This is a genomic window from Acinetobacter sp. YH12251 (assembly GCF_013417465.1).
In the GTDB taxonomy this organism is placed as follows: Bacteria; Pseudomonadota; Gammaproteobacteria; order Pseudomonadales; family Moraxellaceae; genus Acinetobacter; species Acinetobacter amyesii.
The window spans coordinates 459,718-504,422 of record NZ_VPDZ01000002.1 but is presented as its reverse complement, the minus strand read 5'-3'; the positions used below and the strand labels follow the sequence as shown (position 1 = coordinate 504,422).

Annotated in this window: 49 protein-coding genes and 1 pseudogene (1 of these 50 running past the window's edge); 23 read left to right on the top strand and 27 right to left on the bottom strand. The window is 39.6% G+C overall.

The window, feature by feature from the left end; translation table 11 throughout:
* Positions 1–460: 460 nt before the first annotated feature.
* The 4 genes from FTV27_RS03140 to ftsY form a co-directional block, all read right to left on the bottom strand.
* Positions 461–1,138 carry a DUF2057 domain-containing protein gene (locus FTV27_RS03140; RefSeq protein ID WP_180077061.1) on the bottom strand — a complete coding sequence of 226 codons (678 nt, stop codon included), beginning with the start codon at positions 1,136–1,138 and terminating at the stop codon, positions 461–463.
* 182 nt (positions 1,139–1,320) lie between these two features.
* Positions 1,321–1,914: a nitroreductase family protein gene (locus tag FTV27_RS03135; RefSeq protein WP_180035761.1), complete on the bottom strand. Its 594-nt coding sequence runs from the start codon at positions 1,912–1,914 to the stop codon at positions 1,321–1,323.
* Between the two features lie 215 nt (positions 1,915–2,129).
* Entirely contained in the window at positions 2,130–2,816 is a 687-nt protein-coding gene (locus FTV27_RS03130) for a nitroreductase family protein (RefSeq protein WP_180077043.1), read from the bottom strand.
* A gap of 174 nt (positions 2,817–2,990) precedes the next feature.
* Positions 2,991–4,097 (bottom strand): signal recognition particle-docking protein FtsY, encoded by a 1,107-nt coding sequence (ftsY, locus tag FTV27_RS03125; RefSeq protein ID WP_180007272.1) that lies wholly within the window; start codon positions 4,095–4,097, stop codon positions 2,991–2,993.
* A 250-nt stretch (positions 4,098–4,347) separates the two neighbouring features.
* Between ftsY and FTV27_RS03120 the strand changes: the two are divergent.
* Positions 4,348–5,661: pseudogene (locus FTV27_RS03120) on the top strand (M16 family metallopeptidase); the annotation flags it as partial.
* A gap of 126 nt (positions 5,662–5,787) precedes the next feature.
* The gene (locus FTV27_RS03115; RefSeq protein WP_180077041.1) at positions 5,788–7,356 is read left to right on the top strand and encodes a pitrilysin family protein; all 1,569 of its coding nucleotides are present in this window, start codon (positions 5,788–5,790) and stop codon (positions 7,354–7,356) included.
* Here FTV27_RS03115 and FTV27_RS03110 read toward each other — a convergent pair.
* Both FTV27_RS03110 and FTV27_RS03105 read right to left on the bottom strand, forming a co-directional pair.
* Positions 7,280–7,603, bottom strand: a complete 324-nt coding sequence (locus tag FTV27_RS03110; RefSeq protein ID WP_078193898.1) for a hypothetical protein — start codon at positions 7,601–7,603, stop codon at positions 7,280–7,282. The two genes, FTV27_RS03115 and FTV27_RS03110, sit on opposite strands and share 77 nt — an antisense overlap.
* A 109-nt stretch (positions 7,604–7,712) precedes the next feature.
* Positions 7,713–8,072, bottom strand: a complete 360-nt coding sequence (locus FTV27_RS03105) for a hypothetical protein (RefSeq protein ID WP_111884936.1) — start codon at positions 8,070–8,072, stop codon at positions 7,713–7,715.
* Positions 8,073–8,295: 223 nt separating this feature from the next.
* Here FTV27_RS03105 and FTV27_RS03100 point away from each other — a divergent pair, with 223 nt between their 5' ends.
* From FTV27_RS03100 to FTV27_RS03085, 4 genes are all read left to right on the top strand, one after another.
* The gene (locus FTV27_RS03100) at positions 8,296–8,529 is read left to right on the top strand and encodes a hypothetical protein (RefSeq protein WP_078188494.1); all 234 of its coding nucleotides are present in this window, start codon (positions 8,296–8,298) and stop codon (positions 8,527–8,529) included.
* A 139-nt stretch (positions 8,530–8,668) separates the two neighbouring features.
* On the top strand, positions 8,669–9,046 hold the full coding sequence (locus FTV27_RS03095; RefSeq protein WP_180007275.1) for a DUF2750 domain-containing protein: 378 nt from the start codon (positions 8,669–8,671) through the stop codon (positions 9,044–9,046).
* A gap of 106 nt (positions 9,047–9,152) precedes the next feature.
* The gene (locus FTV27_RS03090; protein ID WP_180077040.1) at positions 9,153–9,584 is read left to right on the top strand and encodes a CBS domain-containing protein; all 432 of its coding nucleotides are present in this window, start codon (positions 9,153–9,155) and stop codon (positions 9,582–9,584) included.
* A gap of 121 nt (positions 9,585–9,705) precedes the next feature.
* Positions 9,706–10,056: a hypothetical protein gene (locus tag FTV27_RS03085; RefSeq protein WP_180077039.1), complete on the top strand. Its 351-nt coding sequence runs from the start codon at positions 9,706–9,708 to the stop codon at positions 10,054–10,056.
* A gap of 9 nt (positions 10,057–10,065) precedes the next feature.
* Here the strand turns inward: FTV27_RS03085 and trpB are convergent, their stop codons facing one another.
* From trpB to FTV27_RS03035, 10 genes are all read right to left on the bottom strand, one after another.
* Positions 10,066–11,274 carry a tryptophan synthase subunit beta gene (trpB, locus tag FTV27_RS03080; RefSeq protein WP_180077038.1) on the bottom strand — a complete coding sequence of 403 codons (1,209 nt, stop codon included), beginning with the start codon at positions 11,272–11,274 and terminating at the stop codon, positions 10,066–10,068.
* Between the two features lie 131 nt (positions 11,275–11,405).
* Positions 11,406–12,593: a VWA domain-containing protein gene (locus FTV27_RS03075; RefSeq protein ID WP_180077037.1), complete on the bottom strand. Its 1,188-nt coding sequence runs from the start codon at positions 12,591–12,593 to the stop codon at positions 11,406–11,408.
* A gap of 203 nt (positions 12,594–12,796) precedes the next feature.
* Positions 12,797–13,180 (bottom strand): hypothetical protein, encoded by a 384-nt coding sequence (locus FTV27_RS03070; protein ID WP_180035770.1) that lies wholly within the window; start codon positions 13,178–13,180, stop codon positions 12,797–12,799.
* A 147-nt stretch (positions 13,181–13,327) separates the two neighbouring features.
* The gene (locus FTV27_RS03065; RefSeq protein ID WP_180011248.1) at positions 13,328–14,179 is read right to left on the bottom strand and encodes a MoxR family ATPase; all 852 of its coding nucleotides are present in this window, start codon (positions 14,177–14,179) and stop codon (positions 13,328–13,330) included.
* Positions 14,180–14,200: 21 nt separating this feature from the next.
* Complete coding sequence (locus FTV27_RS03060; protein WP_180077036.1) at positions 14,201–14,584, bottom strand: hypothetical protein; 384 nt, start codon at positions 14,582–14,584, stop codon at positions 14,201–14,203.
* 21 nt (positions 14,585–14,605) lie between these two features.
* Positions 14,606–14,914, bottom strand: coding sequence for a YcgL domain-containing protein (locus tag FTV27_RS03055; RefSeq protein WP_180011296.1), 309 nt, complete (start codon positions 14,912–14,914; stop codon positions 14,606–14,608).
* Positions 14,915–15,038: 124 nt separating this feature from the next.
* On the bottom strand, positions 15,039–16,181 hold the full coding sequence (locus FTV27_RS03050; protein WP_180077035.1) for an HRDC domain-containing protein: 1,143 nt from the start codon (positions 16,179–16,181) through the stop codon (positions 15,039–15,041).
* A 201-nt stretch (positions 16,182–16,382) separates the two neighbouring features.
* Positions 16,383–16,979: a recombination mediator RecR gene (gene recR, locus FTV27_RS03045; RefSeq protein WP_078188505.1), complete on the bottom strand. Its 597-nt coding sequence runs from the start codon at positions 16,977–16,979 to the stop codon at positions 16,383–16,385.
* 12 nt (positions 16,980–16,991) lie between these two features.
* A complete protein-coding gene (locus FTV27_RS03040; protein ID WP_180074039.1) occupies positions 16,992–17,321 on the bottom strand; it encodes a YbaB/EbfC family nucleoid-associated protein in 330 nt (109 codons plus the stop codon).
* A gap of 32 nt (positions 17,322–17,353) precedes the next feature.
* Complete coding sequence (locus FTV27_RS03035) at positions 17,354–18,541, bottom strand: O-succinylhomoserine sulfhydrylase (protein ID WP_180077034.1); 1,188 nt, start codon at positions 18,539–18,541, stop codon at positions 17,354–17,356.
* A 142-nt stretch (positions 18,542–18,683) separates the two neighbouring features.
* Between FTV27_RS03035 and FTV27_RS03030 the strand changes: the two genes are divergently transcribed.
* The 11 genes from FTV27_RS03030 (at position 18,684) to FTV27_RS02980 (ending at position 27,535) form a co-directional block, all read left to right on the top strand.
* Positions 18,684–19,778, top strand: coding sequence for an alpha/beta fold hydrolase (locus FTV27_RS03030; RefSeq protein WP_180077033.1), 1,095 nt, complete (start codon positions 18,684–18,686; stop codon positions 19,776–19,778).
* Positions 19,779–19,796: 18 nt separating this feature from the next.
* Entirely contained in the window at positions 19,797–20,669 is an 873-nt protein-coding gene (locus FTV27_RS03025; protein WP_180077032.1) for an NAD(P)-dependent oxidoreductase, read from the top strand.
* An 88-nt stretch (positions 20,670–20,757) separates the two neighbouring features.
* Positions 20,758–21,027: a YARHG domain-containing protein gene (locus tag FTV27_RS03020; RefSeq protein WP_078188510.1), complete on the top strand. Its 270-nt coding sequence runs from the start codon at positions 20,758–20,760 to the stop codon at positions 21,025–21,027.
* Between the two features lie 31 nt (positions 21,028–21,058).
* Positions 21,059–21,472 carry an HIT family protein gene (locus tag FTV27_RS03015; RefSeq protein ID WP_078188511.1) on the top strand — a complete coding sequence of 138 codons (414 nt, stop codon included), beginning with the start codon at positions 21,059–21,061 and terminating at the stop codon, positions 21,470–21,472.
* 312 nt (positions 21,473–21,784) lie between these two features.
* Positions 21,785–22,864, top strand: coding sequence for a porin (locus FTV27_RS03010; RefSeq protein ID WP_180077031.1), 1,080 nt, complete (start codon positions 21,785–21,787; stop codon positions 22,862–22,864).
* 525 nt (positions 22,865–23,389) lie between these two features.
* Positions 23,390–23,581: a cytochrome oxidase putative small subunit CydP gene (gene cydP, locus FTV27_RS03005; protein WP_078188513.1), complete on the top strand. Its 192-nt coding sequence runs from the start codon at positions 23,390–23,392 to the stop codon at positions 23,579–23,581.
* Entirely contained in the window at positions 23,581–25,167 is a 1,587-nt protein-coding gene (locus tag FTV27_RS03000) for a cytochrome ubiquinol oxidase subunit I (RefSeq protein WP_168378621.1), read from the top strand. The genes cydP and FTV27_RS03000 overlap by 1 nt, the downstream gene beginning before the upstream one ends.
* Complete coding sequence (gene cydB, locus FTV27_RS02995) at positions 25,164–26,309, top strand: cytochrome d ubiquinol oxidase subunit II (RefSeq protein ID WP_078188515.1); 1,146 nt, start codon at positions 25,164–25,166, stop codon at positions 26,307–26,309. Before FTV27_RS03000 ends, cydB begins: the two co-directional genes overlap by 4 nt.
* A 24-nt stretch (positions 26,310–26,333) precedes the next feature.
* On the top strand, positions 26,334–26,435 hold the full coding sequence (cydX, locus tag FTV27_RS02990) for a cytochrome bd-I oxidase subunit CydX (RefSeq protein ID WP_002120988.1): 102 nt from the start codon (positions 26,334–26,336) through the stop codon (positions 26,433–26,435).
* Between the two features lie 3 nt (positions 26,436–26,438).
* A complete protein-coding gene (locus tag FTV27_RS02985; protein ID WP_078188516.1) occupies positions 26,439–26,741 on the top strand; it encodes a cyd operon YbgE family protein in 303 nt (100 codons plus the stop codon).
* Positions 26,742–26,962: 221 nt separating this feature from the next.
* Positions 26,963–27,535, top strand: coding sequence for a hypothetical protein (locus tag FTV27_RS02980; protein WP_180077030.1), 573 nt, complete (start codon positions 26,963–26,965; stop codon positions 27,533–27,535).
* Positions 27,536–27,764: 229 nt separating this feature from the next.
* On the opposite strand, the gene rodA is transcribed toward FTV27_RS02980, so the two are convergent.
* From rodA to FTV27_RS02950, 6 genes are all read right to left on the bottom strand, one after another.
* Positions 27,765–28,901, bottom strand: coding sequence for a rod shape-determining protein RodA (rodA, locus tag FTV27_RS02975; RefSeq protein ID WP_078193916.1), 1,137 nt, complete (start codon positions 28,899–28,901; stop codon positions 27,765–27,767).
* An 85-nt stretch (positions 28,902–28,986) separates the two neighbouring features.
* On the bottom strand, positions 28,987–29,712 hold the full coding sequence (gene ispD / locus FTV27_RS02970) for a 2-C-methyl-D-erythritol 4-phosphate cytidylyltransferase (protein WP_180077029.1): 726 nt from the start codon (positions 29,710–29,712) through the stop codon (positions 28,987–28,989).
* Entirely contained in the window at positions 29,675–30,067 is a 393-nt protein-coding gene (locus FTV27_RS02965) for a septum formation initiator family protein (RefSeq protein ID WP_078188520.1), read from the bottom strand. The genes ispD and FTV27_RS02965 overlap by 38 nt, the downstream gene beginning before the upstream one ends.
* A 16-nt stretch (positions 30,068–30,083) precedes the next feature.
* Positions 30,084–31,373 (bottom strand): phosphopyruvate hydratase, encoded by a 1,290-nt coding sequence (gene eno, locus FTV27_RS02960; RefSeq protein ID WP_120373219.1) that lies wholly within the window; start codon positions 31,371–31,373, stop codon positions 30,084–30,086.
* A gap of 64 nt (positions 31,374–31,437) precedes the next feature.
* Complete coding sequence (gene kdsA, locus FTV27_RS02955) at positions 31,438–32,295, bottom strand: 3-deoxy-8-phosphooctulonate synthase (protein ID WP_078188522.1); 858 nt, start codon at positions 32,293–32,295, stop codon at positions 31,438–31,440.
* 31 nt (positions 32,296–32,326) lie between these two features.
* Complete coding sequence (locus FTV27_RS02950; RefSeq protein WP_180077028.1) at positions 32,327–33,967, bottom strand: CTP synthase; 1,641 nt, start codon at positions 33,965–33,967, stop codon at positions 32,327–32,329.
* Between the two features lie 229 nt (positions 33,968–34,196).
* Here FTV27_RS02950 and FTV27_RS02945 point away from each other — a divergent pair, with 229 nt between their 5' ends.
* The gene (locus tag FTV27_RS02945) at positions 34,197–34,610 is read left to right on the top strand and encodes an internalin (RefSeq protein ID WP_180022126.1); all 414 of its coding nucleotides are present in this window, start codon (positions 34,197–34,199) and stop codon (positions 34,608–34,610) included.
* Between the two features lie 111 nt (positions 34,611–34,721).
* On the opposite strand, the gene FTV27_RS02940 is transcribed toward FTV27_RS02945, so the two are convergent.
* A complete protein-coding gene (locus FTV27_RS02940) occupies positions 34,722–35,606 on the bottom strand; it encodes a LysR family transcriptional regulator (RefSeq protein ID WP_180077060.1) in 885 nt (294 codons plus the stop codon).
* Between the two features lie 109 nt (positions 35,607–35,715).
* On the opposite strand from FTV27_RS02940, the gene dkgB reads away from it, so the two are divergent.
* Positions 35,716–36,537, top strand: a complete 822-nt coding sequence (gene dkgB, locus FTV27_RS02935) for a 2,5-didehydrogluconate reductase DkgB (RefSeq protein ID WP_180077027.1) — start codon at positions 35,716–35,718, stop codon at positions 36,535–36,537.
* Position 36,538: 1 nt separating this feature from the next.
* Complete coding sequence (locus FTV27_RS02930; protein ID WP_180077026.1) at positions 36,539–37,714, top strand: MFS transporter; 1,176 nt, start codon at positions 36,539–36,541, stop codon at positions 37,712–37,714.
* A gap of 38 nt (positions 37,715–37,752) precedes the next feature.
* Here the strand turns inward: FTV27_RS02930 and FTV27_RS02925 are convergent, their stop codons facing one another.
* The 3 genes from FTV27_RS02925 to FTV27_RS02915 form a co-directional block, all read right to left on the bottom strand.
* Complete coding sequence (locus FTV27_RS02925) at positions 37,753–38,844, bottom strand: YheT family hydrolase (protein WP_180077025.1); 1,092 nt, start codon at positions 38,842–38,844, stop codon at positions 37,753–37,755.
* A gap of 202 nt (positions 38,845–39,046) precedes the next feature.
* Positions 39,047–39,451: a nuclear transport factor 2 family protein gene (locus FTV27_RS02920; protein WP_180077024.1), complete on the bottom strand. Its 405-nt coding sequence runs from the start codon at positions 39,449–39,451 to the stop codon at positions 39,047–39,049.
* Between the two features lie 122 nt (positions 39,452–39,573).
* Complete coding sequence (locus tag FTV27_RS02915) at positions 39,574–41,598, bottom strand: NADPH-dependent 2,4-dienoyl-CoA reductase (protein ID WP_180077023.1); 2,025 nt, start codon at positions 41,596–41,598, stop codon at positions 39,574–39,576.
* 180 nt (positions 41,599–41,778) lie between these two features.
* Here FTV27_RS02915 and FTV27_RS02910 point away from each other — a divergent pair, with 180 nt between their 5' ends.
* Together FTV27_RS02910 and FTV27_RS02905 are read left to right on the top strand one after the other, a co-directional pair.
* Positions 41,779–42,318, top strand: a complete 540-nt coding sequence (locus tag FTV27_RS02910) for a PadR family transcriptional regulator (protein WP_180022122.1) — start codon at positions 41,779–41,781, stop codon at positions 42,316–42,318.
* Between the two features lie 25 nt (positions 42,319–42,343).
* A complete protein-coding gene (locus FTV27_RS02905) occupies positions 42,344–43,255 on the top strand; it encodes an alpha/beta fold hydrolase (protein ID WP_180077022.1) in 912 nt (303 codons plus the stop codon).
* A 127-nt stretch (positions 43,256–43,382) separates the two neighbouring features.
* Here FTV27_RS02905 and FTV27_RS02900 read toward each other — a convergent pair whose 3' ends face one another.
* Positions 43,383–44,294 carry a LysR family transcriptional regulator gene (locus FTV27_RS02900; protein WP_078188530.1) on the bottom strand — a complete coding sequence of 304 codons (912 nt, stop codon included), beginning with the start codon at positions 44,292–44,294 and terminating at the stop codon, positions 43,383–43,385.
* Positions 44,295–44,573: 279 nt separating this feature from the next.
* Between FTV27_RS02900 and FTV27_RS02895 the strand changes: the two genes are divergently transcribed.
* Positions 44,574–44,705, top strand: the 5' end (the start) of a protein-coding gene (locus FTV27_RS02895; protein ID WP_180011275.1) for a LysR substrate-binding domain-containing protein. The gene runs 783 nt beyond the window's last position; the window shows 132 of its 915 coding nt (coding positions 1–132); the start codon lies at positions 44,574–44,576; its stop codon lies beyond the right edge, outside the window.

The following is a 44,705-nucleotide window of genomic DNA, read 5'->3' as shown; positions in this document are numbered from 1 at the left end:
AATTACTGACAAAAATTTGCTCAAATAAACTTCGAGTAATTTCTACCATCAATCAATGAAAATAATTTCGATCGATCAATCAGTAAAAATCCACACAAGTTGTTCTTCATAATCTCTTAATGATCTTCTTAATGCTTCGTCAGCAAATAAGAAACAACACCAAACAACTCAAAACCTTATGTTTATCGCTATCTGCGTTGGTATGCAGCGTATTCTATAGAGTTTCAAAACAAACACAAGCCCCTATCATAGAAATTTCTATGATATTGCGCTTGAGTGTATATTTTTTAAACTAAAAGCAATTTGTTGCTTATTTAAAGATCAATATATCCGTATATTTTGCTTTATGAAAGACGAATTTTATAATTCTTGGTGATTTTTATATTCTTCAATCTAAAAAGCCCGTAATTCAACGGACTTTTCGAATTATAAGAATACTAATGAAGTTATGAAAGTGGCTTTAGTTTGCTTGCTCAGCCAACCAACTCATGAATTTTTGTCGTTCAGCTTTACTAGCCTTCTGCCAAAGCTGAATTAATTGTTGATCTGCCCCATTTTGATGAACAGCTATATTTTTTGGAGCGACCACAGGAGCTGCCACGTTTGTTGGTTTTACATTTAAGGATTGTGCATAAACAGGTGCCGGTTGATTTTCTGGTACAGCTTCTTTCTTCGTAAAATCTACAGCATTACCTAAAACACCATTGGAAAAAATCGATTTTTGTTCTTTCTTCGCCCCAGCTTGCTGCATAAGTAATTGATTAGATCTGTCATACAAACCAAATATCGGTTGGTCTTTATATTTTTGCGCAGCATCAAAATCTTTTGGTGCATTGACTAGACCCAAACGATACTCTTGCCCATCAATCAGAGCTGGAGTACGAATGGCGGCAACACCTGACTTTAAAATATCGTGAGAATTATCAGCATGTTGAAAAAATTCACTATAACGTACCGTTAATAGGTTTTCACCTGCATCTAGCTTATACTTCTCCGTAGATCGAAATAAACCACCAGTAACTTCTTGATCATTAACTGCAACTATTTTAATTTCTTCCGGAACAGTCAAAGTTACAGCTGCAAATCCGGCACTACTTAACATCAGCGCTGCAGCAGCAACAGTTAATCTTAAAGTCATCATTATCACTCTTTATCAATTATTTAGTTTGGAATGCACTATGCAATGCATATATGACAATCTTATGACATCTAACAATCACTGTATATTTTGTTTCAAGACATTATTTTGATATTCATTCAAGAATTTTGCATATAAAAAAAGGATGCTTAATGCATCCTTTTTAATTCATCACACCATCATTACTTAAATGTTTTGAATCGTTCTTCATCTGCAATAAAGGTTTTTTCGCCTGCAGGCGCTTCAATCGAACCGAAAACAAGTTGTGCACGTAGTTTCCATTGATCTGGCACATCAAATGCCGCAGCTGTTTCAGCATCAACAATTGGATTGTAATGTTGCAATGATGCACCGATATTTTTTTCAGCCAAAGCCGTCCAAGTAGCAAATTGAGCAATCGCTGTTGAGTGTTCAGACCATACTGGGAAATTATCTGCATAAAGTGCAAATTGTTCTTGGAGAGCTTTTACTACAGCCTGATCTTCATAAAATAATGCTGTACCAAAACCTGCTGCAAAACTATTAATCTTGCCATTGGTTCCTTCAAATGCATCTGCAGGTACAATTTTACGTAAAGTTTCACGTACGATATTCCAGAATTTTTGATGTGCATCACCAAACAGAATAACGACACGAGACGTTTGAGAGTTAAATGATGACGGACTTAAACGTACAGCATCTTTAATGGTTTGCTCAATTTCATCTTGCGATAAAGTAACGTTATTACCAATAGAATAGATTGTGCGACGTTGTTCGATTTGATTCAAGAATGACATTACAAGACCTCTTTTTATTTTCAATTAGCTTACTAAATTGAGATTTATAATAGGTGAAGTTTTTAACCGTTGCATGACTATATTTACAACATTGTGTCTTATTTCTAGAACAATCAGTTGCAAGCATCTAAATACGTACAACCCACTTACATTCAGATTTTGGTTTCACTGTCTTTAGTACGGCAGAAATCAAAGCAACTTACAGAACATAGAAATTACTCATAAATTCTAAACTGATCTTGATCTTCTGGTTCTAAGCGTTCAGGCGCTTGGCCTTCAATTGAACCAAAGACCAACTGCGCACGTAGCAGCCATTGTCTTGAAATATCAAAGTGTTCGGCAACAGCATAATCAATGTGTGGATTATAGTGCTGTAAACATGCACCTAGACCTGCATCTGCGATCGAAGTCCATACTGCGAATTGGGCCATGCCAGACGTTTGCTCCGACCATACTGGAAAATCTTCTGCACTTAATGGCACTTTCTTTTGTAATTGTTGAATCACGGTTTGATCTTCATAGAAAAGCACAGTTCCTAGGCCAGCTGCACATTGATCTATTTTAAGCGCCACGCCCTCAAAAATATAACTCGCAACATTCTTGCGTTGTACGTCTTTTACTATGTCCCAAAATTTTTGATGAGATTCACCAAATAAAACCACAATACGTGTACTTTGTGAATTATATGCAGATGGACAACTTCTTACAGACTCTTGAATCAGTTCAGCCAAGTAAGCCTGACTATAATGTACCTTCTTTCCAAGCTCGTAAATACTGCGACGTTTCTTTAGTTGGTCGACAAATGACGCTTCTACTTCTTGGTCAGTATTTTTCTTTTTTAATTTAAAATCTTTAGTGATATCCGCAGTCAATACATGACCAATTTTATCGAGTAACGCCACCCTAAACACCCCAAAGCAATTTTTATATATAACAATAATTCCTTACTTATTCTAAGGGTATATCAGGCTGAATTTTGACTATGATTTATTCACATGTTGTTTTTTAAATCAATCAGTAAGCTCAAAAACAAAAAACTCCGCATTTTGCGGAGTTTATGTGACATTTAACGCATTTTATTTATCAGTTTCAAATAATGCTGCGACAAATGATTTAGCTGAGAATGGACGTAAGTCATCAATTTTCTCACCTACACCAATAAAACGAATTGGCACATGGGTACGGCTTGCAATATTAAATAACACACCACCTTTCGCAGTACCATCCAGTTTAGTAATGGTTAGACCTGTAAGCCCTACTGCCTCATCAAACATTTCAACTTGGTTAATGGCATTTTGACCTGTACCTGCATCAACCACCAACATCACTTCATGTGGAGCTGTAGCGTCAATTTTTTGCATTACACGTTTTACTTTAGACAACTCTTGCATGAGGTGTCCTTTGTTATGTAAACGACCTGCGGTGTCTGCAATCAGCACGTCTACGCCTTTTGCACGAGCACTTTCAAATGCATCAAAAATAACTGAAGCAGAATCTGCACCATGACCTTGAGCCACAACGGCAATATTATTACGTTCACCCCAAATTTGTAATTGTTCTGTGGCTGCTGCACGGAATGTATCACCAGCAGCCAACATTACTTTTTTACCTTCACCTTGTAAGCGTTTCGCTAATTTACCAATCGTGGTGGTTTTACCCACACCATTTACACCAACAACCAAAATCACATACGGATTTTTATTGCTGTCGATATGTAGCGGTTTAACACGTGGTGCAAGTAATGCCACCAATTCTTCTTGAAGCGCTTTATATAAAGAGTGCGAGTAAATTAAATCGCCACGTTCAGTACGTTCAGTTAAGTTCGCAATAATCGTTTTGGTTGCATCAACACCAATATCAGCGACCAAAAGTTGCTCTTCAACTTCCTCTAAAAGTTCATCGTCAATTTCCTTCCCACCGATCAGGATATTCACCATGCCGTCTGCCAAGTTCTTACGTGACTTTGCTAGACCTTCTTTCATACGACTAAAGAAGCCGCCTTTCACCTTCGAGTCTTCAGTTTCTGACTCTGTTTCTTGTAATGGTGCAGCAACTTCTTGCTGTACTTTCGGTGTCTCGATAATCGGCACATTTACCGCAGGTAAACTCGGTAGCGTGACATCGTCATCACCGATATCAGCATCAATCAAAAATTTATTCTGCCCATGAGATTGCTGTTGCATGCCGAATCCTTGAAAAGCACTGCGTTAAAAAAACCGATTCTATCATAAGTTATCTTAAATTGAGTCGCTACACGCCTGTCAGAGCGAAGCACACTAAAAAACAACATGTTGAACTTGCAATCAAAATTAACTTTAGGAAAACTAGATAACTATAAAATGCATTTTAATGGATTCCTTTGTGTCCCATAAAAACAGATTTTCTCCTTGTTTTTTTAAAACTTTATTTCGTTCTGCGCTTCCTATCTGTGTCATCAGCAGTTGCCTTTGGTCTGCACCCAATCTACATGCAGACACACGTACCCAATTAACGCGAAGCACCTTTGAAACCACGCTTAAAAATGGCTTAAAGGTCATTATCCGTGAAGACCACCGTGCGCCGATGGTAATGACCCATATTTGGTATCGTGTTGGCAGTAGTGATGAGTCGGGCAATCTATTAGGGATCTCTCATGCACTCGAACATATGATGTTTAAAGGAACCACTAAAGTTCCTAATGATGAATTTACACGTCTCAGCCGTATCTATGGCGGCAGCATCAACGCTGCAACCTTTACCAATTACACGAATTATTATCAGTTGTATCCAAAAGCCTATTTTCCTATGGCGTTGGAGCTCGAAGCGGATCGTATGAGTAATTTACGATTGCAACAACAAGATTTCGACCCTGAAATTAAAGTAGTTATGGAAGAACGCCGACAGCGTACAGATGACAACCCTCGTTCTTTGGCTTATGAACGTTTCAAATGGATCTCTTATCCAACCAGTCACTATCGCCAACCTGTCATTGGACACATGAAAAATCTGCAAAACATCAAATTAGCAGATTTAAAACAATGGTATAAAGATTGGTATACCCCAAACAACGCCATTTTGGTGATTGTCGGTGATGTCGATGCCGAAGCAGCCATTCGTCAAGTTCAAAAATACTTTGGTGATATTCCATCACGTAAAACACCTGATCGTAACGATGTGAGGGAATTCGAGCGTGTGGGCTATCGTCACATGGAACTAAATTTACCCGTACAAGTGCCCAATTTGTATATGGCGTGGAATGTACGCTCACTGGCTACCGCAAAAAACCCACAAGATGCTTATGCACTCAATATTATTCGCAATATTTTAGACAGTGGGATCTCATCTCGCCTACAAGACAAACTGGTACGAGATAGAAAATTACTCACGGCTGTAAGCGTATCTTATGATCCATACAATCGTGGAGATAGCTTATTTACCATTTCAGCACTCCCTGCCGATGGCGTCAAAATGGAACAAGCGCAAAAAGCGATACAAGATGAAATCGACACTTTAAAAACAGAATTAGTCAAAACACCTGAAGTTGAACGTATCACCACACATTTTGTCTCCAATTTAGTCTATAACCAAGATGACATCAGCAGCCAAGCCAAGACGATCGGTAACTTAGAAGTCAATGGGCTCAGTTTCAGGCTAATGGACGAATTACCAAAACTATATGAAAACGTCAGCGCACAAGATATTCAACGTGTCGCAAATGCGTATTTTGTCCGAGAAAATTTAAGCACCATGTATCTACTTCCAGAACAGACGGAGGTTCCAACAACCTCAAATAAAGCAGATCAAACAGTAAAATCCGCTCAAACGGAAGTTGTTATTCCAGAGCAACAGACCAGCTCAACCCAAAACATTGAAAGCGTCATGTAAGGATTAGTGATGACTATTACGAAAATTTTATCTCTGAGCTTACTTACTGCGTTTGGCTCAATCCTTCATGCAGAAACTTATAAGGAAAATGTTCCCGACCTCAACGATAATCCGAGCCAATTACAATCTATCCCAATGCTGCAAAGTTTAAAAAATTTACAGATTGATAAAGACTACCGTGCTCCGCTTGTTCAAGTGCTGAAAAACCGAAATGGCGTAAATAGCCTGTTTGTTGAATCACAAGATCTACCTATGGTGGATATTCAACTGACCTTTAATGCAGGTTCTGCTCGTGATGAAGAAGTCGGAAAAGGCTTGTATGGTGTTGCCAACATGGCTGCACGTTTAATCGATGAAGGCACAGAAAAATACAATGCAACGCAAATTGCCTCGGTTTTTGACCAAACAGGTGCTCAATTTAGCGTACAAGCACATCGAGATATGTTTGTCGTTCGGCTACGCGTATTGTCAGACCCTAAAAAATTAGAACCTGCTTTAAGTATGATGATGGATGTGATTAAAAATGCGACTTTTAAAAACTCCAGTCTCAACTTAGCACTCAGCAATAACCAAGCTGGTCAGAAACAACTCCAAGAAAGCCCAAGTCGCTTAATGAATATTCGTTTCTATCGGGCTGTATACGGCACACACCCATATGCAGAACCGATTACTGGAACCAATGGCAGTATCAAAAAAATCACCCCTGACATTTTAAAGAAGTTTCGTAATCAATTTTTAGTTGCTCAAAACATGAATATTGCCATTACAGGCAAACTCAGCAAAAAAGAAGCACAAAACCTTGCAGAACGTATTTCCGGAAACTTAAACCAAGGTGAAAAAGCTAAGGCACTTGCACAACCAGAAGAAAAACAAGGGTTTGATATCATCCATCTTCCCTACAATTCCACCCAAGCCAACATCATGTTTGGACATTTAGGAACGACACGTGATAACAAAGATCGATTAGCCCTAGAAGTAGCCAATCGAATGTTTGGTGGTGGAGGTTTTAACTCGATCCTCATGCAAGAGCTTCGCGTTAAACGTGGCTATACTTATGGTGCCTATAGTGCATTTAGCTTTAGCCAAGCACCCGGTATTTTTAGCTTTAGCTATGGAACACGTCAAGATCAGCTGATAGATAGTATTCGAGTTGCGCATAATGCTTTAAATGATTTTGTCAAAATGCCTATTGATCAAAAACAAATGGAAGAAACCAAAGCAGGCATGCTGCGTGCTTTTCCAAATAATTACAGCAGCAATGCAACGATCAATGCACAGCTTGGTCTATTGGGCTTTTATCAACAAGACCCAGATTATTTGACACAGTACCCTAAATTATTGGAAAAAATAACTGTAGCTGATGTACAAAATTCGGTTCGTACTTACATGCACCCTGAAAATATGACTGTGATTGTAGTGAGCAAAACTTTAGATAAAAATGAAGTACAGCAGATATTGGAGAAGAATGTACAAGCAGCTCCAACCAAGATAATCCCTGCAACTAAAGCTGTTCCTCTGCCAAAGCCGGAAGTTGATGTGCTCGCACAGACTCCATCTGATAAGCATGCATCAATTTAAGATAAGCACCCACACGAATGCGATCTTGCTGTCTCAGCAGCATCGCCATTTCCTGTGTTTCAGGATAACTTTGCTGCAACGCAAGTCGTGACACGTTTTGGTATTGCTGTACAGAAATAGGACGATATAAGGCAATCACAGCCAATACCAAAATCACCACGATCATGACTGAAACAAAGATATTATAAATTTGCTCTAGCTGTATTTTAGATTTGAATTGAATAATTTTTTCTAAATCAATAGTCATACACTACCTCAGGTTCAAAGTAGTGTATGGCTGACGTTCAAGAAGTTCAAGTCACAGCGCTTAAAACTGCATCAGTTCACTGTTTCAGTCTGTGAGTTAGCTAAACAATTTAATGAATAATGGTACGTATCACCGCAAAATAAAGAATTAATGCAATAATCGCCAAAACGATAAATACTGCAAAAATACTCATTCCACCTTCTGCATGCGCAGGATGTAAATCATCATCATCGGCGATTTTGAGTAATTCGCCATTATATGCATTGTAAAATTCTAAGCGCTGTGCCTTATCTAAATCCCGTGTGAAATCATATACACGTTTGCGCTGTGCCAAACCAAAATCCCCTAAATGAATTTCTTGATGAAAAATTGCTTCATCAAGATTGCGACGATGTAGATGTGCCAACTCCACAATTTGCGCTAATGTCGGAGGATAATCTAAAGTTAAACCGTCTAAAACTCTTGTCATTTTACTTCTCCTTATTATCTACAACTTCTTATGATAGTATTTTACTCACGAAAAACAATTGTCCATTGTTTAATCATGTAAACTATAGCAAATTAGAAATATTTACGTGAATAGTTGACAATTCAAGATAATTGTAATATTAGTTTAATAATACTTAGTTAAATTAGTTAATAGGGCTAAAGAATGGGCCCTTAATGATCATAATTAGAATAAGGAGTTAAATATGATTCAACAATTCTCTCAACATGAACTCGAACATGTATACGCAAATGCGGTAAACACAATTCAATCTCAAATGAACTTCAGCGATGCAGTTCATGAATTGGAAGATGCAGCTCGTGCTGGACATGGTAAAGCAGCGTTATTTTTGGCTGAACTTTATTATCAAGGCTTCCGTGTAGAACGTGACTCACTCAAAGCGCAATATTGGCAGAACATGGCCACTTTGCAAGCATAACAAAACGTCACTAAGGTGGCGTTTTTTACACCCTTCAACTTTTAACTACATAAATTCTTACAATCAAGTTCAAAGCTTACACAGCTTTTTCATAAGAATTTTCTACAATAGGAGCAACATCAACAACACGCTGCATATGATGTCTAAATTAAAGCAATATAAACCTATTCCAAAAGATTTATTTTTCAAAATTAGTATTTTAAAAACCATGATGTACTGTGGAGTCCTTTGGGGTCTCTACCACCAACAAGGTTGGGCAATGACCAGCGATCAAGATCATATTATCTTCCCGTTTTGGTTAAATGGCATTCAAGCGCATAAATATGCCAAAAAGCATTGGCCCAACTACACTCCACGACGCATTACACCACAAGATTTTGAGGCATCGCTATTACCGACATTAACACGTCTTAAAGTCATCCCTGCGTTGCATAGCTCTAGCCACATCCGTCTCAAGCTCACAACCTCGCAAATGCGTTTATTCTTTTTTAACCAAAATAAGATTCAAATGGCATAAAACCCTCAGTGCATGTTTGACCCCAACATGCACTGAAAAGTATTTGCTTTTTTCAAATTTCGCGCTAATTTAAATTAAACAAAAACTACTATAAAGGAATGAAAATATGACTACAGTTGCCCAAGTACTTAAAGACAAAGCTTATCAAGAAATCTACACCATCACCCCAGATGCGACTGTACTCGAAGCCATTTCCCTGATGGCACAAAAAGGCATTGGTGCCCTCGTTGTGATCCATGAAGACACAGTTGTTGGGATTTTGTCTGAGCGTGATTACACACGTAAAATCGCCCTGATGGAAAGAACATCTTTCAATACCTCTGTCAGCGAAATTATGACGGGTAGTGTCATCACCGTGACAAGTGCAGCGACTGTCGAAGAATGTTTAGAACTTATGACAGATCGCCATTTACGTCATTTACCTGTGGTTGAGGAACAGAAATTAACTGGCTTAATCTCCATCGGCGACCTTGTAAAAGCAGCAATGGATGATCAACGCAAACTGATCGAACAGCTTCAACAATATATTTCTGGCTAAACTCAAAAATCCCCCTTGATAAGCTTTAAGGGGGAATTCCAAATATCAATAATTTATATAACTCACATTTTGTAATGACATAAACATTACAAATTAATTACTTTTCTCAATTTCCTTTCTTATGTTTGAATCCGCTTTAGATAAATTAGACCAACTAGATGCCATCATTTTAGAATTAGAACGCTTAATGTTATCGATGAAAGACGATGAGCTGCTGCAATACCACCGACGTACGATCAATTTAGAGATTGCATCTTCTATCACAGAAATTTTAGATGCAAAGGCAATTATTTATGTACTACATCCTGAGTTAATTTCAATTTCATCAAGCTTTGACCATATTTTTTATAAAAATTACGTCAAAAAAAATATCCCAGTTAAAAACTGGGATACTTCGAATATAGATCGGGCTATACAACTGCAAAAGATTTTTGCGTCATCAACAGATGATGAGCAACTTAGTCTTTTTTAATGGCAGTAATTAATTTAAACCTAATTTTTCAGCCACATAGTCTGAGTCTTTATCGCCACGGCCTGAAACGTTAACGACAATCTTCACATCTTTGGCAAGTTTTGGCGCTTCACGAATTGCCCAAGCAACCGCATGTGAACTTTCTAGTGCAGGAACAATACCTTCCACACGTGAAAGCATCATGAATGCATCTAAACACTCTTGGTCTGTCGCTGTTGTATATTCAACACGGCCTAGGTCTTTTAACAAACTATGTTGTGGCCCCACTCCTGGATAGTCCAGACCTGATGCAATTGAATGCACTGGCAATGGTTCACCTTGTTCATCTTCAAGGACATAACATGCCATGCCATGAATTTGACTTGGCTTACCCAATGTCAACGTCGCAGAATGCATATTGGTATCTAAACCATGGCCTGCAGGCTCTACGCCTACGAGTTTGACATCGGAGTCATTCAGGAATGCTGTAAATGCACCAACAGCATTGGATCCACCACCCACGCATGCAACGACATAGTCAGGATTTGCACCAAATCGATCATTGGCTTGAATTTTAATTTCATCACCAATAATGGACTGGAAGTCACGAACCATTTTCGGGAATGGATGTGGGCCAACCACTGAGCCAATCGCATAAATAAAATTGGTTGGATCTTTTAAATATTCTTCAAAAGCGCTATCTACTGCATCTTTAAGCGTAGCTGTACCACGAGTGACAGAGATTAGGTTGGCACCTAAAATCTTCATTTTCACTACGTTTGGATGTTCTTTTTCAATATCCACTTGCCCCATGTGAATTTCACATGGAATGCCCACCAAGGCACAAGCCGTTGCCAATGCTACACCATGCTGACCTGCGCCAGTTTCTGCAATCACTTTGGTTTTACCCATGTATTTTGCTAACAAAGCTTCGCCAAGGCAGTGGTTAATTTTATGTGCGCCAGTATGGTTAAGATCTTCACGCTTGAGGTAGATTTGTGCCCCACCTAATTTGTTAGACAAGCGCTTCGCATAAAACAATGGGCTTGGACGTCCAACATAGTGTGCAAACAAATCCTTCAATTCATTTTGAAATTCCTCTGTATGACGAATTTGCTCATAAGCAACATTAATGTCATCCATTGCCTGTTTTAAATCTGGTGGAATGAACTGCCCACCGTATTTACCGAAGAAACCTTCTTCATTAGGTAATGCGATACCATTAATTTGATGATCCATCATATTTCCTTCATGTTGTATGCAGAACAAAGACTTTTAAATACTATCCAATTTTGAAAATAAGAAACAATGCAAAATTGGAGTATGTAATATAAACATCATTGATAAGAAAAAGTATCGTTTTTAACGCTTTAGCGCGCTAAATATTTCGTCATATCTTCCACGCCTTTTAGGGTCATTGGGAACATATGATCTTCAAAGATTTGTTTAATCGCAGCTATGGTTTGGGTGTAGTGCCAATAACTTTCTTCTTCGGGGTTTAACCATGCTGTTTTATCAAAGTGATTGCGTAAGCGCTGTAACCACACCTGACCCGCTTCATCATTCATATACTCCACAGAACCACCTACAGAGTTCAACTCATACGGTGCCATACTTGCATCACCGACCACGATGACGCGGTAATCACGCCCATAGGTATTGAATAGATCCCAAGTATTCATACGCGTGCTTGAACGGCGAATATTATCTTTCCACACATAGTCATATAAACAGTTATGGAAATAGAAATAATCTAAGGTTTTAAATTCAGTTTTAGCCGCGGTAAAGAGCTTCTCACATTGGGCAATATGTGAATCCATCGAGCCCCCAACATCAAACAGCATCAAGACTTTAATGCGGTTACGTCGTTCAGGAACCAACTGCACATCCAAAATTCCTTGTTTGGCTGTTTCACGAATGGTTCCGTCGATATCTAGCTCTTCTGCTGCACCTTGGCGGGCAAATTTACGCAAACGACGCAAAGCCATCTGCATCTGACGACTACCGAGAATCTGCTCATGATCTAGATTTCGGTATTGACGTTGTTCCCAAACTTTCACCGCAGATCGTTTACGACCAGGCCCACCGATACGCACACCTTCAGGATGGTCACCATAGGCACCAAAGGGCGAGGTACCGCCCGTACCGATCATCCGATTACCACCTTGATGCTTTTTATGCTGTTCGCGTAAACGCTCTTCAAGCATTTTCATCAATTCTTCTAATGATCCGGCTTTTTTTAATTCTTCTCGTTGTTCAGGTGTTAGATGTTTTTCGATGAGTTCGAGATCAAACCAATCCTTTGGCAATTTATGCACCTGATTTAATAGTTCATCCAAATCAAAGGTGGCAATACCGTCAAAATAGTCTTTCATTGCACGGTCGAACTTATCAAAGTAACGCTCATCTTTGACCATAACGGTTTTTGCAAGCTGATAAAATTCATTTTGATCTGCAAAGACCAGCCCTGCTGCCACTGCTTGGTTCAAGTCAATCAATTCACGAGTTGAAACAGGAACACCGTATTTTCGAAGGGTATAAAACAATCGCACAAACATAGGCGAATAAAATCCAATAAAAATTAAATATCAGGAGGTCAAATCCAGTGTGAATGCATGTGATCTTGTTATTTCATCTGCAACTGAGTCTTGCCTTTACATCCACCATTATGAAAAATTGATCCCTACAAGTAAAGCCAAAAGCTTTTACTGCGTGTTCATATACGTTGCCCTCCTACCCAAAGAAACACATACAGCATGATTTATTCGCAAGTCGCATTTCTATTATTAAGCGATTGTTTAAGAGTTTCATATTTGTGTTGAACATTGAGGCGATCTTGCTGCAAATGTTCAATAGATACGATTTTATGAAAACCTTGATGGTTTCTATAGCGGTTAAAGTCACTTAGATGCAAGATCACAAAATCATAGTATTTCAGCTCAAGTACAGTTGCAGCACAGGCCTTTTGCTGAATGGCCGTTTGAGCTGCGAGATGATCTGATTTATCAATGAGCTTTTCTTTAAGTTGATGTTCTGCAACTTGCGCCCAATACGCATCCTGGAGTAGCTGTTGATGCTGCTGTTCAAACTGAGCATCATCCATCGCATAGCTAAAACTAGAAAAATAAAAACTCGCAACCAACAAGAGTGCTGCCGACTTAAACCTCCTAGGTACAGCTAAATGTACACGTGATACGTATGCGCTTGTCTGTATAATTCACCTTTACATTTTTAATGCTCAAAATAAAAGCCGGATAACCGGCTTTTAAATCTTTGATAGAATTGATATCAATTAACGACGTGACATAAATGCTAGACGTTCAAGCAATTGCACATCTTGTTCGTTCTTAATCAAGGCACCATAAAGTGGTGGAATTGATTTCGATTTATCCGTATTTCGTAAAATATCTTCTGGCATATCATCCGCCATCAACAAACTCAACCAATCAATCAACTCAGAGGTTGAAGGCGGTTTCTTTAAACCCGGAATTTGACGTAATTTAAAGAAAATTTGTAGTGCTTCAGAGACCAAGGTATTTGAAATATTTTCAAAATGTACATCGATGATTTCACGCATGGTTGCTTCGTCAGGGAATTCAATATAATGAAAGAAACAACGACGCAAGAAGGCATCTGGAAGTTCTTTTTCATTATTTGAAGTAATGATCACGATTGGACGTTGTGTTGCCGTAATCGTTTCACCCGTCTCATACACAAAGAAGGACATTTTATCGAGTTCATGCAGCAAATCATTAGGGAATTCGATATCTGCTTTATCAATCTCGTCAATTAGAAGTACACAACGTTCTTCACTGGTGAACGCTTCCCAAAGCTTACCCGGCTTAATATAGTTTTTAATGTCATAAACACGGTCATCACCCAACTGACTATCACGTAGACGAGATACGGCGTCATACTCGTATAAACCTTGTTGAGCCTTGGTTGTAGATTTGATATGCCACGTAATGAGCTTAAGCCCTAAGCTTTCAGCCACTTGTTCGGCTAAAAGAGTTTTACCTGTCCCCGGCTCACCTTTAACCAAAAGTGGCTTTTGCAATGAACGTGCAGCTTTTACTGCAAGTTTTAAGCTATCGGTCGCAATATATTGATCTGTACCAGTAAATTGTTGAGTTTCAACAGACATGATATAACCTTATTTTTTTATTTAAAGCGGTGAAATTTTCTTGTTAACAACGTGCTGTGGTTTCGCTGCATTGTATTTGGTCCAAAAATAACCAAGGACTAAACCAATACCCACCACAAAGAGAATCAGCGATAGATTCAACCAAACCAATGGCTGATCTTTTGTTAATACACCAAAAATCAAACCAAAAATCGCAGGTGCGATCGCTGCATTTGAACCTTCAGAAACGGTTGGTGTTAATAAAATAGCAAATACGATAAGCCAACCAATGGCACCGATCGATTTGGGTAAGCGCTTCATCAGCCCATACCAACACAACAAAGCAATTACAGCCCCACCTAGGTAAACCGTAATTGCAATACTGCTTTCAGGAATTGAGTCCAATACCGATACTACACCATTCATTTTCACAACTCCTGAATTAACTTAAGCGCCGCGCAAGCCTTCTGGCTCAACTGCATTTGGGTCAATTAAACCTTCTGGAGGCATTTGAATAAAGAATCCTTTTGTTTCAATAGAATCTATGACGTGTAATACGTTCACACGTGCAAGTTTGCGTGATTCACTGAGTTCTAGATCCATGACAAATGTGGCACGACCAAATGCTGTACGTAATGCATCAGGCATTACTGCAAGCGGATCTGTCGCTTCAGTTTCGTTTTCATTAACTTCAGGACGAGCAATATAAAGATACATTTCATCTTTTTTGCTCGATTTGTAGATAGAACAGTACATAATTGAATCAATACTCATTAAACGCAAGGCAAAGGATACATCAAAAAAAAGACTGATACATTAGTGTTTATTAACGCATCAGTCGTGAATTTGTATAAGTGATAGTTCTTTAATCAATCAGAACTTATTCCATCACTTTCATTTGACCAGAAAGATAGCTTTCATCGGCATGCAGCACTTCAATTAAAGGCTTCGTCAGCAAATCATAGCGCCAGCCCAACAAATAACTCGGTAAATCTTGTTCATCATTATGAAAAACCACATGCTGATACAAAGCATTTAACCATTTTTTGCGCATTAAAACTTCTTTAGGCACAGAGGTTTCTTGTACTGCACGCTGAATAACGGTATCGACGCGTGAACCAATATCCTGAGAAGAGTGACGAATTGGACGTGCCATACGCAGCGGCCATTCAGCTTGTTCAGGTAAAAACTTCAACAAATCTAAAATAATTTTACCATGCTCACGCACAATGTTCGGACGAATGTCTTTCACCGCACTCAATTGAAAATTATTTTTTGGATTTTTTTCAACCATATCAATGATGGTTGAGTTTTTAAGAATAAAGCTACGTGGCTGATTTAAGGCTTTCACCATTTGCTCACGCCAAACGGCCAATTGCTGAATTTGCATGAGCTGACGACGTGAATGTCGATAATTACCAATATCGTGATACAGCAAATGGATCGGCGTTTCAGTGCCAATTTCATAAGTTAAATTTTTGCAGTCCTCAAGCACACAATTTAATAAACTTTTCGCAGCCAATTCATCCTGAATCGTATGGCTTAAATTCATTAAATAATGTACATCATTCGCTGCATAGTTCAATTGCTCGGCACTGAGTGGACGAGCCAACCAATCTGAACGTGTCTGATCTTTATCTATATCTACATCGAGCATAGTTTTTAAGGCATTTTGATAGCTGACTTGTAAGCCATGCCCTAAAAATGACATCCCAACTTGGGTATCAAAGACATTTTCTAAAGACTTATGCTGTGCATAGTGATAAATCAGGTCGATATCTTCACTACATGCATGAAAAATGTTTTGCTGAGCTGCAAATAATTTTTGCCAGAATTGGCTTAAATCGAGGGTTGTACCATCAAGTAAATACACCTGATTTTGTACATTAATTTGGAAAAGTCCAAGTTTGGGCCACAGGGTATCTACTTTTATAAACTCGGTGTCGAGTCCGTAAATCGAGCTTTGGTCCATAAGATTTAAAACGCAATTTAAATCTGGCTGATTTTGAATGAATTGATACATAAGTTGCTGAGTCTAATTTTAGATGCTCTATGAGCTTATATTAACTGATATATATTATTTATCTATAAGGAAAAACGTTATTTTAGTGACTTATTTCCTTTATTTAGCTTTTTTATTCATTGTAAACAAAAACTTTAATCGTTATTAAGTATAAATAATTAGATAAAAATTATACAAAGCGAAACGAGTTTCGCTCTATATTTACTTCATTCGCATTCGGTTATGCACGGCCTGACTTAAGGTATGACTATCCACATATTCAAGCTCACCACCCTGTGGTACACCCTGTGCAATACGGGTCATTTGTATTGGTAAATGTTTAGTCGCTTCAACCAAATAATGTGCTGTCGCTTGACCTTCAACTGTTGCATTGGTCGCCAAGATCACTTCCTGCACTTTACCATCACTTAGTCGTTGAATTAAATATGGGATACCAATTTCGTCGGGGCCAATACCGTCGAGTGGCGACAAATGCCCACCCAATACATGATATTTCCCTCTAAAACTACCACTTTGCTCGATTGCCATGACATCTGCAGGAGATTCAACCACACAAAGCAGTTGATCATCACGCTCTGAAGAGACGCAAATGTTGCATACTTCATCTTCAGTCAATGAATGGCAAATGGAACATTCATGAATATAGTTGGTTGCTTCAGTCAAGGCATGTGCCAGACCGACAGCGCCTTCCCTGTTTTTCATGATTAAGTGCAGTGCCATACGTTGAGCCGACTTTGGCCCAACGCTTGGTAAAATACGCAATGCCTGTACAAGTTGATCAAAACGATCACTAAACATTTAACGTATTCCTTAGAATAAACCTGAAAGACCTGGTGGAAGACCCATACCAGAGTTTGCAGATTTCAGTTTTTCTTCTGAAATCGCTTCAGCTTGACGTGAAGCATCATTCATTGCTGCTGCAATTAAGTCTTCAATCATATCTGCATCATCTTGAAGTAGTTCAGGATTGATTTCGATACGTTTCACTACATGACGTGCAGTCATAGTAACTTTAACCAGACCACCACCTGCTTCAGCGTGAACTTCAACTTGTGCAAGCTCTTCCTTGGCTTTTTTAATGTTGCTCTCAACTTCTTTTTGCATGCGTTGAGCTTGCTGCATGAGCATATTAATGTTCATAAAAATCTCCGAACAAAACTGATGAATTCACTTTAGATAAGATCTAAACCGCGTGAAAGATCGCGAATAATATCATTAATATCTTCTAAACCAACAGATACGCGAATTAAACCTTCGCTAATCCCTGCTGCTTTTTTCGCTTCTGCTGACATTCTGCCATGAGAAGTCGTTGCAGGATGGGTAATTGTTGACTTAACATCACCCAAGTTACTTGTAATAGAAAGGAACTTAGTATTATCAATCACTGTCCAAGCGCCTTCACGTTCGCCTTTCACAACAAACGATACAACTCCGCCAAAGCCTTTTTGTTGTTTTTTCGCCAACTCATGACCTTCGTGATTTGGAAGTCCCGCATAGTACACTTTTTCAACTTTCGGGTGTGCATCCAACCATTCAGCTAAAGTCTGAGCACTTACACAGTGAGCTTTCATACGTAAGCTTAAAGTTTCTAGGCCTTTCAGGAAGATCCATGCATTGAATGGACTCATCGAGTTACCCAGTGTACGAATAACACCTGTAATCTCTTCCATCAATTTTGCACTACCTACAACAGCACCACCGAGCGCACGACCTTGACCATCAATATATTTTGTTGATGAGTAGATCACGAGGTCCGCACCAAATTTAATCGGTTGCTGTAACACCGGTGTACAGAAAGTATTATCGACTGCAAATAATGCCCCATGCGCATGCGCAATATCAGCAATGGCTTGTAAATCCCCTACTTGAGCTAATGGGTTTGACGGTGTTTCAATAAACAAGAGGCGTGTCGTTGGACGAATCGCTTGTTTCCAAGCATCTAAATCTTCCAAATCAACAAAAGTAACGTCAACACCAAATTTGATGACATATTTTTCAAACAGAGAAATGATCGAACCAAAGACAGCACGTGAACACACCACATGATCGCCAGCTTTCAAATATGCCAAAGTGATCGCGTGTACGCCCGCCATACCTGAACTTGTCGCAACAGCGGCTTCAGCACCATCCAAAACAGCTAAACGTTTTTCGAAAGCTTGTACAGTTGGATTGGTATAACGTGAATAGGTATTGCCTTCAATTTGACCTGAAAATTTTGCTGCGGCATCTGCTGCACTTTCACAAACAAATGATGAAGTCAGGAAAATTGGCTCACTATGTTCACCCTCAAAAGTACGAGTATGACCTGTACGAATCGCTAAAGTCTCTAATTGGTATTCGATGTCGTCTTGTTGGCTCATCTGTATTACTCAGTCGCGAAGAACTGCCTTTGTGAAGAATTGCCAATATTTTGAGCGTCTAAGCTATTTAAGGTCAAGGTAAAATACTAAATTATCGCTTAGACTTCGACCAATCCTACAAGGACTTAGGCAATTGACAGTTATGCACCCTTTCAAACAGAAATTTCTGGCGCAGCAAAAGAAAATTAAACACTTGTCTACACGTGTGTTTAATGCAAAATCGTTGGTCCTTTCTCAATCGACACCCTATGAAGTAATTACTGAATATAAACATGCAAAAGTTCGGTATTACGCTTCGCCTGATCGTAAATACAAAGAACCCTTAGTGTTTGTTGCTCCACTGGCCATCAATATGGCGATTTATGATTTGTATCCATATCGCTCATTGGTTAAACATTTTCAACACAGTGGCTTTGATGTCTATTTGCTGGAATGGGGAAAATTAAACTATCAAGATCGTTTCTTAAATTTTCTATCGTTTATTGATGATGTGATTCCACATTGTATTGATCAAATTTGTGAGCATGCAGATAGTCGATACATCTCGCTACACGGTTGGAGTATGGCTGGAGTCTTTGTCACGCTGTATACCGCATTACATCAACCTGAACATGTTAAAAATCTAATGGTGATGGGCGCGCCGATTGATAGCTATGCCTCAGGTCGTATCGGAAAGCTATTTCAAAAAACCAATCGCTTGCTTTCACGTAGTAAGAATTTACAAGATACGGTCTACACAGGGAAAATCCCTAAACATTTTATCCATACACCGGGTGTGCTCAATGCGATTGGATTTAAAATCGTCGATCCACTGGGTTGGTTCAAAAGCCAAAAACAATTTTTATCTAACTTAGATAATCTGCATGATCTGTATGAACATGCAACCATGGGCGATTTTCTCAATCACATGATTGACTATCCGGGTGGAATTAACCAAGACATGGTGTTCAATGTTTGGCTACAAAATCCACTTAAAAACGGCATTATTCAATTGAAAGATAAAGTTATTAAATTAAAAAATATCCACTGCTCTTTGTTGATTGGCGCGGGTTCTACCGATCAAATCGTTACTGCTGATGCAGCAAGTCCTTTAGGCGAATTGACAAGTAGTCAAGATGTCACGTTTACTCTCATTCCCGGTGGTCACCTCGGCCTGATGTCGAGTCAAAAAAGTGCCAATCAATTTTGGCCAACTTTGACCCAGTGGCTTACACAAAGATCCAGTTTATTGAAATAAAAAATTTAGAGGGTAAAGATGATTCAGTCAGTTGCATTTATCGGATTGGGCGCAATGGGTTACCGTATGGCAGCGCACCTACCAAAACAGTTCGACACGGTTTATGTCTGGAATCGAAACTTTACCAAGGCAGAGCAACATGCTGCTGAATTTGGTACGCAAGCGGTTGCATTAGAGCAAGCAGTACAAGCGGACATTATTTTTTCATGCCTACCCATCAGCCAAGATGTTGAAAATTTAATTGCGAGTGTGACGCTGAAATCAGGCTCGATTTGGGTCGACTGTACCAGCGGTGTGCCAGAATCTGCAAAAAAACTCGCTTCAGCCTTAAAGCAACAAAACGTTTCATTCTTAGACGCCCCTGTGAGTGGACAAACCATTGGCGCTGAAACGGGAACATTAACTGTCATGATTGGTGGTGACGCAGCAGCCTTTGAACGTGCATTACCTGCGATCCAAACATTTGGCAGACTGATTAAACATGTGGGTGAACCGGGTGCGGGTTTTGCTGTTAAAGCTGTAAACAACATGTTAATGGCTGTAAATCTTTGTGCAGTTGCTGAAGGATTCACCACCTTAAAAGCGCATGGCGTGGACTTACACCAGGCACTCGATTGTATTAATGCATCGAGCGGTAAAAGCAACGTGACCGAAACTGTTTTACCTCAGCGCGTACTGAATCGTAGCTTCCCATTAACCTTTGCACTTCCATTACTTGCAAAAGATACGGGAATTGCTGTTGATCTGGTGCGACAAGGAAAACTTTCAGCACCTGTGCTCTCTTTGACGCAAAATTTAATCCAAGCAGCAAGCGATCAAGCTGAAGAAAACAGTGATTTTTCAAGCGCTATGATTATGTATGAAAAATGGAGTAAAATTACAATTGAGTAATATCTCGCCATTGAATAACGATAAATAACCATCATATTGTACTCTAGTGTCATAACACACATTGTTACAAATGACAGAGGAAACTCGCATGAACAAATTTACCCTCGCAACTTTGCTAGGTGCTGTAACTTTAATCGGGGCTTCTACTGCTGTTTTAGCATCTGAGCAAGAATGCCAAAAGTTGAAAAATGACCATGATGTGATTTATGCGTCGAAAGGTTTCTGCTTTAAAGATCCTGATGCTAAAGCGAAGTTTGGCAATGACAATTGCTACACAACTAAGCCTAAATTTTCAGAAAAAGAGCAACAACGACTTGACGCGATCAAAGATCGTCAGAAAGAATTGAACTGTAAATAATTACGATTCAATTCGCTCAAGGAATTTAGCAATGACTTATGATGATCAAAATATTTTTGCTCGGATTTTACGCGGAGAACTTCCTGCGTTTAAAGTCTATGAAGATGATCAAGTACTCGCTTTTATGGATGTCATGCCACAGGCCGAAGGTCATACGCTCGTAATTCCTAAAACCCCTGCTATTACGCTGCTTGATTTAGATCCAGAAGCGGCTGCTTATACCATTCAGGTTGCTCAAAAAGTTGCGAAAGCAATGGAAAAAGCTTTAGACGTGAAAGGTATCGTATTGATGCAGTTGTCTGGCGCTGCTGCGGGTCAAACTGTTCCGCATGTGCATTTCCACCTAATTCCGACTTCAGTGCATGAATTAGGTAAACATGCCGCACAAATGGGCGATATGGAAAAAATTAAAGCCATTGGCGAAAAAATCAAAGCAGCACTTTAAGTTCAATTGAGTTTAAAGTGATGATCAATGGAGCTTCGGCTCCATTTTTTATATCTACACTATTACGCTAACTATTTTTAGCTTTAAACAACTTAATGTTCAATTCAACTATAAACACTTAATAAATATTCATTTTTATAAATATAAAAACAATTTAAACCAAAAATCACCTTTCACCGTTTTGAAATATTTCCTTAATAGAACTGTCTTATTTGTAATGAATACTTAGCGCCATTAGATAGCGAAATTACTTCTATCCAAGCTACTGATAAAACATATTGATATGACTGGAAAAGTCTTCTGGAGCTTCAAATGAAAAAAACTCTATGTGCATTAGCAATCGGGGCAACAATTCTTACACCAATGATGGCATCTGCTGCAGATGTAAAAATTTATGGCCGTGCACATGTCTCTCTTGACTATCTAGATGATGGTAAAGATTACAACGAAGTTGGTCTTTCTTCTAACGCTTCACGCTTAGGCTTCAAAGTAGATCAAAAAATTAATGATGACCTCAACGTATTCGCTCAAATTGAGCAAGAAGTAAACTTTGCAAGCGGTAGCCAAGACAGCAAAGGTGTAGATTTTTCAACACGTGACACATTCGTGGGTTTAAAAAGTTCAACTTATGGTCAAGCACGTGTAGGTCGTTTTGACAGCCCATTTAAAGTCGCACGTAGCCCTGTGAACTTCTTCGGTGACATGGTTGGCGACGTTCGTAACGTAACACGTGTAGGCAACTTAAAATTTGATGAACGTAATGAAAACACCATTGAATATAAATCGCCAAAATTTGGCGGTGGTTTCAATGTATTAGCTGCAATGTCGATGCATTCAGGTACACAAATTGACCGTGACGCAGATGGCGAAGGCAAAGATGATAACAAAGCCTATGACCTTGCTCTAACTTATAAAGAAGGCCCAATTGATTTTGCAGCAGCATACGAAAAGTATGATGAAAATGCAGCAAACGCAGCAGGTGGCGCAAGTCGAGATGCATTCCGTATTGCCGGTGCATATAAGTTAACTGAAGAATTGAACTTGGGTGCTTTATACCAAATTGCGAAACACGACAACGATACAGCCAACCCAGATGCTCAAGTTTTCGGTGTTGCTGGCGAATATAAAGTAACGCCTAAAACCTCAGTACGCGGTGAATATTTCTACCGTGACGTCGATGCTGATGATGCTAATGCAAGCTTGATCGGTGTGGGTGTAGAACATAAGTTGGATAGCACATTACGCGTATATGGCAACTTAGCAACTGTGCTTAACGACAAAAACTCTAAACTCAACCCTTGGAAAGAAGGTCGTAGCTTCGGTAACGGTATTTCAGGGATCGGTGATGAAAATGCAACTGCACTTTCTCTTGGTCTGCGTTACGACTTCTAAGCTGCAATACCCCCTAAAAAAGACATACTCCGGTATGTCTTTTTTTTTACTCAAATGTAGTGTCTCAAGACTAAAATAAGCTAAGTTCATCATGTATCAAATATTTAAAAAGTATTTAAAAAAACTTAGTCCAACCTCTTTAACATTAACCATATAGAGATCGTTTAACAGCACTACATGAATAGCCCATTTTTTTAGCAAAACTTAAACATAACAAATAAAAATCTTATTCACTCAATAAGGATTCTCATTATTAATAATGTAACTTTTAGTAAATATAGTAAATTAGTCAGAATTTAAAATATAAATATAAGCGTTTTAGTCGGATTTAAAATAATTAAACACAAGTGTTTTAGTCAAGTATTTAAAATAAAAAAATTAGTTTATTTTTTAACTAATAAGCACTATAAGTAATTGTATTTAAATTACTTAATAATATATTTTTATTTTAACTGTTCAACCTATTTGCTTTTTGTATATATTTGTTAATAATATAGTACAAGTTTAAAGAATAGGCTTATCTCCATGAGCTTAAAATTCAAAGATTTAAATCGTCGTGTGGTCAGAGAAATAACCGCAATACTAATAATTAAAGTGATTATTTTAATGATCATTAAGAACATCTGGTTTGACGCCCCTACTATCCCTAAAAACTTTGACAATCAAGTTGCCGAGCATATTGCTGGCAGTCCTTCCCAAATCAAGGAGACACGTTGATGATTTCTGAAAGCGTGGTCGATCTTTCGCGGTTCCAATTTGCAATGACCGCGATGTATCACTTTATTTTTGTTCCACTGACTTTAGGTCTGGCTTTTATTCTTGCCATTATGGAAACCACCTATGTGATTTCTGGCAAAGAAATTTATAAAGACATGACTAAATTTTGGGGAAAACTCTTCGGTATTAACTTCGCATTAGGTGTTACTACTGGTTTGACCATGGAGTTTCAGTTCGGTACTAACTGGGCGTATTACTCACACTATGTCGGTGATATTTTCGGTGCACCATTAGCCATTGAAGGTCTGATGGCATTCTTCCTTGAATCAACATTTATTGGTTTATTCTTTTTCGGCTGGGATCGCCTATCTAAAGTTCAGCATTTGGCTGTCACTTGGTTAGTTGCACTTGGCTCGAACATGTCTGCACTATGGATTTTAGTGGCAAATGGTTGGATGCAAAACCCTGTCGGTTCCGCGTTTAACTATGAAACCATGCGTATGGAAATGGTGGACTTCGGTGCACTGATTTTCAACCCTGTGGCTCAGGTTAAATTCGTACATACCGTATCTGCAGGTTATGTGACTGGTGCTATTTTCGTACTGGCAATTTCAAGTTACTACTTATTGAAAAAGCGTGACTTGCCATTTGCGCGTCGTTCATTCGCTATCGCTGCTATCTTTGGTTTAGCGTCTACACTTTCAGTGATCTTACTAGGTGATGAATCTGGTTATGAAATTGGTGACGTACAAAAAACTAAACTTGCTGCGATTGAAGCTGAATGGGACACTCACCCAGCTCCAGCGCCATTTACTTTGTTTGGTATTCCAAATAAAGAAACTATGTCTACTGACTACGCGATCAAAATTCCTTATGTCATGGGGATTATCGCAACACGTTCAACTGACAAAGAAGTAACAGGTATTAAAGACCTGATCGTACAACACGAAGCACGTATTCGTAACGGTATGGTGGCTTACTCACAGTTAGAACAACTTCGTGCAGGCGATACTTCTCCTGAACTTAAAGCAGCATTTGCTGAGTCTCAAAAAGACTTGGGTTATGGTTTGCTTCTGAAAAAATACACAGACAAAGTGGTCGATGCTTCTGATGATCAAATCAAAGCTGCTGCAAAAGACACTATTCCACATGTTCCAAGCTTGTTCTGGGCATTCCGTGCAATGGTTGCTTCTGGCTTCTTAATGCTCCTTCTGTTTGTACTGGCTACCTTTGCTGTCGGTAAACGTAATGCAGAAAACAAACCATGGTTATTGAAATTTGCCTTGTTTGCACTTCCACTCCCTTGGATTGCTGCGCAAACAGGTTGGTATGTTGCTGAAGTGGGCCGTCAACCATGGACCATTGGTGAAGTCCTACCTACACACCTTTCAGCTTCTAGCTTAAGTACTGGTGATGTATGGGGTTCTATCCTTGCATTAGCAGCGTTCTACACTGTACTGCTGATCATTGAAATGTACTTAATGATTAAATTCTCACGCCTTGGCCCAAGTTCTCTACATACTGGTAAATACCACTTCGAGAAACTTGAAGCTGCAAAAAAGGCAAATGAGGAGGCTCAAGCATGATCGAATATGAATTACTCAAAATCATTTGGTGGGTTTTAGTCGGTGTCCTACTGATCGGCTTCGCCCTCACCGATGGCTTCGATATGGGCTCAATGGCGATCATGCCATTCGTAGGTAAAAAAGACGAAGAACGTCGTGCGGCAATCAATACGATTGCCCCACACTGGGACGGTAACCAAGTGTGGTTTATTACTGCCGGTGGTGCGCTGTTTGCAGCATGGCCAATGGTATATGCGACTGCATTCTCAGGCATGTACTGGGCACTGTTACTGGTACTCTTCGCCCTCTTCTTACGTCCAGTCGGTTTTGATTACCGTTCTAAACTCGAAAATACCAAGTGGCGTAATTCTTGGGACTGGGGTTTAGCAATTGGTGGTGCCGTTCCTGCCCTCGTATTTGGTGTTGCGTTTGGTAATATGTTCCTTGGTGTTCCATTCACTATGGACGAAACTGTTCGCTCAACTTATACAGGTAGCTTCTTTGCGCTGCTTAACCCATTTGCTTTAGTTTGCGGTATTGTGAGTTTATCTATGCTTTGCGCACACGGTGGTGCATGGCTCATGCTTCGTACAGACGGCGACCTACGTGCACGCTCAGCAAAAGCGACTCAGCTTATGGGTATCGTATTTTTGGTTTGCTTCTTACTGGCTGGCGCATGGTTATACTTCGGTAATATCCAAGGCTACACATTAGCGCAACCGTTTGACACAAATGGCGTTGCAAACCCATTGGCTAAAGAAGTGATCACCAATGCCAACCCAGGTTGGATGAACAATTACAGTACTTATCCGATTACTATGATTGCGCCAATCATGGCTATTTTAGGTGCTTTGATCATTATCCTTGCCGCAGGTAAAGGTAAAGCAGGTTTTAGCTTCCTTGGTTCAAGCTTGGCAGTCATTGGCGCAATCTTAACTGCTGGTTTTGCATTGTTCCCTTTCCTTATGCCATCGAGCATCAACCCAACTGTAAGTTTGACTATGTGGGATGCGGTATCAAGTAAAAATACACTGACTGTGATGACTGTTGCCGCGTGTATTTTTGTCCCAATTATCCTGTGCTACACAACTTGGTGTTACTACAAGATGTGGGGTGTGGTCACTAACAAACATATTGAAGAGAATTCACACAGCCTATACTAAGGCTGTGTCTAAGGAGAAAAGACGATGTGGTATTTTGCTTGGATTCTCGGTATTTTGATGGCATGTTTTGCAGGTGTACTTAGTGCGCTTTACATCGAACATCATCAAGATCTAGATGAGGAATAACAAATGACTGATGCTGCTGTAGAAAAATCACTTGTAGAAAAGAAGCCAAATAAATTTGCAATGGTCATTTCCTGCCTGTTAGCTTTTCCTTTGGCAGCCGTGTTACTTGTACATCCTGCTGCCATGCTGGATGACAATGGTGGATATAGCCATCGAGCGCTGATGTTCATCATGATAGGTATTTCAGGTGGTTTTGTGCATGGTGTGGGTTTTACACCACACCATTGGTTCTGGAAATGGCTTTTTAGCCCCTTCCTCGCTTGGCCACTGATGTTATGGGGCTACTACACATGGTTCCTACATTAATTAATATCTAAATAAAGCCCTCATTTGAGGGCTTTATTTTTTGTTTTAAATGACAGAACTTTTTTAAATCCTACAGATAAATAAAAAATATTTCGATCTTAGTTGGGCACTTTAAAGTTTGTATGATCACCATTATGTTAAATAAAATCGTATATCTGTTTTATGCTTTTTTATATATCTCATTTATAATCAGATATATATGAGAATTAAGAATTTCTTTAATGGCTATACACAAAACAAACTCTATTACGAATTACTTAGATAATATTGCTCCATTTTATTATTTTTTGATTTTCCCCTTTGTTGTAGCCTTAATGGTAATTTGCTTTGATTTCGAGTTCAGCGGGATTTTTTCCAACACACAACAACTTCAAGTTTCATCAAAACATAGGTTTTTAAACGATTTTTTTGCTTTATGTACTTGGATTACAATTTTTCTTATATTTTTCAGCCGAAAGTTTTTTGGCTTAAAACCAGATATCCAATTACAGGTACAAAACGCTGTTATTAAACAGATAAGAACTCGTGATGGTCACGCAATGTACAGTACAACTATGCTTTGTTTCTTCATTTTTTTTATCATTTGTATTAGCTCAACTTGGTTTCCGAGTGATCCTATGCAGCCTGAAATCGGCACTAAAGGATATGCTTTAAAAAAAGCTTTATATTCAGCTAAACCAGGATTTATTTTGTTTATTCAATATTTTAAATATACTTTAAGTCTCCTATTTACTCTTGTATTGGTACATATTTTAGATGCTCGAAAAATTATAAAAGAGCAAACGTTGAATTAGGATTTCATAAAATTTAAATAATACTCGTTAAACAAAACACATTTAATTTCTTTTTAAATAAAAGTCCTAACTATAGAAAAAACACCATTCCACCGAATGAAGCTTTTTAATTTATTTGAACATTTCATGACTATTTCAATAGTCAATTTTTCGCAGTTTTATCTCGTCTATTTTAAATCTCAAGCAAAAAAAACCGGATATAAATCCGGCTTAATGTAATGCATTCTATTTAACGATGCGTATGAATCGACATCACAATCCCCATCCCTGCGAGCATCGCAATTACAGCTGTACCACCATAACTCATCAACGGTAGTGGATCACCTGTTACCGGTAAAATCCCACTGACCATACCCGAGTTTAAAAATACAAAAAAGAAGAAAGTTAATCCTATCGCTCCTGCATAAAGTCGTCCAAAATTATGGAAGCAATTTAGTCCAATAATCAAACAGCGAACAATAATTGCTGTAAACAAACTAAATAAAAGAAATACACCAATAAAGCCAAACTCTTCAGCATAGGTCGACATAATAAAGTCAGTATGATGCTCTGGCAGATAGCCCAAGTGCGACTGCGTCCCTTCGGTATAACCCTTACCCATTAACCCGCCTGAACCAATGGCAATTTTAGATTGAATAATGTTCCAACCTGCACCAAGCGCGTCAGATTCAGGGTCAAATAACGTCAGTACACGTTTTTTCTGATATTCCTGTAAAAAAAACATCCAAAGTACAGGTGCTGCAATTGCAAAGGCGGTTAAAGCACCTGCAATTAAACGCCAAGACATACCACTTAAAAATAAAACAAAAATACCCGGAATAATCAAACCAATATTCAAGTCGGGCTGTAAAGCGACCAATGCAAATGGAATCAATAATAAAATTAATGCCCCGACAATTTGTAAAAATTTCGGTGGAAAAGGTTTTCGCGCAAAATACCACGCCATCATCAGTGGCATGGCAAATTTCATAAACTCACTCGGCTGCATACTGCCGATACCCGGTAAGCTAATCCAGCGTTTCGCCCCCATCCTTTTTTCACCAATAACAAGAACCAACAACAGTAAAAATATACCGATGGCATATAAGTACGGACTCATAGATTGGTAAACTTTGGGTGGAATTTGCGCGCAGATCAACATCACAATAAAGCCCACACCAAAACTTGTGGCTTGGCGTAGTACCATTCCCGAATCTTCCGCGGTCGCACTATAGACAACCATCAGCCCCAATATTGCATTGAGTACCAAGAAGCAAAGTAACCACGGGTCTAAATGAAGTTTAGCCCATCGAGAAGAATCGTGTTTTATACTGCGGCCATCACGTAATGACTGACGTAAAAAACGATACTGTTGAGAAGGGATCATTGCGAAACAGATCTAAAAAGGATGCGGGAATTATAGATTAAAGCGACAGTAAAAATCACTGTCCCTTAAATATTCCTTGAAATAATCATCTATTCACTTGAGACGCTAAAATTAAGCGTGCCAACTCTAAGTCATCAGGATAGGTAATTTTAATATTGTCCGAACGACCCTGCACGACATTGACATGCTCACCGACAAATTCTAAGGCACTTGCTTCATCTGTGATGGTCGCACCAGCGGCAAGCGCTTGTTCAATGGCATTTTTAAGCATACCCAATTTGGCAATTTGTGGTGTCTGCGCTTGCCATAAAGTTGAACGATCTACCGTTGTTGATATTTGTGGTGGCGTTTCAACTTGTTTTAAGGTGTCGCGTACAGGGATGGCGAGAATCGCACTTTGCTCAGAATCGACTGCCGATTGAACTAAATTTTCTAAACTCGACTGCGAGACACATGGTCTTGCTGCATCATGAACAAATACCCAATCATCATCATTGGCAATCTTAGATAGATATTGCAATGCATTGAGTACAGAATGCACACGCTCTGAACCACCTAAACAAAAATGTACTTTCTCTTGATTAGCTAATGCCAAAGTCTGAGCAATATTATCTTGCTCGCCTATAGCCAATACATAGCCTGTTAAAGGTAATTGGTTAAGACGCGCAACTGTGTGTTCAAGCACAGTTAGACCCGCAATGTTTTGATATTGTTTTAGTTCAGTTTTAGAAAATCGACTTCCTGAACCAGCAGCAGGAATAATAGCCCACAATTTAAGGTTCGGGTGGAAGTTCGGCTGGTTCTGACTCATTGGTACGTAGGTCTACTTTTGCGTTTGGATCAATATAAATTGGTTTGTACTGAGTACTAATCGTACTCATCTGTACGAAAGTTTCATGCGGTTTAATTAAACCTAAATCTAGACGAGCATGCTCTTCAATAGCTTCAACGCCATTTTTTAAATCGTATACTTCAGCGGCAAGCACGCGATTTCGTTCTTTTAATTCGTCATTGAGTTCGACTTGTTGTTGTATTTTCTGACTCAGTTGTTGATGTTGATGATAACCACCTTCACCGAACCAGTATAAATATTGAAACCCTGCGATCAAAAAGATCGCAAGGCCCAACAATGCTTTACTCGCTTTGGAGTCAAATACATTTAACATAGATAGCATGATCTGCTTAGTTCAAACCTTTGAACTCAGCTTTACCGCGATATGCAGCATTAGTCAATTCTTCAATACGAAGTAATTGGTTATATTTCGCTACACGGTCAGAACGGCAAAGTGAACCAGTTTTGATTTGACCCGCTGCTGTACCCACTGCAAGATCCGCAATAGTTGAATCTTCAGTTTCACCAGAACGGTGTGAAATAACAGTAGAGTAACCATTTGCTTTTGCAAGGTAGATTGCATCTAGAGTTTCAGTCAATGTACCGATTTGGTTGTACTTGATCAGAATAGAGTTACCCACTTTTTCGTTGATACCACGTTGAAGAATCTTAGGATTCGTAACGAATAGGTCATCACCAACCAATTGGATTTTGTCGCCAAGGATTGAAGTAAGGTAAGACCAACCTTCCCAATCAGACTCGTCTAAACCATCTTCAATTGAGATGATTGGGTATTGTTTTGCAAAACCAGCAAGGTAGTCAGCAAATTGGTTGCTTGTGAATGCTTTATTGCCTTCACCTGCAAGGATGTATTGACCATCTTTGTAGAATTCTGAAGATGCACAGTCAAGCGCAAGCATAATGTCAGAACCCGCTTTGTAGCCAGTTTTTTCAATTGCTTCAAGAATTACTGTAATTGCTTCTTCGTTAGAACGAAGGTTCGGTGCAAAACCACCTTCATCACCAACTGCAGTATTTAAACCTTGTTTCTTTAAAACTGATTTTAAAGAGTGGAAAATTTCAGCACCAGCGCGTAAAGCTTCAGAGAATGAAGTAAAGCCAACTGGCTCAATCATAAATTCTTGAATGTCTACGTTGTTGTCTGCATGTGAACCACCATTTAGGATGTTCATCATTGGAACAGGCATAGTCAAAATGCTGTTATTACGAAGGTCTGCGATGTATTGAAAAAGTGGAATTTTCTTTTCATCAGCAGCAGCGCGTGCAGCAGCTAGCGATACCGCTAAAGTTGCGTTCGCACCTAATTTTTCTTTGTTTTCAGTACCGTCAAGCGCGATCATTGTGTTGTCAATGTCTTTTTGTTCGAATACTGATTTACCCAACAATGCATCACGAATTACTGTGTTAACGTTGTTAACCGCAGTTTTAACGCCTTTACCTAAGTAACGAGCTTTATCGCCGTCACGAAGTTCTAAAGCTTCACGAGAACCAGTTGAAGCACCAGATGGTGCACATGCACGGCCTACAACGCCAGAGGCTAAGATTACGTCTGCTTCGATGGTAGGGTTACCACGAGAGTCCAAAATTTCACGTGCACGAATGTCAACGATTTGGCTCATGAACAATTCCTCAGTTGATTAATAAAAATGATGCGTCAAAAGTGACGCATCAATGTGTATCGAATTAGTGTGTGTCTAACTTTGCGAAACCTTTAACTAAGGTATCGAGCTCTTTTAACTGTGCCAAGAAAGGTTCCAACTGTGACATGCGTAGCGCACATGGACCGTCACATTTGGCATTTTCTGGATCTGGATGAGCTTCTAAGAACAAACCTGCTAAACCAGTCGCCATACCTGCACGTGCCAGTGTCGTGATTTGCGCACGACGACCACCTGCAGAATCCGCACGACCACCCGGCGTTTGAAGCGCATGTGTAACATCAAAGAACACAGGGACATTCATTTCTTTCATGATGTCAAAGCCCAACATGTCAACAACTAAGTTGTTGTAACCAAATGCTGAACCACGTTCACAAAGAATCAGTTTGTCATTTCCTGCTTCCAAACACTTATGCAGAATATGACGCATTTCGTGTGGTGCGAGGAACTGTGCTTTTTTAATGTTGATGATGGCATCAGTTTTCGCCATCGCTTCAACAAGGTCAGTCTGACGGCTTAAAAATGCAGGAAGCTGGATAATATCCGCAACTTCAGCAACAGGCGCAGCTTGGTATGGTTCATGTACGTCGGTAATAATCGGCACATTAAAGTGTTTTTTAATGTCAGCTAACCACTCGATTCCTTTTTCCAGGCCTGGGCCACGGAAAGAGTTCAAGCTTGAACGATTGGCTTTATCAAAACTTGCTTTAAACACATATGGAATATCCAAGCGTTTGCAGATATCCACATAGGTTTCAGCAATTTCAAAAGCAAGGTCTTTTGACTCAAGTACGTTCATGCCGCCGAATAGTACAAATGGCAAATGATTTGCCATTTGTATATCGCCTAAACGTACAATTTCCTGTGGTTTTAATTGTGACATTTAAACTCTTCCTGGTTTAGTCAAAAACACATTATTTCGCTTTTTGGTACTGCTTTTTAGCAGCATCAATAAAGCCTGCGAATAATGGGTGTCCATCACGTGGTGAACTTGTAAATTCCGGATGGAATTGTACAGCAATAAACCAAGGATGTTCAGGAATTTCAACAGTTTCAACAAGACGCTGTACTGGAGAATAACCTGAAATCTTCATGCCTTTTTCTTCAAGCACTGGGATATAACGGTTGTTCATTTCATAACGGTGACGATGACGTTCAACGATCTCTTCAGAACCGTAAACTTGTGCAGTTTTTGTTCCTGCAACCAATTCAGATTTTTGAGCACCAAGACGCATTGTGCCGCCTAAGTCAGAATCTGCATTACGTTGTTGAACTTCGCCGCGCTCATCTAACCATTCAGTGATTAGACCAATCAATGGTGATTTTGTAGAACGGTTAAATTCAGTTGAAGTTGCATCGCTAATACCCGCAACGTTGCGCGCATATTCGATCACAGCCAACTGCATACCTAAACAGATGCCAAGGAATGGCACACCGTTTTCACGTGCAAAACGAATCGCTTTCATTTTGCCTTCTGTACCACGTTCACCGAAGCCACCCGGCACTAAGATTGCATCCGCGTCTTTTAATACGTCGTTTACAACTTGGCTTTCAAGTTCTTCTGCATTGACGTAGTCGATTTGAACTTTCACACGGTTTTGAATACCCGCATGTAAAAGTGCTTCGTTTACAGATTTGTATGCATCTGGAAGTTCAACGTATTTACCAACCATCGCTACACGAACTGTGTATTCAGGGTTCAGTAATGCATCTACAACGTTATCCCAGTCTGTAAGATCAGCTTCTGGAAGATCGTTATAACCAAAACGTTCACAGATTAAATCATCAACGTTTTGCTCATAGAAAGTACGTGGAATTTGGTAAATTGAACGCGCATCTTTACATACCACAACTGCACGTGCTTCAACGTTCGTAAATAACGCGATTTTACGTGTAGTGTCAGCATCAACATCATGCTCTGTACGGCAGATCAGGATGTCTGGTTGAATACCAATCGACAAAAGCTCTTTTACAGAGTGTTGAGTTGGTTTAGTTTTTAATTCAGCAGCTGACTTAATGTATGGGAGTAAAGTTAAGTGCATTAACATTGTGCGCTTATGACCTAGTTCGACCATAAGTTGACGTACAGATTCCATGAATGGGAGAGATTCAATGTCACCTACTGTACCGCCGATCTCAACGATCGCAACGTCATAGCCTTCACCTGCGCGAAGAACACGTTCTTTAATATTGTCAGTAATATGTGGAATAACTTGAACTGTACCACCAAGGTAGTCACCACGACGTTCTTTATTCAAGACATCTTGGTACACTCGTCCTGAAGTAAAGTTGTTCAGTTTGGTCATTTTCGCACGACGCAAGAAACGTTCGTAATAACCCAAGTCTAAGTCAGTTTCAGCACCATCCTCTGTGACAAAAACTTCACCGTGTTGGAATGGACTCATAGTCCCTGGATCGACATTAATGTATGGATCCATTTTTACCATGGTTACTTTTAAACCACGGGCTTCTAAAAGCGCAGCCACTGATGCAGCTGAAATACCTTTACCTAGTGATGATACAACACCACCAGTAACGAAAATAAAATGGGTCATTAAGTTTCTCGTACAATGGAGCCTAAATTGGCCTACAATGTTGTGCGATTTTACTTTACTCTGTACCAAGAAAGCAAAGTCATTCCGCATCAATTCATAGAACAATTAACAATTGACTATTGTAACAGCAATTATCATAAAAATTTAGAGTAAGTTCTTATCATTTCTATATTCTTATTTGCTGTTATAATGCAGTTATCCAATCCACACTTTTTTGTTTTGTGTAATTATGAATAAGAAACTTTTAATCTGCGGTGCAATCGCAACAGGTCTACTTCTTACAGCATGTGTAAAAAAAGAAGCACCAAAAGAAGAAGAACAGGAACAGGTTGAAGTTGCAGCATCTGAACCAACAGCATCTGTACCTACACAATTAGAACCAGTTGAAGAACAAGCAGTTGTTGAAGAACCGACTCAGCAGCAAGTTGAAGTGATTCGTGAAGAAACACCGAATACAACAACTGAAATTCGTCGTGAACCTACTCCTCCTGCAGAAACTCCTGCTCCAAAAGCAGAAGCGCCTAAAGCGGCAGAAAAACCTGCGCAAGCGGCTCAACCTAAACAAAACTCAGGTTCTGCACAGTCTGAAGATGACGCCGTGGCTGCTGCCATTGCTGCTGCAACACCAGCTTTAGAGAACTAAGATCGAAGTTTTATCAAACCAATGATCAAAAAAACCCGGCAAAAGTCGGGTTTTTTATTGTTTCTATGTAAATAAAAATCTGTACACAACGACGCACAGTTTTTCTCACAACTATTCTTGTAATTTTTCAGCTAAATATTCAATAAATAAACGAACACGTTTCGGTAAATGCTCTTGTTGATAATAGACAGCATGAATAAGCTGTTCATGTGGCTCAATTTGATCGTCTAAAAGTTGTACCAATCGCCCTTCTGCAATATCTTTTTCTAACATAAAAATCGATAGACAAGCGATGCCCATCCCATGAATCGCAAGCTCACGAATGGTTTCACCATTTGATGCCTTAATATTTGGTCGGATCGTCAAAGGTTTCCCTGCGACTTGGATCGGCCAAGTATTCATATGGGTAATTTGACTAAATCCAAGTAAAGCATGTGCGGTTAGCTCATCAGCATTTTGCGGACGTCCATGCTGCTGAAGATATTCAGGACTCGCCACCAAACACAGTCGACTCTTGTAGATAAGTTTTGCGTGCAAACTGGAGTCGTTTAATTTTCCAAAGCGAATTGCAACATCCGCTTTATGCTCTAATAAGTCAATCACTTGATCATGATTCACCAATTCAATCTGTATATGCGGATAACGTGCATTAAATTCTGGAATCAAGGGAACGATCATATGCAGAATAAAAGAAATTGCTGAATCGACTCGCACTAATCCCGAAGTATCTGCATCTAATTTCAGCAGAGAATCTTCCGCTTCGCTCAAATCATTCAATATCCGCCGTGTTTTTGCTAAAAACAATTGCCCCTCTTGCGTGAGCTTAATTTTGCGGGTAGTTCGTTCCAACAAGGTTACATTTAATTTAGATTCCAGACGCTGTAATGCGCGGCTGACACCAGATGCTGTTTGATCCAGTCTTTCTGCTGCTTTGATAATAGAGCCACTATCTACAATAACAGTAAAAGCCTGAAGCTCCTCAATGGTCGATTTCATTGCATATTCTAATTCGTGATTTTTAATCAATAATATATTCCAAACTCATGCATTTTTCTTCAATAAAATTAGCAGCACAATAGCATCAATTCAAAAAAGAGAATTCCTGATGATTGTTCCCCAATTTGGTGTCGGTACTTTCCGTTTGACAGGTGATACTGTCATTCACTCAGTTAAAACAGCCTTAGAGCTTGGATATCGTGCTGTAGACACCGCACAAATTTACGGTAATGAAGCAGAAGTAGGCCAAGCAATCCACGAAAGTCAGGTCAATCGAGCTGATATTTTCTTAACCACGAAAATTTGGACTGAAAATTATGCTGCCGACAAACTGATACCCAGCCTAAAGGACAGCTTAATTAAATTAAGGACGGATGCAGTTAACCTCACACTTATTCATTGGCCAGCACCTGCACTTGGAGTCAATATTCCAGAATTAATGGGACATTTACTTGAGGCAAAAAAACAAGGTTTGACTGAATATATTGGTGTATCTAATTTTAATATTGAGCTCACTCAACAAGCCATTGATCACATCGGGCTGGAAAATATTGCAACCAATCAAATTGAACTCAGTCCATATTTGCAAAATCAAAACTTGGTCAATTATCTGCAAGCCAACAATATAGATGTCACATCCTATATGACTTTGGCCTATGGCAAAGTTTTGCAAGACCCAACGCTGTTAAACATTGCAGCCGAACACCAAGTTACTTCGACTCAAGTCACTACGGCTCAAATTGCACTCGCATGGGCACTGCAAAAAGGCTATGCCATTATTCCATCATCAACCCAACGTGAACATTTAATCAGTAATTTAAAAGCTCAAGACATTCACTTAACACCTGAACAGATGCAGGCAATTGCCACACTAGACAAAAATGCACGTGAAGTAAGTCCACTTGAACTTGCTCCAGTTTGGGATCTATAACATGAAAATTAATTTTACCCTGCTCGCTCTCGCAATTGGTGCATTTGCTATTGGTACCACTGAATTTTCACCCATGGGCTTCTTACCTGAAATTGCAGAAGATCTATCGGTATCAATACCGCAAGCCGGTTTGTTGATTAGTGCCTATGCTATCGGTGTCATGATTGGCGCACCCGTTATGACTTTATGGCTTGCACGTTTTTCAAAACGTACATCACTCATGTTATTAATGACAATTTTCACCCTTGGCAATCTGCTTGCCACAGTTGCGCCAGATTATTTAGGTTTAATGGCGGCACGCTTAGTCACCAGCTTAAATCATGGTGCATTTTTTGGCTTAGGTTCTGTTGTTGCTGCGAGTGTCGTACCTAAAGATAAACAAGCCAGTGCCGTTGCCATGATGTTTATGGGCTTGACCATTGCCAATATTGGCGGCGTGCCACTCGCAACGTGGGTGGGGCAAAATATCGGTTGGCGTATGTCTTTTGCCGCTATTACCTTACTGGGCATCATCACCATGTTGGCATTATGGAAAGCACTACCCCATCAGCAACAGACCGAAAAACCTGATGTACGAGCAGAGTTAAAAGTATTAACACGCATGCCTGTTGTTTTAGCACTGCTCACCACGGTAATGAGTGCTGGAGCTATGTTCGCGCTCTATACCTATATCGCACCAAGTTTAAAAGTCTTTACTCATGCAAGCCCTGAACTTATCACTTTCATGTTGGTTTTAATCGGGATCGGATTTTCAATTGGTAACCATTTCGGTGGTAAGTTTGCCGATCAATCCTTAGATAAGACCTTGATTGGCTTTTTAGTCTTACTGATGCTGATGATGCTGTTATTTCCAATTTTAGCAACCACCACCATTGGCGCAGCGATTGCATTAATCATCTGGGGAGCAGCAGCCTTTGCCGTCGTACCACCTTTACAAATGCGTGTTATGACAGTCGCTCACGATGCACCAGGCCTCGCTTCTTCAGTGAATATTGGTGCATTTAATCTTGGAAATGCATTGGGTGCAGTCACAGGTGCCGCAGTGCTAAATCTTAACCTAAGCTATGCTGCGGTGTCTTATGCAGGCGCTACACTGAGCGCTATAGCGTTGATTTTAGTATTGATACAGATGAAGCTTAAACCTCAAATTACTGCATGTTGCGCACAAGCTGAATAACACATACTTAAAATAGCCTACCCAAAGTAGGCTATTTTTTAGTTCGCATATAACTTTAAAAAATCTGCCATTAATTTGGTTGCCCATGAATGGGTGTCGACTAAACCTTCATAATAACCACAGTGACTGCCTTTTTTAGTGGTCACCACCACTACATTCGGCAAAGAACGGATTAATTCTTTATAGGGTTCAAAGTTTTGAATGTGGCAAATAGGATCGTCTTCGGCATTTAAAATCATCAAAGGAATTTTAAGATTTTCAAATACATAAATTGGGTTGGTGGATTTGGCATAACTTTCATAATCAGTAAAACCCGCCATTTGAAAATATGTACGTTCAAACTGCGCCAGATCTTTACTTTTTAGGACTTCTATTAAAGATGGTGTTGATGACCATGTTGCAGAATAGGGTTCTACAAACTTCTGAAAGAGCTTCTTGGTCATCATTTTACTGTAAAAAGGGTGGACATTTTTAAAGCCAAGCTCAGTGTCATAGCCCGGACATAAAGCAAAAGCCGCTTTAAGTGGTGTTTCCTCACCTTGTTCGCCTAAATAGCGAACCAATAGCCCCGTTCCTGCAGATGAACCGACGCCATACAAACTCGATGCGGGAAATTTCTGCTGAATAAAGGCAATCTGTTCACGTAAGTCATCTGTTGAACCAAATAAATTTATTTTGGCAACTGGCATAGGCAAATTGGCATGACCACGCCTTAAACACAGTGCAATACGCCAACCAGTATATAGATGAAGATCCCGAACCACTTCTCGCATACTTTCAGGCGTTCCCGTAATCGTATGCATGAGCACCACGGTTGGTACATCTGCAGGCAAATCTAAGCCCAACCATGCAATGGCTGTGATTCCACCATCAGCCATGGTTAGTTGCTCTATGGCGTCGTAATTGAGCTTTACTTGGCGCTTTTTAATGACATCAAAATACAGTAAATGTGCATGAGTATTCGACAACCAAGGCGTAGGACGATATTTTTCATGTAGTTGCTTTAACTTCGGCAGCACATCTTTCATTTGCCCTTCAGGATGATAATAAAGCTGTGGTAATTCTGCACCAATTGCATGATCTACAAAGTTTAAAAGAGCCTGACGCCCTTTATGCATCACATTATTCATTGACCTTACCTTCACCTCGCTTCGCACCACAGCAAATCATTTCAATCTTTTCACTTTGACTAACAATGCCCAGTAAAAAAATGTATCTACAAAACCATATCTCGCTAGCAATATTTGTTTGCTTAAGCCTCAAAAGCAAAAAGCATGACAATATCCATCATGCTTTTTATCATTCTGTGATGAGCATTTAAAATCAGCAGATTTAAGGCTGATATTGCATAATGCGCTCACCCATTTTCGCCGCCAATGCTTCCAAGCCACTTTTTGGACGAAGCATGACTTCAAAATCAATCATCTGACCTTGTTCATTAAACTGAATCATGTCGATCCCTTTTAACTTTTTCTCGCCAACATTGGCAGAAAACTCAAGTACAACATTGAGGCCATCCTCACTATAAAACTCACGGTGGTAAGTAAAATTTTCAAAAATTTGAATCACATTGGTCAAAATAAAAGTTACTACAGGCTTACCTGGATATGGGTTAAACGCGACAGGTGAACGAAACACCACATCCTCTGCCAAGAGTTCATTTAAAATATTCATATCCCGTGTGTTAAGCATTTCGTGCCAACGTGCAACAGATTTTTTTGTTGTTTCAATAATCATGTTTATGTCCTTTTTTTTGATGAATCATTTCCCTTTCCTCAAACTCCTCTCCCAAATGGAGAGGAAGCACGACAACTGCATATTAAATTGAATGAAGTTGTCGTGGTTTAGTATGAGGCTGATTAAATCACCGCAGCCAAATCTGCACCTTGACGAATGGCACGTTTAGCATCTAACTCACCTGCTTCTTTCGCACCACCAATCAAATGCACATTTTTCCCATCTGCTTGTAGCTGTTCATACATCGCAGTATAGGATTCCTGACCTGCACAAATCACCACATGATCAACATCTAAAATACGTGATTGACCATCAACGGTAATATGCAAACCTTGATCATCAATTTTGTCGTAGCTTGCACCCGCAATCATTTTCACATCGCGGTGTTTCAAACCTGTACGGTGAATCCAACCCGTGGTTTTACCTAAGCCAGCACCAACCGATTTAGCCTTACGTTGCAATAAATACACTTCACGCGGCGATTCTTCGACGTCTGGATGTTTCAAGCCACCGACTTGCGCATAAGTGGTATCAATACCCCATTCATCATAAAATTTCTCAGGATTGAGGCTACCGCTTTCACCTTCATGCGTTAAATATTCAGCCGTATCGAAACCAATACCGCCTGCACCAATGATTGCTACACGTTTGCCAACAGGTTGACGTTCACGTAATACCTGTAAATAGCTCAATACTTTTGGATGATCAATACCATCTATATCTAACTGACGCGGTGTTACACCCGTCGCCACCACGATGTCATCAAAATCAGACTGAGCTAATTCTTCATACGTTGCTGTATGGTTCAATACCAATTTAATCTGAGGCAATAGTTCTATTTTACGTTTGAAATAACGCAGCGTTTCATAAAACTCTTCTTTACCAGGAATCGTTTTCGCAATATTAAACTGTCCACCAATTTGGCTCGATGCTTCAAAAATAGTTATGTTATGACCACGCTCTGCAGCATAAGTTGCAAAGCTTAAACCTGCAGGTCCCGCACCAATCACAGCAATATTTTTCACCTGTGCAGATTCTTTAAAAATCAGTTCAGTTTCATAGCAAGCTTGAGGGTTAACCAAACATGTTGCAATTTTCATCGAGAAAATATGATCTAGACAGGCTTGGTTACAACCAATACAGGTATTAATTTCATCACTACGACCTTGTTCTGCTTTTTCTACAAAACGTGGGTCAGCCAGCATTGGACGTGCCATGGACACCATATCTGCATCACCCGAAGCAAGTACGTGCTCAGCCATTTCAGGAGTGTTAATACGGTTTGAGGTGATTAAAGGAACATTCACAAGACCTTTTAATTTCTTGGTCACCCATGTAAATGCAGCACGTGGTACTTTGGTTGCAATGGTCGGAATACGCGCTTCATGCCAACCAATACCGGTATTGATAATAGTTGCACCGGCTTTTTCAATGGCTTTTGCAAGTTGCACAACTTCTTCGAAAGTCGAACCACCTTCAACCAGATCCAGCATAGAAAGACGGTAAATAATAATAAAATTTTCACCGACTAATTCACGCGTACGACGCACGATCTCAATTGGAAAACGAATCCGGTTTTCATAACTGCCACCCCATTCATCATCACGGTGGTTGGTACGTGCAGCAATAAACTCATTAATTAAATAACCTTCTGACCCCATTACTTCTACACCGTCATAACCAGCTGTCTGTGCTAACTGAGCACATCGAGCAAAATCATTGATCGTGCGTTCGACGTCTGCTGTGCTTAAAGCTTGCGGTTTTACTGGGTTAATTGGTGCTTGAATAGATGAAGGTGCAACATTATTGGCTTGATACGAGTAGCGACCTGTATGCAAAATCTGCATCGCAATTTTACCGCCAGCATCATGTACCGCCTGCGTAATCACTTTATGTTTTTCTGCTTCTTCTAAAGAATCTAATTTTGAGCCACCAGCAAATGTCACACCATCATCATTGGGAGAAATACCACCAGTTACAATCAGACCTACACCACCTTTCGCACGCTCAGCGTAAAAAGCTGCCATGCGTTCATAGCCACCCGGTGCTTCTTCAAGGCCGACATGCATAGAACCCATCAATACACGGTTCTTTAGCGTTGTAAAACCTAAATCTAGTGGTGCCAATAAATTTGGATAATTTGACATTTTTTCTCCTTAGCGTGCTGAAAAGCTGGCTATTTTTATCTTCGCTTGTATACGAACTTTCTCTTTCCATCTACGCATACAAGATTTTTGCAACTTGTTGCACTAATTTATATGCGAGATTTGATTTTTATGCAACATGTTGCATAATAAAAAGTACAAACTATTTTGACTGAGCCATATATGTCTTTAGCCCATGTTTTACTCACGAGCTTACTTGAAAAACCGAGTACAGGAATTGACCTTGCACGCCGTTTTGACCGCTCTATGGGCTTTTTTTGGAATGCAACACATCAGCAAATCTACCGTGAACTCAGTGGTATGCAGCAAAAAGGCTGGATCAGCACTATTGAAGATGAGCACAGTACAACCCGTAAAAAAACCTACCAAGTTGAACAGCTTGGACGTGTTGAATTAGCCAATTGGATGGTTGAGCAAAGCCCTCCGGCTCAGTTACGTGAAGAGTTGATGGTTCGTTTACGTGCAGAAGCTCAGCTGGGTACAAATGGCGTATTACCCGAATTAGAACGTCATCTAGAAATTCACAAAGAAAAACTAAAAGTGTACCAGTCTATTTTTGCAAAAGACTTTGCACATGCGCATGATGAAGACCGTACTTTGTACATTCATAAAATGATTTTACAGCTTGGAATTGATTTGGAAATCGGTTGGATCAAATGGCTTGAAACCATCATTCCACAGTTGCATAAATTTAATCGCTAAAACAAAAAAATAAATAGGAAGCCGCATGCCGCACTATACAATGCCAGATCAACAACAACTGTATGTTCGTGAATATGGTCAAGGAGAACCCATCCTGGTTTTATCTGGACTCGGCATGCAAAGTTGGCAATGGCACCCTTTTCTATATCAACACCGAAAACACTTTAAATTTATCATTCCAGACTGGCGTGGATTTGGCGGCTCTAAACATTGTCAAATTCCAAATATGGATACCATTTCAAGCCATTGGCGAGATATTGACAGCTTAGTTTCCCAACTTGGTTACGATAAAATCACGGTGATTGCTTACTCCATGGGGGCAACAACCACCATGCACGGTTTAAAATACGGTCAGTTTGCCAAAAAAATTAAACGTTATTTGCACATCGATCAAACGCCTAAAATTCGAGTGGATGCTGATTGGCAATATGGTTTATATGGCAAACGCCACACTGAGTTTTTGAGTATTTTAGAAGACATCTCGAAGGTACTTGCAACCAACCTCTCCGTGCCATTTGCACAGCAGATGAATAAACATGACCGTCAAAGTCTGGTCGATGCTTGGTTAAGGTTCATAGACTTACAAAATAGCAATCCTTATGCATTATCCGCTTTCCGTTTCGCATACCAAAAACCAACATTACAGAAGCTGATGTTACCCTCACAAAGTGTGGCCTATTTATATTGGTATATTCAAAATTATTTGAACCATACTGAAGATTATCGTGAAGCCATTGCAGCACTCACCGCTCCGACGACTTTTTTCACAGGGGCAAAATCGATCCTCTATCCTGCTCAAGGTCAAAAAATTATTGCTGACAGCCTAGTCAATGCTGAGCAGATTATTTTTAAAAAATCGGGACACACGCCATTGCTCAGTGAACCGGTCAAATTTAGCCGTGAAATCACCAAGTTCTTAAAACAAGTAACCCTATAAGACTGAAAAAAATAGGCTCAAAACTTTCAAGATTGAGCCTATATTTGTATGAAGGTAAACGTTACTTAACTGTTTGCTTCAAAATTGAATTTCAAAATTAACTTCATAATTACTTTTAAAATAGACCCTAGAAAACCCGACGATCGTATTCAATTGCTTCCAAGTCATACACTTGGTAAACACAGTCAAATAAAGGACGCGCCAATTCCCCTTCATCATCATTCCGCACAATCAAATAAATTTGGCTAATGGCAGCACTATCCGATAATTTCACATAATTCACATGCCTAAACTGCATAATTTGTACAGATTCAGGAACAATACAAATGCCTTCGCCTGCGGCAACCATGCCTAGCGATTGCTGCAAATCAGCTTGAGTGTTAAAGCGTTTCGGCTCCATACCATATTCTAAAAACAACGACTTGATTAGCGTTGCATAACTTTGACCATCCGTTGCTGGATAGATAAAAATCTGCTCATCTTTGAGATTATTTAATGCAATCTGCTGCTGTGAAGATAAAGGATGACTCGAATGCACCGCAACAATTAGTGGCTCTTCACGCAATAGCACACGTTTAACCGCCTGATCCGACACCCGAACTCGGCTAAAGCATGCATCAACCCGACCTTCTTTTAATGCCTGAATCTGATCGACTGCACTCAGTTCAATTAAATTTACATTTAAGTGTGGATATTGCTGACGGAACAAATAAACGATTCGAGGTAATAAACCACAGAGTAGCGAACCGCCATAACCGATATTAATCGTACGTTCAGTAGCACTGGCCCGCTGCGTAATGAGCTTAATTTCTTCTGCATTGGAAAGTAATTTCACGGCTTGCTGATAAAAGAAACGGCCAATGGTGGTGGTTCTCAAAGGACGGCTGCCACGCTCAAAAAGCTGCGCACCCAACTCTTCTTCTAAATTTTGAATTTGACGACTTAAAGGAGGTTGAGCAATAAATAGCTTTTCAGCAGCCTTCGTAAAACTCTGTTCTTCTACAACGGCGACAAAGTAACGTAAATGTCTTAATTCCATGACATTGTCCTATAATGTCGAATTTCTTTCATAATGGTCTTTTATTTGAATATATCAGGACGACACTCAAATCACATCCTTCAAATTCGGTTATTTAAAAGATGTATACACCACATTTATTGTTTGGTCATGCTAATGTGAAACGATTATAAGGTTAACCCGACTTTAGTCTTGGCAATTTTGCTCAACCTTTTCACATGAAAAACTACAAAACGTGATTGACTTCATGAAACAATTCAAGTTAATTAGCTAAATCGTTGCAAATATGGAATAAGAACAGTGCTGAGTGATCTAGATGATTTTTATTGTTTTGCCCAAGTGGTCGAACATGGTGGTTTTAGTGCAGCCGAACGTGCAACAGATATTCCAAAATCAAAACTGAGTCGTCGGGTCTATAACTTAGAAGAACGT

Bases quoted from the DNA above. Each gene is read 5' to 3' on its own strand.
- FTV27_RS02980 (WP_180077030.1), top strand. From the start codon at position 26,963: ATGGCTATACACAAAACAAACTCTATTACGAATTACTTAGATAATATT.
- FTV27_RS03110 (WP_078193898.1), bottom strand. From the start codon at position 7,603: ATGACTATTGATTTAGAAAAAATTATTCAATTCAAATCTAAAATACAG.
- FTV27_RS02950 (WP_180077028.1), bottom strand. From the start codon at position 33,967: ATGACCCATTTTATTTTCGTTACTGGTGGTGTTGTATCATCACTAGGT.
- FTV27_RS02945 (WP_180022126.1), top strand. From the start codon at position 34,197: ATGAATAAGAAACTTTTAATCTGCGGTGCAATCGCAACAGGTCTACTT.
- cydX (WP_002120988.1), top strand. From the start codon at position 26,334: ATGTGGTATTTTGCTTGGATTCTCGGTATTTTGATGGCATGTTTTGCA.
- FTV27_RS03060 (WP_180077036.1), bottom strand. From the start codon at position 14,584: ATGAATGGTGTAGTATCGGTATTGGACTCAATTCCTGAAAGCAGTATT.
- eno (WP_120373219.1), bottom strand. From the start codon at position 31,373: ATGAGCCAAATCGTTGACATTCGTGCACGTGAAATTTTGGACTCTCGT.
- FTV27_RS03000 (WP_168378621.1), top strand. From the start codon at position 23,581: ATGATTTCTGAAAGCGTGGTCGATCTTTCGCGGTTCCAATTTGCAATG.
- FTV27_RS03095 (WP_180007275.1), top strand. From the start codon at position 8,669: ATGTCTAAATTAAAGCAATATAAACCTATTCCAAAAGATTTATTTTTC.
- FTV27_RS02910 (WP_180022122.1), top strand. From the start codon at position 41,779: ATGTCTTTAGCCCATGTTTTACTCACGAGCTTACTTGAAAAACCGAGT.
- FTV27_RS02900 (WP_078188530.1), bottom strand. From the start codon at position 44,294: ATGGAATTAAGACATTTACGTTACTTTGTCGCCGTTGTAGAAGAACAG.
- FTV27_RS03140 (WP_180077061.1), bottom strand. From the start codon at position 1,138: ATGACTTTAAGATTAACTGTTGCTGCTGCAGCGCTGATGTTAAGTAGT.
- FTV27_RS03010 (WP_180077031.1), top strand. From the start codon at position 21,785: ATGAAAAAAACTCTATGTGCATTAGCAATCGGGGCAACAATTCTTACA.
- cydP (WP_078188513.1), top strand. From the start codon at position 23,390: ATGAGCTTAAAATTCAAAGATTTAAATCGTCGTGTGGTCAGAGAAATA.
- FTV27_RS03050 (WP_180077035.1), bottom strand. From the start codon at position 16,181: ATGTATCAATTCATTCAAAATCAGCCAGATTTAAATTGCGTTTTAAAT.
- FTV27_RS02985 (WP_078188516.1), top strand. From the start codon at position 26,439: ATGACTGATGCTGCTGTAGAAAAATCACTTGTAGAAAAGAAGCCAAAT.
- FTV27_RS03075 (WP_180077037.1), bottom strand. From the start codon at position 12,593: ATGTTTGTGCGATTGTTTTATACCCTTCGAAAATACGGTGTTCCTGTT.
- FTV27_RS02905 (WP_180077022.1), top strand. From the start codon at position 42,344: ATGCCGCACTATACAATGCCAGATCAACAACAACTGTATGTTCGTGAA.
- FTV27_RS03115 (WP_180077041.1), top strand. From the start codon at position 5,788: ATGACTATTACGAAAATTTTATCTCTGAGCTTACTTACTGCGTTTGGC.
- FTV27_RS03135 (WP_180035761.1), bottom strand. From the start codon at position 1,914: ATGTCATTCTTGAATCAAATCGAACAACGTCGCACAATCTATTCTATT.
- cydB (WP_078188515.1), top strand. From the start codon at position 25,164: ATGATCGAATATGAATTACTCAAAATCATTTGGTGGGTTTTAGTCGGT.
- FTV27_RS02915 (WP_180077023.1), bottom strand. From the start codon at position 41,598: ATGTCAAATTATCCAAATTTATTGGCACCACTAGATTTAGGTTTTACA.
- ispD (WP_180077029.1), bottom strand. From the start codon at position 29,712: ATGAGTCAGAACCAGCCGAACTTCCACCCGAACCTTAAATTGTGGGCT.
- FTV27_RS03035 (WP_180077034.1), bottom strand. From the start codon at position 18,541: ATGAGCCAACAAGACGACATCGAATACCAATTAGAGACTTTAGCGATT.
- FTV27_RS03090 (WP_180077040.1), top strand. From the start codon at position 9,153: ATGACTACAGTTGCCCAAGTACTTAAAGACAAAGCTTATCAAGAAATC.
- FTV27_RS02930 (WP_180077026.1), top strand. From the start codon at position 36,539: ATGAAAATTAATTTTACCCTGCTCGCTCTCGCAATTGGTGCATTTGCT.
- rodA (WP_078193916.1), bottom strand. From the start codon at position 28,901: ATGATCCCTTCTCAACAGTATCGTTTTTTACGTCAGTCATTACGTGAT.
- FTV27_RS03065 (WP_180011248.1), bottom strand. From the start codon at position 14,179: ATGTCTGTTGAAACTCAACAATTTACTGGTACAGATCAATATATTGCG.
- FTV27_RS03105 (WP_111884936.1), bottom strand. From the start codon at position 8,072: ATGACAAGAGTTTTAGACGGTTTAACTTTAGATTATCCTCCGACATTA.
- recR (WP_078188505.1), bottom strand. From the start codon at position 16,979: ATGTTTAGTGATCGTTTTGATCAACTTGTACAGGCATTGCGTATTTTA.
- FTV27_RS02920 (WP_180077024.1), bottom strand. From the start codon at position 39,451: ATGATTATTGAAACAACAAAAAAATCTGTTGCACGTTGGCACGAAATG.
- ftsY (WP_180007272.1), bottom strand. From the start codon at position 4,097: ATGCAACAGCAATCTCATGGGCAGAATAAATTTTTGATTGATGCTGAT.
- kdsA (WP_078188522.1), bottom strand. From the start codon at position 32,295: ATGTCACAATTAAAACCACAGGAAATTGTACGTTTAGGCGATATACAA.
- trpB (WP_180077038.1), bottom strand. From the start codon at position 11,274: ATGGATCATCAAATTAATGGTATCGCATTACCTAATGAAGAAGGTTTC.
- FTV27_RS03020 (WP_078188510.1), top strand. From the start codon at position 20,758: ATGAACAAATTTACCCTCGCAACTTTGCTAGGTGCTGTAACTTTAATC.
- FTV27_RS02965 (WP_078188520.1), bottom strand. From the start codon at position 30,067: ATGTTAAATGTATTTGACTCCAAAGCGAGTAAAGCATTGTTGGGCCTT.
- FTV27_RS03025 (WP_180077032.1), top strand. From the start codon at position 19,797: ATGATTCAGTCAGTTGCATTTATCGGATTGGGCGCAATGGGTTACCGT.
- FTV27_RS02925 (WP_180077025.1), bottom strand. From the start codon at position 38,844: ATGAATAATGTGATGCATAAAGGGCGTCAGGCTCTTTTAAACTTTGTA.
- FTV27_RS03100 (WP_078188494.1), top strand. From the start codon at position 8,296: ATGATTCAACAATTCTCTCAACATGAACTCGAACATGTATACGCAAAT.
- FTV27_RS03040 (WP_180074039.1), bottom strand. From the start codon at position 17,321: ATGAACATTAATATGCTCATGCAGCAAGCTCAACGCATGCAAAAAGAA.
- FTV27_RS03085 (WP_180077039.1), top strand. From the start codon at position 9,706: ATGTTTGAATCCGCTTTAGATAAATTAGACCAACTAGATGCCATCATT.
- FTV27_RS03015 (WP_078188511.1), top strand. From the start codon at position 21,059: ATGACTTATGATGATCAAAATATTTTTGCTCGGATTTTACGCGGAGAA.
- dkgB (WP_180077027.1), top strand. From the start codon at position 35,716: ATGATTGTTCCCCAATTTGGTGTCGGTACTTTCCGTTTGACAGGTGAT.
- FTV27_RS03030 (WP_180077033.1), top strand. From the start codon at position 18,684: ATGCACCCTTTCAAACAGAAATTTCTGGCGCAGCAAAAGAAAATTAAA.
- FTV27_RS03055 (WP_180011296.1), bottom strand. From the start codon at position 14,914: ATGTACTGTTCTATCTACAAATCGAGCAAAAAAGATGAAATGTATCTT.
- FTV27_RS02940 (WP_180077060.1), bottom strand. From the start codon at position 35,606: ATGAAATCGACCATTGAGGAGCTTCAGGCTTTTACTGTTATTGTAGAT.